The 57,671-nt window shown below is 55.3% G+C and carries 48 protein-coding genes, 1 tRNA gene, 4 pseudogenes and 1 riboswitch (1 of these 54 only partly in view); of the genes and pseudogenes, 24 read left to right on the top strand and 29 right to left on the bottom strand.

The window, feature by feature from the left end; translation table 11 throughout:
* On the bottom strand, nucleotides 1-470 hold the 5' portion of the coding sequence (locus LKE28_05955) for an ATP-dependent Clp protease proteolytic subunit (GenBank protein MCH3907783.1). 109 nt of this gene lie to the left of the window's left edge; only the first 470 of its 579 coding nucleotides appear in the window; its start codon is at nucleotides 468-470; its stop codon lies beyond the left edge, outside the window.
* An 80-nt stretch (nucleotides 471-550) separates the two neighbouring features.
* Between LKE28_05955 and era the strand changes: the two are divergent.
* Nucleotides 551-1,430: pseudogene (era, locus tag LKE28_05950) on the top strand (GTPase Era).
* Between the two features lie 50 nt (nucleotides 1,431-1,480).
* Here era and LKE28_05945 read toward each other — a convergent pair.
* Both LKE28_05945 and lysS read right to left on the bottom strand, forming a co-directional pair.
* Nucleotides 1,481-2,050, bottom strand: coding sequence for a flavodoxin family protein (locus LKE28_05945; GenBank protein ID MCH3907782.1), 570 nt, complete (start codon nucleotides 2,048-2,050; stop codon nucleotides 1,481-1,483).
* The gene (lysS, locus tag LKE28_05940; protein ID MCH3907781.1) at nucleotides 2,050-3,636 is read right to left on the bottom strand and encodes a lysine--tRNA ligase; all 1,587 of its coding nucleotides are present in this window, start codon (nucleotides 3,634-3,636) and stop codon (nucleotides 2,050-2,052) included. Before lysS ends, LKE28_05945 begins: the two co-directional genes overlap by 1 nt.
* Nucleotides 3,637-3,713: 77 nt before the next feature.
* Between lysS and LKE28_05935 the strand changes: the two genes are divergently transcribed.
* Together LKE28_05935 and LKE28_05930 are read left to right on the top strand one after the other, a co-directional pair.
* Nucleotides 3,714-4,418, top strand: coding sequence for a septal ring lytic transglycosylase RlpA family protein (locus LKE28_05935; GenBank protein MCH3907780.1), 705 nt, complete (start codon nucleotides 3,714-3,716; stop codon nucleotides 4,416-4,418).
* Nucleotides 4,405-5,778 carry an MATE family efflux transporter gene (locus LKE28_05930; protein ID MCH3907779.1) on the top strand — a complete coding sequence of 458 codons (1,374 nt, stop codon included), beginning with the start codon at nucleotides 4,405-4,407 and terminating at the stop codon, nucleotides 5,776-5,778. Before LKE28_05935 ends, LKE28_05930 begins: the two co-directional genes overlap by 14 nt.
* A 60-nt stretch (nucleotides 5,779-5,838) precedes the next feature.
* Here LKE28_05930 and LKE28_05925 read toward each other — a convergent pair whose 3' ends face one another.
* The 5 genes from LKE28_05925 to LKE28_05905 all read right to left on the bottom strand — a co-directional run bounded on the left by LKE28_05925 (nucleotide 5,839) and on the right by LKE28_05905 (nucleotide 10,957).
* Nucleotides 5,839-7,134, bottom strand: a complete 1,296-nt coding sequence (locus tag LKE28_05925; GenBank protein ID MCH3907778.1) for an ATP-binding protein — start codon at nucleotides 7,132-7,134, stop codon at nucleotides 5,839-5,841.
* Nucleotides 7,135-7,871: 737 nt separating this feature from the next.
* Nucleotides 7,872-8,135, bottom strand: a complete 264-nt coding sequence (locus LKE28_05920; GenBank protein MCH3907777.1) for a transposase — start codon at nucleotides 8,133-8,135, stop codon at nucleotides 7,872-7,874.
* Nucleotides 8,136-8,290: 155 nt separating this feature from the next.
* Entirely contained in the window at nucleotides 8,291-9,181 is an 891-nt protein-coding gene (locus LKE28_05915; GenBank protein ID MCH3907776.1) for an AAA family ATPase, read from the bottom strand.
* Nucleotides 9,178-10,410 (bottom strand): DDE-type integrase/transposase/recombinase, encoded by a 1,233-nt coding sequence (locus tag LKE28_05910; GenBank protein MCH3907775.1) that lies wholly within the window; start codon nucleotides 10,408-10,410, stop codon nucleotides 9,178-9,180. The genes LKE28_05915 and LKE28_05910 overlap by 4 nt, the downstream gene beginning before the upstream one ends.
* 37 nt (nucleotides 10,411-10,447) lie before the next feature.
* A complete protein-coding gene (locus tag LKE28_05905; protein MCH3907774.1) occupies nucleotides 10,448-10,957 on the bottom strand; it encodes a hypothetical protein in 510 nt (169 codons plus the stop codon).
* Between the two features lie 413 nt (nucleotides 10,958-11,370).
* On the opposite strand from LKE28_05905, the gene LKE28_05900 reads away from it, so the two are divergent.
* Entirely contained in the window at nucleotides 11,371-12,201 is an 831-nt protein-coding gene (locus LKE28_05900; protein ID MCH3907773.1) for a hypothetical protein, read from the top strand.
* Nucleotides 12,202-12,232: 31 nt separating this feature from the next.
* On the opposite strand, the gene LKE28_05895 is transcribed toward LKE28_05900, so the two are convergent.
* A complete protein-coding gene (locus tag LKE28_05895; protein MCH3907772.1) occupies nucleotides 12,233-12,637 on the bottom strand; it encodes a DUF1492 domain-containing protein in 405 nt (134 codons plus the stop codon).
* A gap of 481 nt (nucleotides 12,638-13,118) precedes the next feature.
* Between LKE28_05895 and LKE28_05890 the strand changes: the two genes are divergently transcribed.
* Nucleotides 13,119-13,715 carry a hypothetical protein gene (locus LKE28_05890; protein ID MCH3907771.1) on the top strand — a complete coding sequence of 199 codons (597 nt, stop codon included), beginning with the start codon at nucleotides 13,119-13,121 and terminating at the stop codon, nucleotides 13,713-13,715.
* On the top strand, nucleotides 13,681-15,204 hold the full coding sequence (locus LKE28_05885) for an IS3 family transposase (GenBank protein ID MCH3907770.1): 1,524 nt from the start codon (nucleotides 13,681-13,683) through the stop codon (nucleotides 15,202-15,204). The genes LKE28_05890 and LKE28_05885 overlap by 35 nt, the downstream gene beginning before the upstream one ends.
* Nucleotides 15,205-15,285: 81 nt before the next feature.
* Here LKE28_05885 and istB read toward each other — a convergent pair whose 3' ends face one another.
* Nucleotides 15,286-16,080 (bottom strand): IS21-like element helper ATPase IstB, encoded by a 795-nt coding sequence (istB, locus tag LKE28_05880; protein ID MCH3907769.1) that lies wholly within the window; start codon nucleotides 16,078-16,080, stop codon nucleotides 15,286-15,288.
* Nucleotides 16,077-17,585, bottom strand: a complete 1,509-nt coding sequence (istA, locus tag LKE28_05875; GenBank protein ID MCH3907768.1) for an IS21 family transposase — start codon at nucleotides 17,583-17,585, stop codon at nucleotides 16,077-16,079. Before istA ends, istB begins: the two co-directional genes overlap by 4 nt.
* A gap of 212 nt (nucleotides 17,586-17,797) precedes the next feature.
* Here istA and LKE28_05870 point away from each other — a divergent pair, with 212 nt between their 5' ends.
* Entirely contained in the window at nucleotides 17,798-18,160 is a 363-nt protein-coding gene (locus LKE28_05870; GenBank protein MCH3907767.1) for a transposase, read from the top strand.
* Nucleotides 18,161-18,391: 231 nt separating this feature from the next.
* Here the strand turns inward: LKE28_05870 and LKE28_05865 are convergent, their stop codons facing one another.
* From LKE28_05865 to LKE28_05820, 10 genes and pseudogenes are all read right to left on the bottom strand, one after another.
* Nucleotides 18,392-18,928, bottom strand: a complete 537-nt coding sequence (locus tag LKE28_05865; GenBank protein MCH3907766.1) for a hypothetical protein — start codon at nucleotides 18,926-18,928, stop codon at nucleotides 18,392-18,394.
* 179 nt (nucleotides 18,929-19,107) lie between these two features.
* A complete protein-coding gene (locus tag LKE28_05860) occupies nucleotides 19,108-19,980 on the bottom strand; it encodes a PAS domain-containing protein (GenBank protein MCH3907765.1) in 873 nt (290 codons plus the stop codon).
* Nucleotides 19,910-21,179 (bottom strand): annotated as a pseudogene (locus LKE28_05855) (GGDEF domain-containing phosphodiesterase). The gene LKE28_05860 and the pseudogene LKE28_05855 overlap by 71 nt, the downstream one beginning before the upstream one ends.
* A gap of 925 nt (nucleotides 21,180-22,104) precedes the next feature.
* The gene (locus LKE28_05850) at nucleotides 22,105-24,105 is read right to left on the bottom strand and encodes a heparinase II/III family protein (GenBank protein ID MCH3907764.1); all 2,001 of its coding nucleotides are present in this window, start codon (nucleotides 24,103-24,105) and stop codon (nucleotides 22,105-22,107) included.
* A 21-nt stretch (nucleotides 24,106-24,126) separates the two neighbouring features.
* On the bottom strand, nucleotides 24,127-24,975 hold the full coding sequence (locus tag LKE28_05845) for a carbohydrate ABC transporter permease (GenBank protein MCH3907763.1): 849 nt from the start codon (nucleotides 24,973-24,975) through the stop codon (nucleotides 24,127-24,129).
* A 10-nt stretch (nucleotides 24,976-24,985) separates the two neighbouring features.
* The gene (locus LKE28_05840) at nucleotides 24,986-25,900 is read right to left on the bottom strand and encodes a sugar ABC transporter permease (protein MCH3907762.1); all 915 of its coding nucleotides are present in this window, start codon (nucleotides 25,898-25,900) and stop codon (nucleotides 24,986-24,988) included.
* A 75-nt stretch (nucleotides 25,901-25,975) separates the two neighbouring features.
* Nucleotides 25,976-27,349 carry an extracellular solute-binding protein gene (locus LKE28_05835; protein ID MCH3907761.1) on the bottom strand — a complete coding sequence of 458 codons (1,374 nt, stop codon included), beginning with the start codon at nucleotides 27,347-27,349 and terminating at the stop codon, nucleotides 25,976-25,978.
* A gap of 78 nt (nucleotides 27,350-27,427) precedes the next feature.
* Nucleotides 27,428-30,832 carry a response regulator gene (locus LKE28_05830; GenBank protein MCH3907760.1) on the bottom strand — a complete coding sequence of 1,135 codons (3,405 nt, stop codon included), beginning with the start codon at nucleotides 30,830-30,832 and terminating at the stop codon, nucleotides 27,428-27,430.
* 22 nt (nucleotides 30,833-30,854) lie between these two features.
* On the bottom strand, nucleotides 30,855-31,508 hold the full coding sequence (locus LKE28_05825) for a hypothetical protein (protein MCH3907759.1): 654 nt from the start codon (nucleotides 31,506-31,508) through the stop codon (nucleotides 30,855-30,857).
* Entirely contained in the window at nucleotides 31,412-32,035 is a 624-nt protein-coding gene (locus LKE28_05820) for a hypothetical protein (protein ID MCH3907758.1), read from the bottom strand. The genes LKE28_05825 and LKE28_05820 overlap by 97 nt, the downstream gene beginning before the upstream one ends.
* 125 nt (nucleotides 32,036-32,160) lie before the next feature.
* Between LKE28_05820 and LKE28_05815 the strand changes: the two genes are divergently transcribed.
* Nucleotides 32,161-32,233, top strand: a tRNA-Ile gene (locus LKE28_05815).
* A 207-nt stretch (nucleotides 32,234-32,440) separates the two neighbouring features.
* On the opposite strand, the gene deoD is transcribed toward LKE28_05815, so the two are convergent.
* Nucleotides 32,441-33,142, bottom strand: a complete 702-nt coding sequence (gene deoD / locus LKE28_05810; protein MCH3907757.1) for a purine-nucleoside phosphorylase — start codon at nucleotides 33,140-33,142, stop codon at nucleotides 32,441-32,443.
* Nucleotides 33,143-33,217: 75 nt separating this feature from the next.
* Nucleotides 33,218-33,386, top strand: a riboswitch (cobalamin riboswitch).
* A 73-nt stretch (nucleotides 33,387-33,459) separates the two neighbouring features.
* Here deoD and LKE28_05805 point away from each other — a divergent pair.
* Genes LKE28_05805 through LKE28_05785 form a run of 5 tightly spaced genes read left to right on the top strand, consistent with a single transcriptional unit; the run spans nucleotide 33,460 to nucleotide 37,318 of the window.
* Nucleotides 33,460-35,415, top strand: coding sequence for a TonB-dependent receptor (locus LKE28_05805; protein ID MCH3907756.1), 1,956 nt, complete (start codon nucleotides 33,460-33,462; stop codon nucleotides 35,413-35,415).
* Nucleotides 35,416-35,424: 9 nt separating this feature from the next.
* Nucleotides 35,425-35,844 carry a MotA/TolQ/ExbB proton channel family protein gene (locus LKE28_05800; GenBank protein ID MCH3907755.1) on the top strand — a complete coding sequence of 140 codons (420 nt, stop codon included), beginning with the start codon at nucleotides 35,425-35,427 and terminating at the stop codon, nucleotides 35,842-35,844.
* Nucleotides 35,820-36,164 carry a biopolymer transporter ExbD gene (locus tag LKE28_05795; protein ID MCH3907754.1) on the top strand — a complete coding sequence of 115 codons (345 nt, stop codon included), beginning with the start codon at nucleotides 35,820-35,822 and terminating at the stop codon, nucleotides 36,162-36,164. Before LKE28_05800 ends, LKE28_05795 begins: the two co-directional genes overlap by 25 nt.
* Nucleotides 36,154-36,510: a biopolymer transporter ExbD gene (locus LKE28_05790; GenBank protein ID MCH3907753.1), complete on the top strand. Its 357-nt coding sequence runs from the start codon at nucleotides 36,154-36,156 to the stop codon at nucleotides 36,508-36,510. The genes LKE28_05795 and LKE28_05790 overlap by 11 nt, the downstream gene beginning before the upstream one ends.
* Nucleotides 36,500-37,318 (top strand): TonB family protein, encoded by an 819-nt coding sequence (locus LKE28_05785; protein ID MCH3907752.1) that lies wholly within the window; start codon nucleotides 36,500-36,502, stop codon nucleotides 37,316-37,318. The genes LKE28_05790 and LKE28_05785 overlap by 11 nt, the downstream gene beginning before the upstream one ends.
* On the opposite strand, the gene LKE28_05780 is transcribed toward LKE28_05785, so the two are convergent.
* Nucleotides 37,287-38,546, bottom strand: a complete 1,260-nt coding sequence (locus LKE28_05780; protein MCH3907751.1) for a hypothetical protein — start codon at nucleotides 38,544-38,546, stop codon at nucleotides 37,287-37,289. The two genes, LKE28_05785 and LKE28_05780, sit on opposite strands and share 32 nt — an antisense overlap.
* 95 nt (nucleotides 38,547-38,641) lie before the next feature.
* On the opposite strand from LKE28_05780, the gene LKE28_05775 reads away from it, so the two are divergent.
* Nucleotides 38,642-40,987 carry an alpha-galactosidase gene (locus LKE28_05775; GenBank protein ID MCH3907750.1) on the top strand — a complete coding sequence of 782 codons (2,346 nt, stop codon included), beginning with the start codon at nucleotides 38,642-38,644 and terminating at the stop codon, nucleotides 40,985-40,987.
* Here the strand turns inward: LKE28_05775 and LKE28_05770 are convergent.
* A complete protein-coding gene (locus LKE28_05770) occupies nucleotides 40,974-42,080 on the bottom strand; it encodes an FAD-dependent oxidoreductase (protein MCH3907749.1) in 1,107 nt (368 codons plus the stop codon). The genes LKE28_05775 and LKE28_05770 overlap by 14 nt on opposite strands.
* Nucleotides 42,081-42,145: 65 nt before the next feature.
* Between LKE28_05770 and LKE28_05765 the strand changes: the two genes are divergently transcribed.
* Nucleotides 42,146-43,183, top strand: a complete 1,038-nt coding sequence (locus LKE28_05765; protein MCH3907748.1) for a glycerol-3-phosphate dehydrogenase — start codon at nucleotides 42,146-42,148, stop codon at nucleotides 43,181-43,183.
* Nucleotides 43,184-43,199: 16 nt separating this feature from the next.
* On the opposite strand, the gene LKE28_05760 is transcribed toward LKE28_05765, so the two are convergent.
* Nucleotides 43,200-43,469, bottom strand: coding sequence for a hypothetical protein (locus LKE28_05760; GenBank protein ID MCH3907747.1), 270 nt, complete (start codon nucleotides 43,467-43,469; stop codon nucleotides 43,200-43,202).
* A gap of 802 nt (nucleotides 43,470-44,271) precedes the next feature.
* On the opposite strand from LKE28_05760, the gene LKE28_05755 reads away from it, so the two are divergent.
* Nucleotides 44,272-44,655, top strand: a complete 384-nt coding sequence (locus tag LKE28_05755; GenBank protein ID MCH3907746.1) for a helix-turn-helix domain-containing protein — start codon at nucleotides 44,272-44,274, stop codon at nucleotides 44,653-44,655.
* 394 nt (nucleotides 44,656-45,049) lie between these two features.
* Here the strand turns inward: LKE28_05755 and LKE28_05750 are convergent, their stop codons facing one another.
* From LKE28_05750 to LKE28_05740, 3 genes are read right to left on the bottom strand one after another with little or no spacing between them, the layout of a single operon-like run.
* On the bottom strand, nucleotides 45,050-45,763 hold the full coding sequence (locus LKE28_05750; GenBank protein ID MCH3907745.1) for an SIMPL domain-containing protein: 714 nt from the start codon (nucleotides 45,761-45,763) through the stop codon (nucleotides 45,050-45,052).
* Nucleotides 45,760-46,386 carry an NUDIX hydrolase gene (locus tag LKE28_05745; GenBank protein ID MCH3907744.1) on the bottom strand — a complete coding sequence of 209 codons (627 nt, stop codon included), beginning with the start codon at nucleotides 46,384-46,386 and terminating at the stop codon, nucleotides 45,760-45,762. The genes LKE28_05750 and LKE28_05745 overlap by 4 nt, the downstream gene beginning before the upstream one ends.
* Nucleotides 46,383-47,210: an Mrp/NBP35 family ATP-binding protein gene (locus tag LKE28_05740; protein MCH3907743.1), complete on the bottom strand. Its 828-nt coding sequence runs from the start codon at nucleotides 47,208-47,210 to the stop codon at nucleotides 46,383-46,385. The genes LKE28_05745 and LKE28_05740 overlap by 4 nt, the downstream gene beginning before the upstream one ends.
* A gap of 206 nt (nucleotides 47,211-47,416) precedes the next feature.
* Between LKE28_05740 and LKE28_05735 the strand changes: the two genes are divergently transcribed.
* The 8 genes and pseudogenes from LKE28_05735 (at nucleotide 47,417) to xdh (ending at nucleotide 56,667) form a co-directional block, all read left to right on the top strand.
* Nucleotides 47,417-47,692, top strand: coding sequence for an OadG family protein (locus tag LKE28_05735; GenBank protein ID MCH3907742.1), 276 nt, complete (start codon nucleotides 47,417-47,419; stop codon nucleotides 47,690-47,692).
* 19 nt (nucleotides 47,693-47,711) lie between these two features.
* A pseudogene (locus LKE28_05730) lies at nucleotides 47,712-49,530 on the top strand (biotin/lipoyl-binding protein).
* A 12-nt stretch (nucleotides 49,531-49,542) separates the two neighbouring features.
* Nucleotides 49,543-50,751, top strand: coding sequence for a sodium ion-translocating decarboxylase subunit beta (locus tag LKE28_05725; GenBank protein MCH3907741.1), 1,209 nt, complete (start codon nucleotides 49,543-49,545; stop codon nucleotides 50,749-50,751).
* Between the two features lie 61 nt (nucleotides 50,752-50,812).
* Nucleotides 50,813-51,712, top strand: a complete 900-nt coding sequence (locus LKE28_05720) for an alpha/beta hydrolase (protein MCH3907740.1) — start codon at nucleotides 50,813-50,815, stop codon at nucleotides 51,710-51,712.
* 376 nt (nucleotides 51,713-52,088) lie between these two features.
* Entirely contained in the window at nucleotides 52,089-52,676 is a 588-nt protein-coding gene (locus LKE28_05715; protein MCH3907739.1) for an alpha/beta hydrolase, read from the top strand.
* Nucleotides 52,673-53,161: a dCMP deaminase family protein gene (locus tag LKE28_05710; GenBank protein ID MCH3907738.1), complete on the top strand. Its 489-nt coding sequence runs from the start codon at nucleotides 52,673-52,675 to the stop codon at nucleotides 53,159-53,161. The genes LKE28_05715 and LKE28_05710 overlap by 4 nt, the downstream gene beginning before the upstream one ends.
* Nucleotides 53,158-54,054: a PfkB family carbohydrate kinase gene (locus LKE28_05705; GenBank protein ID MCH3907737.1), complete on the top strand. Its 897-nt coding sequence runs from the start codon at nucleotides 53,158-53,160 to the stop codon at nucleotides 54,052-54,054. Before LKE28_05710 ends, LKE28_05705 begins: the two co-directional genes overlap by 4 nt.
* 66 nt (nucleotides 54,055-54,120) lie before the next feature.
* On the top strand, nucleotides 54,121-56,667 hold the full coding sequence (gene xdh / locus LKE28_05700; GenBank protein MCH3907736.1) for a selenium-dependent xanthine dehydrogenase: 2,547 nt from the start codon (nucleotides 54,121-54,123) through the stop codon (nucleotides 56,665-56,667).
* Here the strand turns inward: xdh and LKE28_05695 are convergent.
* A pseudogene (locus LKE28_05695) lies at nucleotides 56,661-57,651 on the bottom strand (aldo/keto reductase). The gene xdh and the pseudogene LKE28_05695 sit on opposite strands and share 7 nt — an antisense overlap.
* Nucleotides 57,652-57,671 lie beyond the last annotated feature (20 nt).

Below are 57,671 nucleotides of genomic sequence, written 5' to 3'. Positions count from 1 at the left end.
ATGTCCTTTCCGGTCTGTTCGGCGATCAGATGATCAAGCTTGGTCCGAAGCCGTTCCAACTGGGCGGCATGGATCTGGATGTCCGTGGCGACTCCCTTCATCCCGCTCATCGGCTGATGGATCAGATAGGTGGAATTGGGGAACGCGAACCGCCGCTCCCGGGGAACGGCGACGTACAGGAGCGACGCGGCCGAAGCGACCAAGCCACAGCCGACCATCACCACGGGGGAAGCGATGAACCGGACGGTGTCGAACATGGCGAAACCGGCATCCACGTCCCCGCCGGGGCTGTTGATGAACACGGTGATCTTCCCGTCTCCCTCACTGTCCAGCACCAACAGTTGTTTGATGAACGCATCGGCGCTGTCCTTGTTGATCTCTCCGCTGACCACGACGGAACGGGTCTTCAGCAATTTTTCCCCCAACGATGGATCCTGTACAGGGGCTTTCTTTTCTTGTTCTTCAGCCATTTGTTGTTCCTTCCTGTGGAAGTATAATTGAAAAGGGACGTGGGGACAACTATACTCAACGGGATATGGGAGGGGAAAGCATGAAATGCGCCACCGTGGCCGTCATCGGACGACCGTCATCAGGAAAGAGCACGCTGGTCAACACGATCTGCGAAATGAAAGTCTCCATCACCGCAGCGACTCCGCAGACGACCCGCAACGCCATCCGAGGAATCTACACCGACCAACGAGGCCAGTTGATCTTCACCGACACCCCGGGCTACCACCTCTCCGAACAGAAGCTCAACCTGAAGCTTCAGGAGACGGCCAAGGCGAGCCTTGAGGAAACGGACATCGTCCTGTACGTCATCGACCCCACCCGCAAGGGAGGGGAAGAGGAGCTTGCCATCGCCCATCTGTTGGGCGCGATCAAGACACCGGTGGTCGCCGTGCTGAACAAAAGCGATATCGCAAGCGGCATGGAAATGCTGGAAGCCGAATCCTTCCTCACCACCAACCTCCCCCAGGCCAAACGACTCCATGCATCGGCCAAGGAGGACAACGGCGTCGATGAAATCCTCATCGCCTTGTTCGACCTGGCCAAGGAAGGGGAAACTGCTCTATCCGGAAGACGAACGGACCGACCAGAGCCTGGAATTCCGGATCACCGAGATCATCCGGGAGAAAGCCATCGCCACCGTCACCCAGGAAATCCCCCACGCCATCTATGTGGAATTGGCCGACCTGGAAAACCAGGAAGAGACCAACACCATCTGGATCCGGGCGTTCATCGTGGTGGAGACGGACAGCCAGAAAGGCATCGTCATCGGCGCAGGCGGCCGGAACATCCGTGATATCCGCGTGGCGGCGTTCAAGGAGATCAAAGGAATCTTCCCCGGCAGGAAACTCCAGTTGGATCTCAGAGTCAAAGCCCAGCCCAAGTGGCGGAAGAACGACCAGATCCTCAGCAGGATCCTGTAACAAAAAAAGCCGGGCGTCTCCGTCCGGCCTTCTTGCCAACCACCAATCCGTCACCGGATGAAGTTGGTACGTTCCTTCTTCTCTTCCACCGGTTTGGGAAGATCCGCCTTGGCGATGGAGGAGAGCAGCCACGCCATGTTGGCGCCCAGCACCCGCATCACCTGCATCCCTTCCTTGTCCTGACGAACCTCGTCCGGCGTGTTGCCATGGACGCTGTTCCAGTACTGGGAGGAGACCACCGGCATCTGGCTGATGGTGAAATACTTGTTCAGCTCATCAAACGTCGCGCTGGCTCCGCCCCGTCTGCAGGAGACGACGCAGCATGCCGGCTTCAGGCGCATCGCCGAGCCGAACTCGGAAAACAACCGGTCAAGAAACGCCGAGCAGACACCGGTGCAGGCGGCATAGTGGACGGGAGAACCGACCACCAGGCCGTCACAAGTTTCCATCAAGTGTCCGCACGCTTTGATCCGATCGGGCGAGAACGAATCCCCGGTGTTTCCGATGTGGAACCACACCGTCTCGATCCCCGCCTTCTTCAATGACGACTCCACCTCGCTCATCGCGGTGAAGGTGCACCCCTTCTCATGGGGGCTGCCGTTCAACATCAATACTTTCATCAGCAATACCTCTGCAAAATGGGAAGGACCTTGGCTTTCCCGCAGGAATGGATGAAATCGGCAAGCTTCGGTCCACGGTCTTTGGCGATCAACACCTGGTAGACTGCCTTGAAGAAATCAGGAGTCTGCAGGTCATTGTCCTTGGCGCAGGCGTACATCCGGGTGGAGAACTCATCCGGGGAAATGTCATCCATCGCCTCCACCACCTTGGCCAGCGCGGCGACCGCCTTCTGTTCCTGTGGCCCCAGCGCCACGTTCTCCTGGTCCAACGTGGCCAGGTGGAAACGGAAATCCTCCGGGGCGTACTTTTCCAGCCAATGCTTGGCGCAGGTCGCCTTGGCAACCAAGCGATCCATCTGCTCCGGCTTGACGTCGGACAGCGACGCGATCGTCTCTGCCACATCCAGCTCGTGGATCTGCAGCAGGTTGCACAGATGGCGGAACGGCACCTGGTAGCCGATCATCTTCGGCACGTCCTCGCTGATCTGCGAAAGCTCGTAGATCCGTTTCTCATACGCCCTGCGCTTCTCGCTGACGGGAAGCACGCCGAAATAAATCCGTTCGCAGTTGTCGTAATCCTCGTACAGCTTCAGTACATCCAAATCGAAACTGATGGCGAATTCCCGGTTGGGTACGGTGCAGGCGAACAGATAGCGGGTCAGTTGCGGCGTGTAGATGTCCAGGACATCCGGCAGGGAAATGACGTCCCCGCTGGACGAAGAGATCTTTCCGCCATGCCCCTTGATGGAGATGAAATCATACTGGAACGACACCGGAGCGTGCCAGCCGAACAACTCGACGATCTTCCGGGAGGTATCGAACGACCCGCCTTCGCTGTGGTGGTCCTTGCCGGCCGGCTCGAAATCGACGTGTTCCCGGCTCCAGCGCATCGGCCAGTCAACCCGCCAGGGGAGTTTGGCGTTGGGTGTGGTGCGCAGGTCGATGGTCTCTTCCTTGCCCACATCCTCGTCCCGGTAGGTCAGGCCCCACTGCCCGTCCCAGCCGATCACCTTGGTGTCGTCCTTGTTGGTGAACGAAGAGAAGACGGAGACGGGATACCAGTCATCGGGAAGCGGCTCGGTGCGGAACTCGTCCAGGATTTTCTTGATGGCGTCCCGGTTCTCCAGCGCCTTGCGGATCCCCTCGGCGTACATGCCACTGCGGTACCGCTGGGCCTGATACAGGTACTCCGGGAAAATGCCTACTTCGGGAAGCACCTGCTCCACGTCCAACTCGTTTCCACGGGCATAGTTGTCCGCCCGCTTGGTGGTATCGGGCACCATGGTGATGGGGAAGCGCAGATACTGCTCCAACAGCTCCGGCTGGGGCATGTTCTTCGGTACTTTGCGGAACACATCATAGTCGTCCCAGCTGTAGATGAACCGCACCTTCTTGCCCCGTTCCCGAAGGGCCCTGACGATCAGATCAACCGAGATGATCTCCCGGAAGTTCCCGATATGTACCGTGCCGGACGGAGTGATGCCGCTCGCGCAGGTGTACAACTCCTTGTCACCCTTCTCGCGAATGATCTTATCGGCATACACATCCGCCCAATGCATCGCATTCTGTTCGTTCTTGTCGCTCATAGTACCCGTAGTATAGTGAATGAAAAGGAAACACACAACTGTTGCAATTTCAAATGGCGGGGGCGTATACTTGAGGCATGAAACGCCTTCTGTGTATCGTTACGCTGATCTGTCTTGCCCTCTTCCCGGTGCTTGCCGCCGAGGATGACGAACTGTCCGGAATCGCCTCCTGGTACACCTCGGACAACAGCGAGAGCCTTACCGCCAACGGCGAGGCATTCGACCCCCAGGCGCTCACCGCAGCCCACAAGACGCTGAAGTTCGGCACCATCGTCAAGGTGACCAACACCAAGAACGGCAAAAGCGTTGAAGTGAAGATCAACGACCGTGGTCCGTTCGTCGAGGGAAGGATCATCGACCTGACTCCGAAGGCGGCCCAGGCGATCGGCATGCTGGAGGCGGGCATCTCACCGGTGACGCTCACCATCGTCTATGAACCGGAAGTGCCGGAGTCCAAATACAACCGGGCGGGGGACACCGGATGGTATCTGCTGCAGGTAGGGGCGTTCTCTTCCCCTTCCACCGCGCTGGTTCGTTACGAGCAGATGCGACAAGCAGGACTGAGGCCGTACGCAGAGCTTCCTGGACGGTGGTCTGGTTCGCCTGTCTGCCCGTTGGGTTCCCCAGTACCAGCTGGAAACAGTGATGAAAACCCTCTCCAAGCTGGGATTCGACCAAACAAAGATCCTGAAGAAAAGCGAAGTCAATCCGTACAAATGAGCACGGACAGGATTGTCCAAACCTCCCGGCGGGGGTATCGTGTTCCAGATGACGAACCATGACTCAAAGTTCCTGGCCACCGCGCCGGTCGGTCCCCTGCTGTTCCGCCTGGCCGTTCCCACAGTGACGGCCCAGTTGATCAACATGCTGTACAACGTGGTTGACCGGATCTACATCGGCCACATCCCAAACGAAGGTCCGCTCGCCTTGACGGGAGTTGGCGTCTGCATGCCGGCCCTGATGGTGATCGCGGCGTTCGCGGCCTTGGTGGGCAGTGGTGGCGCGCCCAAAGCATCCATGCTGCTCGGCCAAGGTCGGAGAGAGGACGCTGAGCGGGTGATGGGGCAATCCTGCACCGTCCTGCTGTTCATTTCCGTCATCCTCACCATCCTGCTCCAATGGCGGGGGAATGCAATCCTCACGCTGTTCGGCGCAAGCGGCAACACCATGCCGTACGCCCAGGCGTACCTTTCCATCTACGCATGGGGAACGGTCTTCGTCCAGCTGACGCTGGGGATGAACGCTTTCATCATCGCGCAAGGATACACCACCACCGGCATGCTCTCCGTGGTGATCGGAGCCGTCTCCAATTGTCTGCTCGACCCGCTGTTCATCTTCGTCTTCCACATGGGGGTGCGGGGGGCGGCTTGGGCCACCGTTCTCTCCCAGGCCCTTTCCACCTTCTGGATCATGAAGTTTCTCAGGGGGAAGCGGACGGAACTCCACCTTACGTCACGCAACCTGCCGCTCCAGGCTTCCGTCATCCTTCCCTCGCTGGCCCTCGGTCTGTCCACCTTCGTCATGCAGGTGACGGAAAGTGCCTTGATGGTCTGTTTCAACAGCTCCCTGCTCCGTTACGGTGGGGATATCGCCGTGGGGGCGATGACAATCATCTCCAGCGTCAATCTGTTCCTTGTGCTTCCCCTGCAGGGAGTCGGACAAGGCGCCCAGCCGATCATGAGTTTCAACTATGGCGCCGGCAATATTCCCCGGGTAAAACGGACGTTCCATCTGTTGCTACGGACCAGCCTGCTCTGGTCGATGGGGTTCTGGGCGGTGGTACAGCTGTTTCCCGGACTGTTCACCGGTATCTTCACCACCGATCCCGCGTTGACGGCATTCACCAAACGCGCCGCGCGGATCTACTTCGGAGGCCTTGGCTTGATCGGCATCCAGATGGCATGCCAGACGACGTTCGTCTCCCTGGGCCGGACCAAGGAATCCATCATCGTCGCGTCGGTTCGCAAGCTGGTGCTGCTCATTCCGTTGATCTACCTGCTCCCTCACCTCCTTGCCAAAGACAAAACCACCGCGGTATTCCTTGCCGAACCGATCGCCGACATCCTTGCCGTCACTTTCACTGCCATCCTGTTCGCCACCCAGGCGAAGCGGATCTTCAGCACCAGCAGAAACGCATCCTGAAAAACGGTGCGCTTTTCCCCCAATCCATCCCATTCCCCAAAATCCTAGGAGGAGACAGAATCACCAACTCCGCAAACTGTTTTGATCCAGGAGAAAATCGTACAGTCCAAGCCGGAGAATCCCATCTTCATCCAGCCACGGTTTTGCCCGGGTTTTTGTAATGATGACTTTCCGAAACCCATCACGGATCGCCAGCAATGATCGCTTTTCCTGGAGTTTTTTCTTTTCGTCGTCGACGGACAGAGCGGACTGGATATACAGGCGGTCCATCCCCAAATTGACCACAAAGTCAACCTCAAGGTTCTTTCTCACCTGTTTTCCGTCCGCCCCCTTCTCAGAATGGTTGACCACACCAACATCCACATGGTAGCCCCGTGCGACCAATTCATTGAAAATGATGTTTTCCATCAGATGACTTTCTTCCTGCTGGCGGAAGTTGAGTCTGGCGTTCCGCAGCCCCACATCGGTACAGAAATACTTGCTCGGATACTGAAAATATCGTTTTCCTTTCACATCATACCGTTTCACTTCGCAGAACAGGAACGAATCGGACAGATACCTGAGATACGATGAAACGGTTTCTGCATCGATGCGCTTCCCCAATGCGCTGGTCAATGTCCGGGAGATTTTGCTTGCATTGGTCAGGGAGCCGATGGAAGAACAGAGCGCGTCGGTGATCATGCCAAGCGCGGCTTGGTACTTGATTCCATATCGTTCCACAATGTCTTTGAAGTAAATCTCCTCAAATAATCCGGAGAGATACCGTTGCTTCTTTTCGTTTTGATCCAGATTGAGTACATACGGCATGCCTCCATACAGGGCATAGCTTTCATAGGCATCAGCCTTGTCGCCTCCAACGCACGAAAAGAATTCCGAAAAGCGTAACGGATACACAGGGATCACATCCCCTCTTCCCCGAAATTCGGTCATCACATCGGTGGAGAGAAACCGTGAGTTGCTTCCCGTCACATACACGTCCACATTCTGCATCCGCAGCAGGCTGTTGAGCACACCATACAGCCCAAACGGTTTGTCCTTCACTGCCAGTTCCTCCTTGGAAATGGCATATTGGGCCTCATCGATGAACACATAATATGGTTGATCCGTATGGATGATCCTCTGCATGATGGCCTGATAGAGCTCATGCGGGTCACAAAGACGTTCATTCTCTATCCGATCAAGAGCGATCATGATGATGTGATCTTCCTTGACTCCTTCCGAAATCAGAAAATCATGATAGAGCTTGAACAAAAGAAAGCTCTTCCCGCACCGTCTGATACCGGTAAGTACTTTGACCAACCCGTTGAACCTGCTTTGTTTCAATGCGTCGATATAGCTTTCTCTGGTACAGATCATCCAAGACCTCATTCGGAAATTATGCACATTTACACAAAACTTCCGAATACATACTATCACACGATTCCGCCAAAGGCAACCTCCATTCGGAACTTCATGCACATTACACAGAACTTCCGATTACAAGTCCTTTCCGTTGCAGATGAAAAACGGGAGACCGTACATCTCCCACACCAATACCTTTTGTTGATTTCCCCTCCCAGCAACAGGAGGTCACACACCGATGGGGCATACTTCGTCTCAAACAATCCAAGAATCATACGAGCATCATGGAGCTTTCTTGCCTCCGCATCTTCCCATCCGACTTATCCAAACATGGTATTGTCCTGTTCACAGAAAAAAACATACGCCATCTCTCAAAGAACGACAATGTTGCAAATACTCCATTACTGAGGGTTTCAAAATGAGTTGTCTCTTCCATTGTTTTTACCTCTGGTCAACAAATACTCACCGGCAAACTATAAAATCAAGGTATGATGTATGAAGAAAATAATACTTGCAAGATTAATTTCCCTCACAACATTATCAGGCTGTCAGCCGGCCTTTTTTTCACCACTTTCATGCCAGAAATTGTCCTTGTTAATCAGTATGACAAGCCCATGATAGCCACGGTAGAGTCTCTCGATTTGTCTCCAAATTCATCAGAATACTCTATTTCGTCCCATTCCACATATCTACTCATTTTCCCGGAAGATTTCTATTCACTCGTGGCCTTTCGCTGTTTATAGTGGGTAGCTCTACATGATTGGCTGCAGGGGGAGAGACAATTCTCCACAGACGAAGTAGATCATGTTCATGAAGTTCCTCATGTTCCTGAAGCCTCTCGCACGGCTCTTGATGATGCTTATCTTCGAGTTGAACCCCTCCAGGATTGCATTGGTCCTCAGGGTCTGGAAGTAGTTAAGAATCTCCACCGCATTCCTTGTCAGGCACTGTGCAAACTTGCGGATTTCCATGACCGCCGAGTTGGCGAATCTGATGGCCAGTGTAGAGTCGAACATTATTCGGACATGCGAATTGAGAAATAAACAGGCACGGGTTTTCGTAAGAATAAACAGGGGCGCTATCTTCCAGGAATAAACGGACAAGCGAGGGGAAAGTGAAGCCCCGGCGGCCAACCGGCACCGGGGCTGGGATGATGATCAAACGGTCCGCTCTACCATCCGGGTCTGGCCTGCACCATGGCTGACGGGTCCGTCACGGGCTGTACCGGCTGGCCCCAGAGCGCCCGCTGGGATTTGCGTACGCATTCCGCGGTCACCATGCGGCAGTCCGTGTTGGCGGCATACTGGAGCGCGGAAAGGGCGTGGTTTCCGATGGAACGGAGGTTCCCGTTGGAGCACTGCCAGAGTGCGTCGAGGGCCATGGCGTCGAATACCTGCCCTTTCGCGCCGGCGAGGCGCATGTGGTGGCCGATGTACCCGTCGAAGTCATCCCTGCCAAGCGGCTGCATGTAGAAGCCTTCGGCGATCCTGCTCATCAGGGGCCTTGCCTGGGGATAGGAGAGTTTCTCGGCGAGCTCCTCCTGCCCGCAGAGCATCAGGGAGAAAAGCGGACGCTTCGCCTCCGGATGCTGGGAGAGAATGTGAAGCTGGGCGTACACATCGCCGCGCAGCAGATGCGCCTCGTCGACGATGAGAATGCACTTCTTGCCGTCATTCTGGATGGCGATGAGCCGTTCCTGGATGAGTCTGACCATGACCGACGGCTGGTAGGGCTTGAACTCGATGCCCAGGGCGGCGAGGATCTGGCGGAGGAACTCGGTGAAGGACCAGATGCCACCGACTACCTCCAGCACCATCGCCTGGTGCTGGGCGAGCCGGTCACAGGCGAAGCGCAAGGCGCTTGACTTGCCGCATCCGACCGCGCCGATGATGGCGTAGAACATGCTGTTCTGGAAGGCGAACTCGGTCATGCCGCTGACGGCCTCCATCTGGGGCAGCGCGTACATCTCCTTGGGATGGAGCGTCTGGGGGAACGGCTGGCGGCGGAGTTCAAAGAACTGGGTCATGGGGACGTTGGCGTTCCGCTGGGTGGACGGGCTCATCGCACACCCCCTTGGGAACGGCGGGCGAAATAGTTCGCCGTCCGGTCAACCGGCCGGAGAAGTCCGATGGAAGCCCCGTTGAAGAACCCCTCGCAGGTGTGCAGGGGGTCGTCGCCGAACCAGCGTATCTCGATCTTCCTGCCGGCGTAGCCGATGGGGACCTCGAGCAGATTTCCCTGGAAACGGATGGTCCTGTCGGCGTTGACCAGACGGGTGTCCTGCCTGCGGAAATACAGGGGCAGGTTGTCGGGCGCCGGCCGGATGGCCTTGAGCTCCCCCAGATAACACTGCAGGGGCGAGATTCCGTCCAGCGTCATGTGGGGCCGGTGGTTGTACTCGTCGATCCATCGTGCGAAGCGGATGTTCAGCTCGGTGACCGTCAGCGGCTCGCGGGGGAGCATGGAGAGGAACTGTTGCCTTACCGTGCGGTTCCAGCGCTCCACCACACCCTTCGAGGCTGGGGAATAGGGCCGTGCGAAGATGAGGTGGACCCCCAGCTGGGCGCACCCCAGCCGGAGACGGTCGTCACGGAAGGACGCCCCGTTGTCGACGAACACCGTCTTGGGAAGTCCTCGCAGGCGGAAAGCCTGCCACAGGCAGTCAAGGTAGCTGTCCGCGCTCTCGTCACCATACCATGCGGCATGGCACACCAGGCGGCTTTTGTTGTCGATGCAGACGAACAGGATGGCGGTGCGGCGGCTGCCGTCGGGCATCACGGCCATGGGGCCGTGGAGCGCGTCGGACTGCCACATGTCATTGATGGACGGGGCGCGGTACGCCCTCCGGTCCTGCTGTTTCGGGTCCCAGCCGTTCTTCTCCCTGTTGATGATCGTATAGATGGTGGCCATGCCCGCACGGTCTTCCGGTCCGAAGACGCCGTCACGCTCCATCTCCTTCACGATGGTGGTCAGCGGTTTCTCCGGATTCGCCTTCCACCGCTGCAGCAGCGCATCCTCCGTCTCCCCGGAGATTGATCTTCTCCTGCCACGGTCGCTCCGGTGGGCCGGGGCGAGGCTGTCGATGGTGCCCGTCTTCTGGTAGGCGCGGAGCCATTTCCACACCGTACCCGGGGAGATGGTCGTCTTCTTGGAATGGGGGATGCGATATTCCCTCGAGCATATCTCCCGTATCTTCGCCGACAGGGAGCCGTCCTTCCCGCTGAGGTTCTGCAGCGGGAAGATGATGTTGAAGCGGAAGAGCGCCTTCTCTTCCTCCTTGGTCAACGCCATGGTGTCTTCTCCTTCGCACATGCGTGCGGGGAAAGTGTCACCCATGGCCGAGGCAGACCACCAGAGGCAGAATCCGTGGGGATGCACGCCGGGACGGCGGCGGCTCATCCTGGTACACGCTCCGGTAGGTTTTCCGGTACAGGAGGGAAAAGGGCGGAAGGGAATCCAGAGCGCCCTGGAGATTGTCCATCACCAGCGCCGCATCCTGGACCCTCATGAGGAAACGGGTCCACCATGCGTGCTGGAGGAAACGCGGCACCATGCAACGTTTGTGGTGGCCGGTGCGGATCCTGTGGGAAAGCAGGCTGACGATGGTCCGGGCCACATGGCAGCAGCCGTTGTGCATTTCATGGGGAAGCACCCGGATGTGCCGCCCGCACTGGGCGCATCTGTATACCGGCACGAGAAGTGTGAGGGTCGTCCCGTCAGGGATGATGGCATAGCGGCGGACGAACCCATGGCCGTGCATCCGGCCGTATTCGCCGCAGGAAGGACAGCGGGCCGGACGGCAGCGCGCAAGCAGTTCCGTCCGGTATGCTCCGGACATCTTTTCCTCTTGAAATTCTTCGATGGACAGTCCACACTGTACGGGCATTAGGTTGCGTTGAGGGGGGGCCGCACCGTCCAAAGTACAGACCCCCCTTCAATTTTTTCTCCTCATTGAAGTCGTTTAATTCTATGATCCTTCCTTCAATGTGGCAATTCATTCCTGGGATTTTTACCCGTTTCCTATTCCTTTAATCCTGGAGCCTACACTATCCCTGAATGTTACTGCCACTGGCATTCCTCTACTCATTTGAACTCCAATAGAAAGACCCGACTCTCTTTCGCCGGGTTCCTTGTAATTATAGTGTATCTAATGTCAAGAAGTATCTTCAAGTCTCCTTTTGTCTCCTTTTTCTTTCCAATTCTTTTGAAAACAACGTTAAAAAGCGCTAAGCTAAGAACTAGGAGAGAAAAATGAAAAAAAAATTAATTTTCGTTCTTTTGATTGCTTGTTCCTTAGCAACTGTTTTTGCTAGTTCGGAGAAATGGGAATACATGGTGGTTTCTTTTGGTAAGTCTTATTTTTCAGACTACAATGTTCGTGCTCTCGCCTACCTCGATGAAGGAATTCGTTCAGATGTTCAGGAAGCAAAAAGCATAGAGAAAAGTCTGGATGTCCTTGGACAGCATGGTTGGGAGGTTATTGATATTACGGGTACCATAGGTGGTGACCAGCAGATTACCCTTAAACGCCCATATAACAAAGAAGTATCGGATGCTGAGAAAATCCTGGCACTGGAACAGCAGCAGAAACTAGATAAGGATGCACTTTCCCTTGCAGAGTACCTGCTTGAGCATCAAGAACAAGAACCAGAACCTCCAAAACCAAAGGAGTTAAAGGATTTAGATGCCATTGAAGCTGAAGCGGCAAAAGAAGCAAAAATTGAAGAGAAAATAAGTTCTATGAAAAAAGCTCTTCAAACAGCAATGAGTGGAACCGAACTTGTTCTTCTTAAAGAGACTTACAACTACGAACCAACTAAACAAATAGATGTGATGCTAGAAGTATTGGTTCCTCAACGATTCCTGATAGGTGATGATTCATACAGAAAATCTGAAATCAATTCTTATGCTCAAAGTCTTTCGAAAGTTTTCCAACTTAAGGAATTTGAATCGGAAAATGGGTCAAGTATCAAAGTTAGGTTCTTTCTTGCTTGTGATGGCGTAAACCAGAGAGTTGGCTATAATATTTATTCTTATTATTTCAGTTCTTATAGAAAAACTGGAGAATGGAGTATTTACTAGCATAAAGGAAGGCGGGCAGGATGCCCGCTTTTCAAATATGAATCATGCGTAATGCTTTTCCATGCAATTTGAAGACATAGCTTCTAGCATACCCCATCCTTGCGATAATCTCCTCCCATGACATATAGCCGAGGTACCTGCACTCAAGGATTGTCCTGCACTCTATGGAATCGACTCTGCTAATGGTCTTCTCGATATCCTTGACCACATCAACAAGTCTAAGGATATCGGTCGCAATCTCCTCCTCGAGAGCAACAACCTTGATGGCTGCATTCTCGACAGCAGAAGCCCTAGGGTTGCCCGGTACCTTGGCTTCCTCACTGAATCTCATGGAAGGACCGGGAGCAATGTCCCTGAGCCATTCCAATCTCTTTTCCTTTGCCTTGATCTGCTTGTTCAGATAAAAGGCCTGACTCAAATATTCCTTAATGTCCATAGACAACCTCCTAAGAATAATTCACCATATAATAGGTGTTGTATTGGGTGATATGCTCTCCATAAGGAGAACTAAAGTGATATATTTCTGGGACAGAGGACCTCATATTATCTAAGTCTTTGAACTTCGAAAGGAGTCTGTCCTCGGTCCCGGTTTTCCCTATCGGTTGATTAAGCCACGGAGCTTCATTCACGCGGGAGATTGGAAAAGGGGATCCATTTCTTAACCTGGAGGTTGTTTCATGAGTATCGTAGGAATTGATGTAGCGAGCAGGTCTGCCAACTATGCGGTTCTTGGCAGCAGAGGGTTCGTTTCCACCAACAATGAGTTCACTATGGACAGCAAAGGATTCGAGGCTTTCATTGCTTCTCACTGCGTTGCCGAATCCGACGTTTTTGTCATGGAGTCCACGGGCAAGTAGCACCTTCCGTTGTACAACTGGCTCTTGAATCACGGCAGGAAGGCTCTTATCATAAACCCGATGCTTATCAAGCAGCATCAGAAGGGAATAACGATCCGCAAGACCAAGACTGACAAGCTTGACGCCATGGCCATCGCCATGTATGCAGCGGATCCTTCCGTGAGGCTTCCTTGGGGAGGGACGAACATGGACACGCAAAGCAAAGTCTTTGCCAGAAGAAGAGAGCAGAATGCCGAGGAGCTTGCCAAAGCAAAGACCATCCTCAAGGGGGACCTCTCCGTCGCATTTCCCGAACTCCTTGGGCTGGATGTATTTACCAAATCCATGCTGGGCTTTCTCTGCCGCTTCGGATGTGCCAAGGAAGTCCTTGAAGCCAGCGATGAAGAACTTGAGTCCGCTCTCTGTGTTGTCAGAGGCAGACGCAGCCATGCGGCAACCATCTCCAGGATCAGGGAGCTTGCAGACACGTCCATAGGAGTCGCCTCCCATGGTGTCCTGGTTAAGGACAGCGCCAAGAAAGTGGTGGAATGCTCTACTCGTGACGAGGCACTTGTGTTTGGTCAAGTAAAAAAGGATAAAAGGGGATGCGGACAAAAAGTTGGACAAGAATGGCGGGAAGAAGGTGTATTCAAAAGAACAGAGAAAGGAAGCGGTTGACCTGTACATACGGTACGACCTGCACGCATCGGCAGTGACAAGGGAACTTGGGTATCCTGACAGGAAATCACTGTACAGTTGGTATGAGGACCGTCTTGAGGAGGAAAAGACAGGGATACCTTTCCAGCCGAAGCTCACGAAGTATTCCCAGGTCCAGAAGATGGATGCGGTGGACTATTATCTGGGGCATGGCAAGAGCCTGAAAGGCACAATCCGGAAGATGGGATACCCTTCCCATGAGATCCTTGTTTCCTGGATAGACGAGCTGGCACCCGGGGCTAGGAAAATCCGCAGGACAGGAATAGCATTGCCCTATCGGAAGCAGGCGGAAATGGTCGGGGACCTCTGCGAACGCGAGGGAACGGCCCAAACGGTTGCGGACGAGCACGAGGTGAGCAGGTCGCATCTCTACGTCCTCAAGCGCAGGATGCTGCCCGCGCAAAAGGAGGAATCCGAGATGAAGGACCAGACGCCAAAGGACACCAAGGATGTCGCCGCACTGGCAGAAGAGATTGGGGAACTGGAGCTCAAGAAGCACCGGCTCGAACTCAACGTGGCGATATTGGAAGGGACACAGGCCTTGCTAAAAAAAGCGGTGGGCATCGCACCGGACATGTTGCCGAACGGCAAGAAGATCATTCTGGTGGATGCCCTGAGGAACGAGTTTCCCTTGCAGGAGATACTGTCCGCATTGGCCCTGTGCAGGAGCACGTATTATTACCAAAGGAAGGCCAGGACTCGAGATAAGTATGTCAAACTCCGCATCAGGATCAGGGCCATCTCCACGAGCAACTATGGATGTTATGGATACCGCCGGACACATGCCATCCTTGCCAGCGAGGGGATCCTGGTATCCGAGAAAGTCGTAAGGCGGATCATGGCCGAGGAACATGTAGCCAGGCCGGTGAAACGGAAACAACGATACAACTCGTACATGGGAGAGATATCCCCAGGAGTGGAGAATCTCATCAAGAGGGACTTCCATGCCGGCAGGCCCAACGAGAAGTGGCTGACCGATATTACGGAATTCTCCATTCCTGCCGGCAAGGTGTATCTTTCACCAATCATCGACTGTTTCGATGGCATGGTGAACGGTTGGGCGATGGGCGTCTCCCCCGACGCCGGACTCGTCAATGGAATGCTCGACTGCGCGACGGGATGCCTGAAGGCTGGAGAACATCCGATCATCCATTCCGACCGCGGTTGCCATTACCGGTGGCCAGGCTGGATCCAGCGCATGAACGAAGCAGGACTTGTTCGGTCAATGTCAAAGAAGGGATGCTCGCCGGACAACTCGGCTTGCGAGGGATTCTTCGGAAGGCTGAAGAACGAGATGTTTTACGGGAGGGATTGGAAAGGAGTCAGCAGGGAACGGTTCATGGACATCCTTGAAGGATATCTTGTATGGTATAACAATTCCAGAATCAAGGTTTCATTGGGCAACAGGAGTCCCATGGCTTACCGAAAAAGCCTGGGTATCGTAATCTGAATCGTCCAAGAAAACGTCCGCACCCCCAAATGATAGTGAGATTTCCCTATTTTGGTTTTCATCAGAACAGGTCTCAATTTTCTATATCTTTTTTGTCTCCTTTTCCTTGGAAATCTTTACCACCTGGTCCCTCATCAGGGAATGCTCAAGTCTCCAGTCTTTCGAGCCGGTATCTATGAGATGTCCGTAGTGCACCAACCTGTCAATGATTGCAGTAGCCAGTTGTTCGTCGGTCATCAGTTTCCCCCATTCACTGAATGGAAGATTGGTAGTGACGATCAATGACTTCGTCTCATAACTGTCTGCTATCACCCTGAACAGGAGCTGGGCATCCTCACGGCTAATCTGGCAATACCCCCATTCATCGATGATCAAAAGATCGAGTTTCTTCAGCTCCAGCAAGGTCCGTTCCAGAAGCTCCTCCGAACGTGCCTTTACCAGGCGGGCAATTAGCTGGCTCATGGTCATGAACTTCACCTTATACCCTTGGTTGCATGCCATAATGCCCAATGCGACCGAGAGCATCGTCTTTCCGCTGCCACAAATTCCATAAAATATCAGGGTGCGCCGTTGGGTGATGAATTCAAGGGACAGCACTTCGTCCTTGCCCATCAGGGCGGGGAACCGTGTATGGGAGAAATCATAGTCGTCGATGCTCTTAATGCTCGGAAAGCCTGCATGCTGCACCATCCGGGACTTCCTGGTTTCCGCCCGCCGTTGCAGTTCCGCTCCCAGCAGCCTGTCCAGGTACTCCAACTGTTTCGGGGTTCCGGTCTCGATGGCATCCCGAATGCCTTCCTGGGAGAAGAAGAACTGTCTCAACTGAGTGGACAGGGATGCAGTCAGCAATCCCTGTTTCTTCTGGGTTGCAATCATGATACAGTACCTCTGGCCTTATTCAGCAATGCATCGTAGGCACCGAGGCTCACGTTGGTAGCATTGTCGCTCGCCTCGATAGGAAAGGATACCAATCTGTTGCATAGTACTATCAAGTCTTCCTTGGAAGGGACCTTGCCATCCTTGCACAACCGGTTTGCCGCTACGGAGGCAATTCCGAAACCATAGCGTTCCGCGCATTCATTGAGCATGTACAGGCCTCTCCTGCGTCCGGCACTATCAATTTCATCAAGATATTGCTTGAAACCCCCGTCCTCCATCACATCCCTGACAGGGCTGTTCATCCATGCGTTGGGCTTGTAGATGCTGGCGGAAAGCATTGCCTCGATGTCATACGTGGTGGTAGGCTCCTTGCCGTAGGCTCTGGGAAAAGTCTTGATGAATGCGCCGTCCCTGGTGTAGACGGAAATCTCCCAAGCTCCCTTTGAGACCAGCACCGAATCATTGGATCGTTCAGGCCCAAGTACATAGGTGTGGTTGGACTCCAGGGTCAAACTGCCTGTTCCGTTCGTCCTCATGGACTCGATCCTGGCAACGTGGAAGGTATTCTTCGGCAAGGGGCCCAAGGCTTTCCTGTCCAGTTCGAACAGCTCCGTGCCGGTGATTCCTTTCTCGTAATGCAACTCGTCTGCACGGAAGGCAAAGGATTGAGGAATCATCACTTCCTTGTTGAATTGCTGAATCGGGTATGCAAGCTTCATCGGAGGGGCCAGAAGATTGCGCCGTAGCGCGCCCACTTTGTTCTCGACGCAGCCCTTTTCATATCCGGCATGTATGTTCGCAAATCGTGCGATAAAACCGTAGTGAAGCCTGAACCTGGTGAAGAGTTCCGATTGCTGGATGATGTTTGCATACCGTTTTGCAATCCCGGTTGCGTTGTCGAATACAATGTTGTAGGGAACCCCGCCCAGATACATGAAGAAGTCCAGCAGGCCTTGGCATACACACTCCCCGTTCTCCCCGGGTAGAATCTCATAGACGGCCATATTGCTGTAGGGGAAGGAAATCACCAGATAATGCTTGCGTACATAGCTGCCGTCGGTGTCGATGAAATCGGCCTGACCGAAATCTACCTGGGCCTCACCTGGATACCAAACCAGCTTCAATGTACCGGGACCGTTGTTGCGTCTTCTCCCGTTCTTCCATGCTTTCATGTATTTGCGAACCAGGATGTAGGAGTGTTCCAGTTCCTTCGCCCCGCATTCCTTGACCAAATATTCATGCATTCTCGTGGCTGTGAATCGCTGCTTGTGATAATACTCGCTCTGCTTTTCCAGTAGGTCGTCAATGACTGGTTTGTACGGATCCAACTTGCTCGGCCTGATGTCCTTTGCATACTGTTCAGGTTCTTTGCTGAAATCTTCCTGTTGGATGTACTTGCTGATTGTTTTCCGATCCAGCTCGGTAACCTCCCTGATTTCAGCTATGCTGCTTCCTTCTCTCCACATGTTCTTGATATTCTCTATCTGGGACATTTTCAACATACTCCGGTTGATCTCCTTGTCGTTTTAGCTGACAAGAAGGTAGATGCGATGGGACTACTGTTGCAAGTGTCCCTTTCTTCTTCACAACCAGAATAGGGAAAAGGTCACTACCATTTCAGGTATTTACACGGTACCATACAGAGGCACTTACCAAGTCTCTCCTGGACATCGAGAACAGCCTCCATAAGGAAGCGGTCGACATCGTTTCCTCCATGCCGGGCATCGGCCCGATTACCGCAGCCCAGTTCATGGCAGAGGTAGAGGACATCAGCCGCTTCGCCACCTACCAGAAGCTCATCGCGTTCATGGGAACGGATCCAAGCATCTACCAGTCCGGAGAGAGCGAGAGGCATGGGCACATCACCAAGCGTGGCAACGCCAGCCTCAGGAAGTATGTCTACCTCATGGCTCAGGGTAGCATCAATTGGAACCCTGTCTTCAAGGCGTACTACCACAAAAAACGAGAGGAAGGCTTTCCTCATCGAAAGGCTATGGTCGCAACAATGAACAAACTCATACGCACTCTTTTTATCCTCTTGACCAGAGGAGAGAAGTACTGCGAGGAAAAAGTCTAATCTTTTTCTTGGATTACTCATTGTTTATAGTTGACTCCTTTTCTTCTTGTTATAAATTCCCTATAGAACAATTTCTGCGAAACACAAAAAGAAAGCATATTTCAAAAGAAGTTCTAGAAATAAAGTAAACTATTTAGTTTAAAAACCAAAATGTGACACCCTTCCGAGTTTCGTTTCACTACTCAGGGTTTCGTTTCACCTGTTCAGAGTTTCGTTTCTTTGTATCAAAAGCTATAGGCAAACATATTCCTTGAAGAATTCCCTGTACGACCATTCGTCGCCGATGGCGGAGAGGATGTCGCTTATCCTCTGGCTCTCGAGGTTGGCCTTCGGGAAAAGGATCCTGGCGTAGCTCCCCTCGTACCAGTCCTGGGCATAACAGTTGGCGGACTGGCTGAGGATGTAGAACATGAGCATCGCCCGGACGGAGTCGTTGTTGCCGTAGTCCATGGCGTCGGTCGCCTTGTAGAGTCCGAAACCGTCGATGACCTTGTCGATGAGGTAGGCGTCCCCGAAATCGAGTATCAGGCTCTCCCTGTGGTTCCACCTCCTCACGCTCGGGATGTCGGACGGGTCCGGCTTCCCGTATTCCCCCGTTGCCAGGTCATAGGTGAAGACGCCGCGCTCCCTGCTCTGGTAGATGTGCTTCCCCTCGTCGAGCACACGGCCGAGGCTCTTCTGGGTCGTCCTCACTTTTCCGCCAACCCGTTCGGAGACGCACAGCTTCGCATATCTGATCCCGCCCTTCACGTCATAGCCTATGTACATGGCGAACCCCTTGTAATTACATATTAAATATTCTAATTACATACTACAGCATTTCGTCATGGAGAGCAAGGGGATATGAGGGGAAAAGGGCAAACAACGAAGAAAAAACCAACCCTGGCGGTTATGCGCAAAGTTGGTCGTCTCTGTTTTGGTTGGTAGTTAGAATTTTTTACAGGGAACTATAGTTCATTGAGAAAGCGGAACTGTTCGGCCTCCTCCTTCTGTCGGGTAATATCGATGATGACGGAGACATGGACCGGTACCTCGATCCCATCGAAGATACAGCTCATGCCGCTGCCATGAAGCCAGAGGTATCTTCCCTCACGGGTGCGCGCGCGGAATTCAATGGAGACAGGAATTCCGGCATGCTCGCTTGTGGCGATCGCTTGCTGCAACTGGGGAAGGAAGGAGGGTTCCACGAGATCACGCAGTCCGTTGGGAAGTTCCTGCTCAAACTGCTCCTTCGTAAACCCCAGCATCCCATGATACTGCTCATTCACATACAGGTAGTTCAGTTTCCCATCGACAAACGTGGTCGCGGCTACGCCTCCGTCCATATTACGGAGGATCTCTCCCATCTGATGGGTGATCTCCTGTTCCCGTTGCTGGGCAATGTGCAGATTGGTCGTGTTTTCCACCATGCAGTAGACCAGAATGCGTTCCCGGCTGGTGGCGATCGCCCGGATGCTCACATGCAGGAACACCTGATGGGCGCATCCAGGGAGGTCAAGGAACTGATATTCCCCGCCAATCTCGTCACCGGTTTCCACGGAACGTTGGAGGGCAGGAAAAAATCTGGACCTGCTCTCTGCATCCATGAACATCGCCCAGTCGACCCGTAGGGCGTCGTCGATGGCAATTCCGGTCGTTCCGATTACCTGCCGATACTTATCGTTGGCCCTGAGCACTTCGACCCGCGCTCCGCGGACCTCGAGAATGCACGCCCCACCAAGGTAGTTGTTGAAGATGAAGGAATCCAGACTATCCGGATCCCAGAAGGAACTGGGTACGAAGATTCCGTACGGTCCGGATGCATTCCAACGTCCGCTCACTCGAACTTCCGATGAAGCGTTTCTCATAGTCTTGAGAAGTCATCGGCCTGGCATAGAAATATCCCTGCACATAGAAACAACCGATCGACTTCAGATAATCAGCCTGCTCAAGCGTTTCCACGCCTTCTGCGATGACCGCCATGTCGAGCCATTTCACCATACGTACGACGGATTCCAGGATGCTTCCTCCCCGTCGGGGTATTCCCCACGTCCCCCAGGAACCTCATATCAAGCTTCACCACCTGGACCGGAACATCCTTGAGGCTGTTCAATGATTAATAGCCGGAACCAAAGTCGTCGGTCTCAACGGTGAATCCGATCTCAACCAGTTGCCTGATGACGGCGGTGATCCGTTCGGGATACTGGGAAAAGGCAGATTCCGTAATTTCCAGGCGCAACAGCTCGATGGGGAGACGGTATTGGTCGATCAGACCGGTCAGCACCGAGACAAAATCCTGTTTGAGAATATCGATACGGGATACATTCACCGATACGGGAAGCGGATTGCGTCCCTGATCAATCCACTGCCGCAACTGTTCGCAGACCTGTCGCCAGACCGAGATGTCCATCTCATAGATGAAGCCGTTGCGCTCGAATGCAGGGATGAACCTGTTGGGAGGGATCAACCCTTCGGTCGGGTGGTGCCAGCGCACCAGCGCTTCCGCACCGATGAGCGCTCCGGTCGCATGATTGTAGACCGGCTGGTACCACGGCGCAAACTGCCCGCCAGCAAGCGCGTCATGCATCTGGGCGACAATCTTCTGCTCGTACAGCAGATCATCCATCATCGATTGCTCGAACTGGGCGATAGAGATGTCATAGCGCCCATGCAGTGATTCCTCGGCAAGGACGGCGCGGTTGTAGATGTTTCCGATGGGAAGCGTCGGATCATCGATGATGCATCGACCGATCCGGATACGGATACGACTGGGCAGACACGGCGGATTCTCCGCTTTCTGGTGACACTGGAGAATTTCCTGGGATTTCAGGAACGATACGGGAAAGATTGCGGAAAACTTGTCCGCGGAGTACCTGCAGCAGATCCCCCCGATGGGATCAACGAACGCAAAGAAGGCTTTCCCCACATGCCAGAGCACCTCATTGCCCCGCTCCTCCCCATACTGCTCATTAACGACCTTGAAACTGTCGATATTCAGGCAGGAAAGAACATAGTATCCGGCAGGCTTTGACAAGATCATTTCCTCTGCCAGGGAAAAGAACGTTTCCCGATTGAGCAGGCCGGTACGGCGGTCAATGCGGATTGAGGAATCAGTGGCGACCGTAGTATGCAGGTTGTTGACGATCCCAGGAAGCGAGGGCAAATCCCGTGGAGTCCTGATGAATGCAGAAGCTCCCGCCTGTATGATCGGCAGAACATCATCTTCCTCCCCTACCAACGCGATGATAGGGATGCAGGAAGAGCCCACAAGAGCTCGTATCTGATCGGGAATATTCCGCCATCCGTCGATCGAATGGAGAAGATCAAGCACGACGGCCGATACCGGGAAAGCCCCCTTTCGAAGCACCTCCCCCATCTCAACCCGCTCGCATGCCCTTCGGACTTGCACGGTCCGTCCAAAGAGCCGTTCCACCTCCTTACACGTACCGTCATCTTTCCCGACAAAGAGAATCCTACCGACCATTCCTCGACACTCCCCCGCAAACGTTGCTGTTTCCCCATTCCAAGAAACCATAAACCGAAACCGACGAAGTTTTCCATTTCGTCTCCCAAAAGGGACCTTTTCGTCCACTGCAATGCAATACAGCGGAGAGAGACATCCCAAACGTGTTGTTTCGGGGGAAGACATCCCCAACATACCGGCGAACTGATCTGAAATTCAGACCGAACGCCTAGGTACTTCGGAGACGTTCCCGGCTATGGATATCAGCAGAGAGGAATCGCCAAGCAACAGATGCACATCACTCACAATTCCTTGCGCTTCATCCTCTATTGGTAAGAATACCTAATAGGAAAACACATTTTTTGCAAGTAAAGAATGAGTGTTTGTCCATAGGAAAAAAGACGCAATGCTTTCCCCTGTCCTTTGCGCAGAGATCATGATGATCTTCTGTTCATGGCAAATGAAACAACGGGGGGCAAATTCGCCCCCCGTTCTCTGAAATTCAAAGGCAATAGCCCTCAAACCGATGGGAGGCGCCATCCACGATGATGATGACATCACGTCCATGAAAACGGACCGACACCTCATCGATCAACGGCGTGGTCCCCTTGTGGCTGGAAAGCACATGGACGAACAACGCCGTCGTACCCCTCTTCCGTTCCACGAAGAACGGAATCTTCCTCGTAGACGGATTATCCAGGCCTTGGGCATACACCGTCTCCCCATCCGGGAGGAAAGAATACAGCTCGGTCTGGACATCGCCTACGGCAAAACGCGTTTCCATCATCTGGTCAAAGGAAAACCGTGTGACATCGGAAAGATGGCTGAACGGTTTCTTCTTGCTCAGTACCGACTCCATCTGTATCTCCGTAGCCCCTTCAGGCACCCCGGAGATCCTTGTTCCCCCGAAATGGAACACGTTGTCGATCTTCCGTTCCTCAGGACAGGAAACAACGATCACATCGGCGAGATAGGCATCGGTGAACAGCAACTGCCTGCGGATCTTCGCACCGCGGTAGGCATTCTCGCTCCACTGGCGGATGGTGAACGAATCCGGAACCTGATACGAACCATCCCAATTCACCTGGGCATCCACCAATGTCCCCGATGGAGACGGTTCATAGCGGAGCACCCTCCCCCTGGATGGCGCCTGGTTCTCCTCATCCAGCATTACCGTGTTGTGCGTTCCGGTGTTCTTGTAGTAGTCATAGTGGAGGATGGCGCCATATCCCGTCGTCCCCATGTCTTCCGACACCGGCTGGCCTTCACAGGCGTAGGAGATGCCCAGCCGATCGTAATGGTCATGCTCACCGCCGAATGGGCCATGGCGGAACACCAGATACTGATCCCGTGACTGATGCAGGACGGTAAGGCCGGACCCCGTATCATCGTGGTAATCGGAAAGGGAAAGTTCCGCAGCCCCCAAGGGAAGGTTTCTGACCCCGTAGAAGAACGACTGCAGATCGCACCGGGAGGACGTCTGATAGATGATGTGCAGCACCCGAAGGAGCTGGTCATCCTTGAACTGGGCGTAGGCGAACTCAAACAACCCATAGGCATTGAGATTCCCTTGGTGCAACTGGCTGTCATTCAACAACGGGAAGGTGTAGTCCGGTTTGAGCAGATGCAGGGCGAACAGGATCATCTTCCGGTAGTTGGGATGCTGGATGTTCCCGTATGGGGTATTCAGGGCGAACTGCTCCCAATCAAAGAAATTCTGCACGGCGAAGAAATGGTAGCAGGTGGAACACTCGAACCACGAACCATCGTCAAGCATGCCGTGCTCCAGTTGGTAGTACAGGCCATACTTCTCGTACAAGGCGAAATCCCGCATTTTTTTGTCATCAAGGATCAACGCAAGCACACCAAGTGAGGAATCGACGATCACCTCATGGTTATGCAGATGGTTCTTCCGGTACTTCATCAGTACTTCGGAACCGGGGCGGAACAGGTTTTCCTTGACGAGACGCTTCTCTTCTTCCGTCAGCGTGTCTTCGATCAAATCATAACAACAGGCGAAATTGCGAAGGAAAATCGCCTCACAGAGCGTCTGGGCATTCGCTTTTCCCGGGTTGTTGTAGGGTATGTCCCCATGGATTTGGTAGCTGGGATACACCTTGGCGTAGCCCAACAAGATCTCTTTGGCCCGGAGCGCGTAGGTATGGTCCTCCGTCAGCAGATACAGCAACCCCAGATGGTACGCACCGACGAAGTTCACCGTGTTGACCTGCCGCCACCAGGCACCGCGGTACGGCTCGCCATGGAACACCTTGTGGCAGTGCGGACACTCATAGTCCTCCGGCTTGTCGATATCAAAGGTCAAGTGAACGGAACAATCCGGACAGAAATAAAACAACTCCCATGTGGCGATTCCCGTCTGGGGGATGACCAGCTGGTGTTCCCGGACCAACCGGGTGTCGCCACGAAGCCACGCCACCATCGCATCTTTTGTGTCACCCCTGCTCCGGAAATCTTTGATCTGCGCCTCAGTGAACTGAATCATACCATGCTCCTTCTTGCCCGCTCAGCCCTTTACCGCGCCCACCGTCAAGCCACCGATAAACTGCTTGTGGGCGAAGGTGTACAGGATGAGAATCGGGATGATGGAAAGCGACGCGCCGGCCAGCATGATGTGCCATTCCGCCGCGGCGTTGGTGGCGTACTTCAGCTGGACGACCGCCACCGTCAACGTCTTGATGTTCGGTGAGAAAATGGAAAGGATGAAGCTGATCAAATAGTCGTTCCACGACGAGCGGAACGTGAACAACGCCACCACGGCCAAGATTGGCTTGAGGAGTGGCAAAATGATCCGGAAAAACACCGCATACGGCGTACACCCGTCGATAATCGCCGCCTCATCGATGGATGAAGGGATCGTCTTGACGAAGCCCATCACCAGAAGCACGTTGGGAATCTGACCACCGACCAAGGCGAAGATCAAGCCAAGCAACGATTTGTTCAGATGGGTCAGCATCAGGATCCGGTAGGTAGGATACAACGTCACCGCGCCCAACGCGATGAACACCAACGAGGTGTACAGCCAGAGCAACACCTTTTTGCCGATGAACTGTTTGCGCGCATACGTATAACCTGCCATCGACGTGGTCACCACGGCCAATGCCATCACCGAGAGGCTGACGATGATGCTGTTCAGCGCATAACGGAGGAAGTTTCCCTCCCCCAATGCCCTGGCGTAGTTCTCCGGGTGCCAGGTTTTGGGGAAGAAGTGGCCACCCTGGGTAAGCTCCGCGTTGGTCTTGAATGACCCGATGATGGTGTACAGGATCGGATAGCAGGTGAAGCAGACCATCAGGAGCACGAACAAGTAACTGAGCAGATAGTACAGGAAGTTGTTTTTCTTTGTTTCCACCATGTCAGTCACCTCAATAAATGTCTTCCAATTTCTTGGAGAAGCGGAAGAACAGCAATGTCACCAGAGCGGCGATCACCGCAGAGGAGAAGCTGACGCTGGCACCATACCCATACTGGGTCATCGGGATAGTCGAACTGGAAACCGGGAAGAAGAACATGTAGGCGTACAGAGTCATCACCATGGTGGAGTTGTACGGCCCGCCTTCGGTTAGGACCAGCACTATGTTGATGTCGTTGAACGCGTTGGCGATGGCGAGCATCAAAATGATCTTGACCACCGGTCCCATCATCGGGATGGTGATGTACCACAGGCGTTTGAATCCCGTCGCGCCATCCATCGCGGCGCTTTCCAGCGTCTCCGTGGGAATCTGCTGGAGACCTGCGATGAAATAGACCATGTAGTTTCCCAAAGCTCCCCAGACAGCGACGAGGATCAACGTCATCATCGCATGATCCTTGTCAAACCAGTTTATCGGCGCCTTGATGACCTTGGCCGCCATCAAAAAACGGTTGACGTCTCCGTTGTACACATTGAACAGCAGGTAGAACACCAAGCCCATGACCGCCGAACTCATGATGGTGGGCAAAAACACCAGGCTCTGGAACATGCCCCTCCCTTTCAGTCTGGTGTTCAGGATATACGCCAGCGCGAAGGAAAGCGGAATGGTGATGAGGATCTTCCCTGACGCGTAGATCAACGTGTGCAACGCCGCCGACCAGAACAGCTTGTCCCGGAGTACCCGGGCGAAGTTCTGGAGTCCGATGAAGACGGGTGTCGTCCCCGCGCCGCCGTAGCGGTAGAACATGAATTTCAGCGTCCAGAAGACGGGAAACAACGTGAAGCATCCGAACAGGATCAGATTTGGCAACAACAAGCTGTACGCTTCACGGGAATCCCGGAGTTTTCTCAGTGTTTTTGTCTGCATGATAACCTCAAGAAGCAGGAAGGCATCGCCCACGCATCTGCGTGAGCGACCTCCTTCCGAATGAAGAGACAGGAATCAAAGATCCCTGCTGGTGAATCCCGCGATGGTCAGATCCGTTGCGAGTCCATCCTTGATCGCCTTCTGATAGGCGGTGTTGTATCGGTTGGACAGATCAGCAAGTCCCTTGTCGATATCCCCCTGACCGGCGATCAACGACGCGATGGTATCGTAGTAGCTCAACCCTTCGATGATGATACCCTGGGGGTATTTCTCTGTCGGGGTCAACGGCCACAACGAATCATGGTCACTTCTGAGCAACGCCGGATACTCCTGGTACTTCTTTCCCGGTACGGCGCCATTGACGGCTGCGGGGATCAAACCGATGCCATAGCCCTGCTCGTAGTGCTGGCGAAGGTTGACCGGATTGAGGATCACGGCCTTGTACGCTTTCCACGCGGCATCCTTGTTCTTGCTGGCGGAGTTCATCAGGAACGCCGGGGTGGCGGTGAAGTTGGACTTCCCCTGATACTCACCATTCAGGATGGGGATGTAGGCGCAGCCCCAATCCTGGCCATCGGCCATCGGGAACTGGGAGGCGTACACGCCAGGCTCGGCATGGGTGTACGAAATGTACATACCGATCTTTCCGGCTGCGAACTGGGTGCGCAGCGGATCGATGTCCAGCGACTCGCATCCGGGGAAGGCGTACTTCATCATTTCCTTCCAGGCACTGACAATCGGCTTCAGACGCTCAAACTCGTATTTGCCGGTGGAGAAATCAAATCCCAGCGCCAAATCCAACGAAAGCTCACTCATCGGCTCAAACGACCGTTTCAAACCGCTGGTCGGGCTCTTCAGGTTGCAGGCAAAGCCGTAGATTCCCTCTCCGCTGAGCTTTTCCGTAATAGTCTTTGCGCACTGGACCATCTCATCCAGCGTGGTGGGGACCTTCAGGCCGAGCCGGTCGAAGATCGCCTTGTTGTAGAACAGACGGAAACAGGAGTTGCCCGTAGGAACGTAGTAGCATTTTCCATCGATGTAGTTGTACCCCTTGAACAACACCGTCTGGATCATCGCCTTGGTGTCGTCATCCATGTAGGGGAACAGGTCTTCGAATTTGCCCTGCGCCAGGTACTTGTTGTAGAAGCCAACATCCAGTTTCATCATGTCCGGGGCTTCTCCCGTCTGGAACGCCATATCCACCGCGGCGATGTAGTTGTCCGAGTAAATCTCATACTTCGCCTCAATGTTATCGGTATTCGTCGCATTGAATTCATCGAACTTCGGCTGCCAGAAGGCGGCGTCATGCCGGTCGATCGTCCAGAAACGGACCACCGTCTTCTTCGTGGAAGCCTGATCCGTACCGGAAGTGGATTCCGAAGCGCCGCCGGCGAACGCCAACGACACAGCCATGCAGAAGCACAGCACGCCCAAAATCACTTTCTTCATATCCCTCTCCTTTTTGAAAGTTGGTAGTTTCAGCGTAGACCGCCTGACCAAACCGTACATTGGGGAAACGATTGTGTTTTATGGAGAAAACGGCTTTTTCGTGCGTGTTGCTGTTTCACGGTATTCCGTAGGAGAACAGTGAGCGTACTCGGAAAACACCCGGGAGAAATAACACTGGTCCTTGAACCCGGTCTGCTGGGATACATACTGGACTTTTGTGGTAGAGTCGGCAAGAAGCCGTTTCGCCGCCTCCATCCGGGTTTTGATCAGATAATCCTTGATGCTCATCCCCTCAGTCTGCTTGAACACATGGCGGATGTAACTCTCGCTGAAATCCAAACCTTCGATGGCCTTGCGGACATCCAGATCGGTATCCGCCAGATGCTCTCCGATGTTTTTCTTCACCAACGCCACGATGATCTGCGGCGCGCTTCGTCTGTCCCGTTCCCGTTTGTCCAGATATTGCCGGACGGCGCCGCACAGGATCTCGTGGGCCTCGTACAGGCTGCCAAAGGAATCCCCATGCCTGAGGTAATCCAACAGCCGCATCTCCTGGGCGCTTCCGGTTCCTGTGCCTTCCTCGTGGATCAACGAAGAAACCTTGAGCAGAAAACCGGTCAGCTGGAGTTCCATGGCATTGATGTCAATCCTGGCAAGGGAGGAGAGCTGTTGGAACACCACCTCGATGCTGCCGAACACTGTCTCATCGGCCGTCAAGGTCTTCTGACGGACCACTTCCATGGCGGCCTTCATGGTTTCACGGATACGATCTTCCTCCAGCGTCTCCGGGTGGGCTTCATCAAAGAAGCGGCAGAAGCGGGTGAACCGGTAGTACTGTTTCCACACCCGTTCCGCCTGTTCCTTGGCCATCGGAGTCTTGGTCAGCGAGGTATAAAACTCGCTGAACCCACACCACAGCTTCCGGCACATCTGCCGCTCCATCTTCGCCGACAGCGTGGAGATCATACCCTCCAACGCCGTACGGAACGCTTCCACCTGGGTTCCTTCAAAGGAACAAACCAAAGCGAACTGCCGGTTGGGAAGGAGAAACCCCTGGCAATGCAAGCCTGTCTGTTCCACCTGGGGAAACCATGAGGAAACAGCGGACCAGAGCTGCTCGGCCTGTTCATCCGAGAGGCAGGTGTCCCCATAGTTGCGGCACACCCCCGCCACGTAATAGTAGCCGGTCAGATTGATGTCCAGGGAAGTCAGTCCTTCCTTGATCTTCGCCGCGTCCATCGCTTCGGTGGCCAGGACCTGCAGGAACTTCTTCCGGGCTGCGTCACGGTCCAGGTTGCAGTACTGCCGTTGTGCCAGACTGGTCGCGATGGCATCCAGCACGGTGTACAGCTCCGAAGGAAGAAACGGCTTGAGCAGGTAATCATCCACCCCGTAGGTGATGGCCTTCTTGGCGTAGGTGAAATCATCGTACCCGCTGACAATAACCACCCGGATAGGGATCTCCCGACGAACCAGTTCTGCGGTCAACTCAAGTCCATCCATGTGGGGCATGCAGATATCGGTGACCAGCGCGTCCGGCTTGGTCCGGAGAATCTCGGAAAGCGCTTCCTCACCCGTACCGGCTTCCCCAACCACCATATACCGGCCCGTCTGGTTGAGGTTGTTGATCACCAGACGCCGGATTTCCACTTCATCATCCGCCACTACGATGCGCATCATCTTACTTCCTCTTGGGGAGAACGCTTGGGAATCCGGACGATGGCGATCGTCCCCGGCGCCCACGGTGCTTTCCAATCGGACGCCAAAGGCACTCCCATAGGTCAGTTTGATCCGGGCGTTCACGTTGAACATCCCGTATCCCTGGGAGCCATCGGCCAAGCCCGCTTCCAGATGGGCGTTGATCACCTCAAGTTGCTCCGCGGAGATTCCTACTCCGTCATCCATCACTCGGAATTCCAACTGATCGTTCATCTCACTTCCCGCAACCACGACATGCCCCTGTCTTCCCAATGGTTTTATCCCATGGGTAATGGCATTTTCAACCAGGGGTTGCAGCAAAATCTTCAGGATGCTGTACGCCTTCATTTCCTCCGGCACCTGGATGGCAGAAGACAACACATCCTTGAACCGATTACCCTGGATGGTTAGGTAGTGCATCACATGGTCCAGTTCCTCCCCCACGGTGATGAATTCCCGTCCGTTGCTCAGGCTGATCTGATAGAACCGTCCCAGCGAAGTTGCCAACATCGCCGCTTCCTCTGATTTGTGCTCCATGGCAAGCCACGAGATTGAGTTCAACGTGTTGTACAGGAAGTGTGGGTTGATCTGCGCCTGCAGCGCGTTGAACTCCGCCCGTTCCCGCTGTTTTTCCTCCCACTGCACCCGAGCTTCCTCTTCTTTCAAATCCTCAATCTTCTCGTTCAGCTGGGCCACCAGATCTTTGATCTCCTCCATCATCGTGTTGTACCGGGAGGAAAGCTTGCCGATCTCATTGGAATACGGATACTCGAAACTGGAGGAGAACCGCTCCTCGGTAGGCTTTTCCATCAACGCCACCAGTTGATTCAATGGTCGGGTGATGGTCCGGCTCATCGCGATGACGACGGCGAGCCCCACGGCGTTGATCAACCCAAGAATCACAATGACGAACAGCATCAACCCCCGTTGTTTCTCCACCATCGCCTGGGTGCTTTGAAAGGCCACCACATGCCAGTCCAACGCCGGGATGGTCGTATTGGAGACAAGATATCGTTCCCCATTGAGTTTCTCTGTGGAAACGTCTCCACTCCCATTCACCCGTTTCCCGACCACGCCATCAAACACCGACCCCCAGGGAATCACCGGGGAGCCGTCCCCATTGGCGATGAAAAAGGTCAGATCACGATACGACTCCAAATACGAGGTAAGATACGACTGTTCCACCAACGCCACCACATACACTTCCTGTTCGTGCATCTCATAACGGAACACAATTGGAATGACGTTTCCATTCTTGATGAAAAAGGGGTCCTCCATCGCGGGAAACCCCAGATAATATCCCTTTGATTGGTGCTGGAACGTTTGGTATAAATCCGTAGAGGAAAAATCCACCGGTTTCTTTCGCGCCAGCGAAAAATCATAGAACATCTGGTTGTTGATGAACATCACCACGCCGCGAAGGAATCCGCCGTTGATGAACGTCGTCTGTTTCAAGTCATCATTCAATTCAGCGACCAACCGGGTGGTGTTCTCTCCGGTCGGAGCGGAGCAATACTGGGAGACACTGTTCTGGAGCGTGTTGTTGGTAACCAGACTGAACAGCGAGGTCAGCAGCATCGAGCCCTTTTCCTGCAGGTAATCCCCCACGATGGCAGTCTCCCGGGAGAGGCTGTCCGAGGAATTCTGCAGGATCGTCCGAGAGGCGTACCGGTAGTAGATGTCACCGGTGATGAAGCAGCCCAACGCGTCGATACAGGCGACCAATACGATGAACTTCCAGACGATCGGCTTATTGTTGAAAAAACGCGCCAGCCGATCTTTCATTCGATGGAGCATATTCCTGCGCTCAGAAATCCAGGAAGAACGTCCAGCTCATCACCAGGTTGTCTCCGTAATGCACGAAGTTTGTTCCTGTGAACAGATAGGAGTACTGCAGGCCAAGGTCGATGAAATCAAAGAACGAAACCGTGACCTGTACGCCGGTGGAGGAGAGAAACTGTTCTCCCCATACATCGGTGTTCAGGTAGTTTCCGAATCCATAGCCGGCATCAAAGAACAGGTTGATCCGCGGCAGGATCCCTTTTATGTTGGGGATGACTTCCGGGCCACAGAAACGAAGGTCAAAGTTGTTCACCGATGTGAACTGATAGTTGTAGGAGAATGAGTTGAACCCCCGCACGATACGTCCCAGCGTAATGGACTTCTGCGCCTTCATCGGCACCGCATCCCCATCCGTCCAGTTGAAATGGACCCGGTCCACCGCGACGATGGAGAACTGGTTCTTTCCTTTTCCGTTATCCAAAGCGTACAACGTCTTGGCCACCACCGTGTTGCTGGTGACGCTGTAGTATTCCGCCGTCCCATCCAGTGCGCTGTTCAACGCCCGCGGCGCGTATTCCGCCTTCAGGTCGGAATAGATGCCATCCTGGGTGGTCTGTTTGTCATCCATCCGGTCCCATTTGATCCCGGCAAAGAACACGGTAAGGAGAGAATCCCCCATGTCGGTGTAATAGGCGTTGTTCGCGGTAGTAAGACGGTACGAGAGAACCAATCCGCAACAGAAGCAACATCATGCGTTCCATTGTTGGATCTTGACGCTCCCGTCACCATGGAGTCCATCGTTCGGGTAAAGAACCCGTCGTAGCCGGCGTACACCGTCCACAGATCTTTTCCTTCCACGTTGGAAGGCAGGAACCCTTGGGAGAAACGAAGGCGCCACTCATACTCCATGACGTCGTAGATCAGAGGATTTGTATCCTCTTCCAACGGAAGGCCATTGGTGGGATTCTGCCACATCTTGCGTTGGTAGTACCCGCCACCGGCAAGCATTTGGATCTCCGTGCGGCGGTCAGGGATGAAGTGGAGCCCGTTCCAACCGGCGCCCATGCCGATCTGGGTGGGAAGGAATCCTCCGAGGATTTCCGGATGCTGGTCAAGATTCCAGAACACGTACCGCCAGTCCCCGGCGGCAAACACCATCGCACCAAGCAGAACCAACACCAGCACCAGCGTCAACCGTTTATGCATACAACCACCTCTGGTCTGTATCATAACGCATCAAGGCCTTCCTCACCAATGTTTTTTCCGTGAAATCCCCCTTCGCCTTGAAAAGATCAGCGCAAACCGTTATACATACATACGCGGAGTTTTCCGGGCCCGTAGCTCAGCGGTTAGAGCAGAGGACTCATAATCCTTGGGTCGAAGGTTCAAATCCTTCCGGACCCAAACTCATGCACTTTTTCCAAGACGCAATCAACTACATATCATACATGATGATATAAACTTCTTACAAATCTGGAAAATGTTTTTGATTTCCTCTTATTGGGGACAATTCCAGCAATTGTCTCCAGTATGACCGCAGGAAAATGGAATATCACAAGATTTTTCAAAGTCCGATCCGAACACAATCGAAACTCCTTCTTCCCTTTCCTTTCAAATAATCTCCAACGCCAACCGCATCATGTCACGGAACGTCGTCTCCCGCTCTGCGGGCGGCACGGCCTCACCGGTGACCAGCGAGTCGCTGACCGTCATGATGGTAAGCGCTTGGGCATGGAATTTCGCCGCTAAGGTATACAGTTCCGCCGTTTCCATATCACAGGCAAGCACGCCATAGGACGCCAGGAGATCGGTCTTTTCCTTCAGGTGGTCATCATAGAACAAGTCGCTGGTGAACACCTGTCCGACGTGTACCGGCATGTTCCGCTTCACTCCTTCGGTGTAGGCGGCCATCAACAAGGAGAAATCAGGAACCGGGGCGAAGGCGATCGATCCGAACCGCTCTCGGTTCACCGCGCTGTCCGTTGTCGCGCCGTTGGCGATGACCAGATCACGAAGATTGAGGCCTTTTGTCATGGCACCGCATGTCCCCACCCGGACGAGGCGCTTGACGCCATACGACTGGAGCAGCTCATTCACGTAGATCGAAATGGAAGGGATGCCCATCCCCGTCCCCTGCACACTGACCCGTTTTCCCTGGTAGGTTCCGGTGAACCCCAGCATTCCGCGGATGGTGGTATAACAGACAGGATTCTCCAGAAACTGCTCTGCGATGTATTTCGCCCTGAGGGGATCCCCCGGCAACAATACCTTCTCTGCGATCGCCCCATCCTTCGCTCCGATATGCAGACTCATAGTCGCTCCTTCTTCCCCATTATCATAACAGAGAACACGTATCCCTTGCCAGATTGACCAAACCGCCACGCTTCCCCATACTGAACCCAGCTGGGTCTGGAATCACGGAACGGGGTGAGAATCCCCGGCGGTCCCGCCACTGTAAACGGTACGAAACGAACAATCCATTGTCCACTGGGATGAGAAGGGTTCGGAGTAGGAAACGCCGTAAGCCAGGAGACGTCTCCAGATTTGCATTCTTCGTGGAGAAAGAAACAGCGATCATCTTATCCTTATTTCCCCACAAGAAGCCGGCAAATTTCACCAGGAGGCCTTCTATGAAGAAGCGCGGTTTCTTTTTCGTACTGGTATTGGCCCTCTCTGCGACCTTGGCGTTCGCGGCGACGGAACAATACACGGATCTCGGCACGGCACAACCCCTTGAAGTGACCGAAGAAAAACTCAGTGACGCCCAGGCGAACACCGCCAGCACCGTCACGGTGATCACCAGTGAACAGATCGCGGCATACAACGCCGAATCCACTGCGGATCTGATCGGCAAAGCCATCGGGACAAGTTACAATTCAACGGGTGCGCTTGGCGCAGCCCAAACGGTGAGCGTCCGAGGATTCAGTTCCAACAAAACGCTTGTGTATCTCGATGGAGAGCTGCTCAATACGGCACACCAAGGAACGGTTGACCTGACCACCATCCCCGTCTCGGCCATCGACCACATCGAAATCATCAAGAATGGAACGGGCAACCTTGGCAAAGCAGTAGCGTTCGGCGGCATCGTCAACATCGTCACCAAGAAAGCCACAGAGGACAAACCCACCACGACCATCTCGTTTGAGAATGGTTCGTTCCTTCCCAAGACGTACACTGATGGCACCACCACCAACCAGGACTGGAGATCGTTGGTTGACAGCCAAAAGCTGGATGTCACCTACTCCAACACGTTCAGTGACAAGCTGAGCCTGCTTGCAACGGTAGGGGGAACCTATGCTCAGAACGGATATACGTACAGCCATCCCGAAACAGGCGCACGTCTTCTCAGGGAAAACAACAGCTTGACCGATGTTCACAGCATGATCAACCTCAATGGAAAGATTACCGATAAGATCAGCTATCAGTCAGATAACCTCATCTCCTATCAGTACTATCGCGTTCCGGGCGGTTATGGCTACTCTTATGGTTCATGGAATACCTATCTCACACCAGACAATTACCAGCAAACCTTGACGCTTTCAACGAATAATACCATCACCTTCTCCAACATCAAAGCTTCTCTTTCTTACCTGTTCACCCCGCTGTGGTATCACGATACTACGGCTTCTCAAATCGATAGCAGACATATGAAACACAAAGGAAATCTTGGGTTTGAGGAATCATGGTCCCTGGGAGAGAATGCCAATATCAAAACGGGCGAGACGCTCTCAATCGATTTCGTCGACAGCAATGTCGTCGGAACGCACAGCCGCATCGAGCCTCATGCATACGCAAATGGCGCCTTTTATTTCCTTGATGGAAAACTTGGCGTCTATCCAGCCGTAAACCTTGGATATGCGACATCGCCAAACACGTTCCTTGCCAATGCCTCGCTTGGTACGGTGTATACCGTTTCGTCTCCACTCTCCGTATCAGCATCGGTAAGTTATGCGGAAAACCTGCCGACATTCAGTGACTTGTACTGGGTATTAGACTCATGGGGCATGCATGGGAATCCAGATCTCAAGAAGGAAAGAGGGGTGAACGGAGAAGCGGGGGTTACCTACAAAACCCAAAACCTCACCTATGAAGGTTCTGTGTTCACCAAATACATGGTGGATGCGATCAGTTGGTCCGGGTATGACGCGACAACATCCCAATCTTGGCCAGAGAATATCGCAAACAGCGTGTACTTCGGCACCGAACAAGCCATTACGGTCACGCCTCTTGAAGGTCTTTCCCTTACCGCGAGTTACCTGCTCAACCAAAGTTATGACCTGTCCTATGGGCAGACCATCGATGATGGAATCGAGGTGAGCGGCATCCGCAAGCACACCGCAAAATTCTCGGCAAGCTATGTGTTCAAGATGTTTACCTTCTCCCTCGACGGGCAATATCTGGGAGCGACATACCAACAGGCATATCCGTCAATTTTCTTGATGAATATCAGCGTCAAGGCCCAGGTGATGGAGAAACTGGAAGTGTATGCTGCCATCGACAACCTGTTGGATACCGAGTATTACTATGCTAATTACTACCCGATGCCCGGCATGAAGATCCGCCTGGGCGGGACGTACACCCTGTAGGAGGTCGGCATGGAGCAGACGACGTTCCTGTCCTTGATGTATGCCGGAGGTGCGGTCATGTGGCCGCTCTTCGGCCTGTTGGCGCTTGCCGTCGTGGTGATCGTCGAGCGGGTCATCACGTTTGCGTTGGTGAGCGGAAAAAGGGCCGTGCTGGATCGCACCAAGGCGGAACGCCTGCTCTCCCTTCTTGACCTCATCACCATGATCAGTCCCGTCCTGGGATTCCTCGGGACGGTGACGGGGATGATCAACGCATTCAAGGCGGTGAGCAACGCCGCAACAGTACAACTGCAGGTGGTGGCATCCGGCTTGTACGAAGCGTTGTACACCACTGCCTTCGGCCTGATCATCGCCGTCATCACGACTCTGGCCAGCCACCTGCTCGGCCTTTGGTTGGACAGCCTATGCGACGAAGACCCAAAGAAATAGCCCAGTCCAGCGACATCGCTTTCCTGTTGATCTTCTTCTTCCTGCTCCTTGCCGGTCTGGAATCTTCCAAAGCATTGACGCTGCGACAATCCACCGCCACAGCCTCTTCCCAGGAGACCACCATTTCCCTGGTCCTTGAAGCGGACGGTTCCGTCCGGTACCAAGGAACACCCCTCACGGGAACAAATTTGGAAAACCTGCTTGCTACGGTGAAGCAAGCGGACATCTCCATCCAAGACACCACCCCCTGGCAGAACGTGGTGGACCTGCTTTCCCTCGCCAACCAAACCGGTACGGAGGTATCGATCCATGGAACATAAGCACGTCCCACAAACATCCATGGGGGACATCGCATTCCTCCTGCTCCTCTTTTTCCTGGTGTTCGCCATCACCACCAAAACCGTTCCGGCGCAGATTGATGAAGCGGAAAGCCTCACCTATGAACAACTCACCGAAACCTATCCGACCGTCTATCTGGCTTCCGATGGAACCATCTATTACCAGGAACAGATGATCACGCCAGAGCAGTTGCCTTCCGTCCCGGAAGCCAATCTCATGGCGGACAAGGCCACCCCATTCTCGCTCGTCGAACCGGTCATCACCCAGCTGAAGGAAAACGGGGTGACCACCCTGCACCTGCTGGTGGAGGCAGAGGATGCGCGCTAACTGGAGGTATGGGGTCATTCCCCTCACCGTTCTCCTTTGCATCACGCTCCTCTGGCTTCCCCTCCCGGGACGCTATGAAGAGGCGACCTTCGCCCATGCCGACCAGGCGGTCATCCACCTGGCGTCTCCCGCGTCCCAGGCATCAGAGGCGAAGACGGTCTCCCTGCCAGTGGAGAAAATGATACCTCCATCTCCCGCTCCGTTCCCAACCCCGGATAAAGCATTGCTCCCGCTTCGTGCACTCAAGGCACCGGCTCCTCCAGCTGACCTTCCGGTTCCCACCATCACGGAACTTTCCGCACTGCTTCCCCCGCTTCCCACTCCCTCCGATACGCCAGCAGCACCAGAGAAAACAATTGAGGCCGGAGAGCCGGAAGATGCAGGAACGGATGCTCCGTCATTACCAGAAGAACCTGGGGAACAAACCGTTACGAATCCTGTCCCTGACACCGCTTCCGCCGAGCGCATCGCGTCCACCCCCACAGATGAAGTGGAAAACGTATCGGTGGGATACGCCGAGATGGATGGGGACACCACTGCTCCAACGTTCAACACCAAAGAGCTTTCCAAACGAATTGTCTATCCCCCGGCGGCCAAGCGGCAGCGGATCACCGGGGACGTCCTGCTGGTGCTGTACATTTCCGATACCGGGATGGTTGACCGGGTGGATATCCTGGAAGACCCCGGATATGGATTCGGGGAAGCGGCCAAGGTCGCGTTTCTCGGACTCAAAGGAGAGCCAGCGATGAGAAACGGGAAACCCATTGCGGTGATGATCAGATACCCGATCCGCTTTTCTCTCCGATAAGTTCTTTCCTGAGCCTTCGAATTGCGGAGAAACGGGTGTCGCTGGCGATGAACGCCCAGCTCTTCGTCCGTTTGACGACCATCCCCCCTTCACTCTCTTCGGCGGTGAAGAAGTTCAATCCGATCCTGGGGTTTTCAAACGGAAGGAACGCTGATGCGTAGTACATCGTACGGGTTTCTCCGGGAGGAATGGTCACGTTGGTGTCCACCCCCATCAAGGTCTCTTTCTTCAGCGACTCCTCCAGCCCCAGGGAAAGCATGCCGGTTCCCGAACCGCAGTCCAGGCTGAACGACTGGCTGGATCCTTTGTCGTACATTACGAACGGTGTTTCGTCCATTCCGCCATAGTTGAACAGGAAATTGTTGAAGTTCACCGGCATGTCACCCTCTTCCAACGCCATCGGGCCGGGGAAGAAGGTGAAGTACAGCATCTGCTGGCGTGGGTTGATCACACTGGACCAGCCGACGTACAAATCCCGGGGGACGCGACCGGTGATCAAATCGGTGAAGCCGTTGGGAGGAGGCACGACGGTGTAGTCCAGCGTTTTTCCCCCTTGGGCGGGAATATGGGAAAGGTCATCAAACTGGACACCGTTGTCAAACCCATGGTTTCCCAGGTTTTCCCGCCAATCCGGCTGGGTCATCCACGTCTTGGCGCACGCGTTGACCACACACCCCGTTTCCAGAAACGGAGCACCGACATGATTGGTCCATACGGCGTTCCCTTTGATCGGCCGCTCCCGTTGGTTGGTCACACTGGTCGCCGTATAGTGGACGTTCTGTCCGGGAAGCAACAGGTCGATCTTGCGGATCAGATACCCACCCATTCGATTGCGCATCGAAGAGAGCATCCACACCCCACCGCTTTTGGCGTCGGTTCCGTACCGCTGTACCATCCAGTCCTGCACGGCGGTGACCCCACCACGGGGAAGCGGTTCATCCTCAACCACGCAGGCCGGCCCGTAGTTGGGAAACACAAACGTGCTTCCCGCCAGATGTTTCCATATCGGGGTATCCTTCCAGTAACTGGACTCCTCCGTTTCACCTTCCGAACATCCACAGGAACGGAACGAAGAAAGATAGGCGCTGTTTTCCCGTCCTCCGGAAAGGTTGATGGCGGAAAGCTCCACACCCATCCCCCCTTGGTCTTCGATGACGCACCGGACCAGATTGTTGTCCAACAGGGTCGCCGTCCGTCCACCGAAAAGCTGTATTCTCCGTACGTCCATTCCAAACCTCTCAAAAAATGATCCCGGGGAGACTGTTCTTTTTCCCCCTAACCGTTATACTTATAGCCACATCCCAATGCAACAAGGGGTCCGCCATGATCGAGAAAACTGACAACGTCTTCACGCTCTCTACTCACTCTACCACATATTTGTTTCGCGTCAACGAGACGGGACATCTGGAACATCTGTACTACGGTCCGCGTCTTTCCCTGACGGAAGGCGACCTTGACGCCATCCGGGAAAAACGCCACCTGGGCATCGGTACGGGTGTCGCGTACGACAATGATCATGACACGTTGTTTCTGGAAAACCTCTGCATGGAGTATTCCACCGAAGGCAAAGGGGATTACCGTATCCCGATGGTCTCCATCGCCTACGGAAACGGCAAACGTACGTTGGATTTCGTCTATCAGGAACAGGATGGGGAGATCATCAAAGGGAAACCGGTGATCGCCGGCATCGGGGCGCAATCCTATGGAGCTCCTGAGGAATGCCAGACGCTGAGCGTCCATTTGAAAGACCGTGTGCTGGACGTGGCCCTGACGTTGACCTACACCACGTTCGATGCCTGTGATGTGATCGCCCGCTCCGCCACGGTGACCAACCATACGGACAAACTGATGGTCGTCCATAACCTTGCGTCCCTCCAGCTGGACCTGTTTGATGACCGTTGGAACCTCACCACGTTCCATGGGGCGTGGGCCAGGGAACGGGAGAAGGATACCCGCCCGATCTTTCCGGGAACAATGGTCAACGAAAGCCGCAGCGGCGTCTCGTCGGCGGAACACAACCCGCTGGTGTTCCTCTCCCGCCCTGAAGCCACGGAAAACTTCGGTAATGTGATCGGATGCAACCTGGTGTACAGTGGCAACCATCGGGAATCGGTGGAAGTCAGTCCGTTCGGCAAAACCCGGCTTCTTTCCGGCATCAACCCTGATCTGTTCAGCTGGAAATTGGAAGACGGAAAATCGTTCACCAGCCCGGAAGCCGTCCTGACGTTCAGCGCCGCCGGCTTCAGCCAAGCCAGCGCCCAGTTCCACGCATTCGTCAACAATCATATTCTCCGTGGCGTCTGGAAGTTCCGGGAGCGTCCCGTCCTCCTGAACAGCTGGGAAGCCTCGTACTTCCATTTCACCGAGGATTCCTTGTTCAAACTGGCCAAGCAGGCCAGCTCTCTGGGTGTGGAGCTGTTTGTCCTGGATGATGGTTGGTTTGGTTCCCGTGATGATGACACCACAAGCCTAGGAGACTGGCACGTCAACTTGAACAAGTTTCCTTCCGGTCTCTCCACACTGGCGCAGAAGATCCACAATCTTGGCATGATGTTCGGACTCTGGGTGGAACCGGAGATGGTCAACAAGGACAGCCAGTTGTATCGAGAGCATCCCGACTGGATGATCGCCATCAACGGACGGGAGCCGTCCGTCGGCCGGCATCAGTACCTGTTGGATCTTACCCGCAAGGAAGTGCGCGAGTATCTGTTCGACACCATCTCCGACGTGTTCCAGCAGTGTGATGTCAACTACGTCAAATGGGACATGAACCGGGTTTTCTCCGACATTGATTCCCGTAACAAGGAGATTGCCAACCTCGGGGAATATTCCCACCGGTATGTGCTCTCCCTGTACCGACTCCTTGACCGATTCACCAAGGCATTCCCCAATGTTCTGTTCGAGGGATGCGCTTCCGGTGGCAACCGGTTCGACCTGGGAATGCTCTGTTATTGCAGCCAGATCTGGGTGAGCGACAACACCGACGCCTACAGCAGGCTCTCCATCCAGGAAGGTACCAGCTACGGGTATCCGCCCTCGACGATGGGATGCCATGTCAGCCAGTGCCCCAACCACCAGACGCTCCGTGTCACCCCACTGGCAAGCCGGTTCAACGTCGCCTGTTTTGGCAGTCTTGGATATGAACTGGATGTCACGACATTGAGTCATGAGGAAAAGCAGGAGATCGCGGAAGAGATCGCCTTCTACCGGCAGTTCCGCGCCATCTTCCAGTTCGGCTCGTTCAGCAGGATCCGCCATGACGACATCATCCAATGGATATGCGCCAGCCCGGATCGAAACACGTTGCTCGTCCTGTGGTTCCAAAGCCTCAATCCGGCAAATACCGGCAATGATCTTCTGCTGGTCCCTCAGGCGAAGGAAGGCGTCATCTACGACGTATTCCCCCGCCAGCAACGCATCCCGTTGTCCGTATTCGGCTCCCTGATCAAACGGTCAGGAATTCCGGGAAGCCAGAACGAAACGGTGCGGAACCTTGCCGCAGACAACGTGTCATTGCCGGGGGAGCTCGAACACTATACGGTAAGCGGAAGCGTGCTGAAATACGCCGGCATCAAACTGAACCAACAGTTCAGCGGTACCGGCTTTGATGGCGAGACCCGTCTCTTGGGAGACTTCGGGTCACGGCTTTATGTGATCAAAAAGCACTGAACGGCTTTCCCATCCCTTCTTTCACCTTGGCCAGCTGGTCGGCAGCATTCAGCAGAATGGCGCCGCAGAGGATTCCGTCATGGGTGAACAGGAAAATGTGACGGTCCCCGTCTGTCTGTTCGATCGCCTTCCCTTCAATGGAACCGATGCTGATCAAATCAAACGACGTGTCCTTCAGCCGTGTCATCAACTGGGGTGGTTCGTAGGTCGCATCCTTCCCCAGAAGAATCTGGGTGAGGGTGTTGGCCATTCCCATGGCCACCGGCATGATGCCTGGCACCATGCCCTGATACTGGGCGCAATCCCCGATGGCATAGACATCCGGGGCCGAGGTTCGCAGGTGGTCGTCCACCACGATGGCACGCTCCACCCTGAGGCCCGCGTTCCGGGCCAGCGTCACTTCCGGGTTGACGCCAACGGACAGCAGCATGGTGCGGCATGGCACCCGCTTGCCTTCCTTGGACACCACGGCGGTGATGTTTCCGTCCTGCTGTTCCACCGAATCGACGGCAAACGCTTCTTCAATGCCAAGGCCATCCGCCTTGAGTTTCGCACGAAGAATATCCGCCGCATCCTCGTTCAACTGCCGGCAGAGAATGTGCGGCCCACCTTCCAGTACGGTGACGGAAAAGCCCTTGGACGCGATGGCTCTGGCCGATTCCACGCCAAGCAATCCACCGCCCAGCACGCACACCGGATCCTTCAGCTCATGGGAGAGCAGTTTGGCATCGGCAAGCGTACGAAGCGTCGTAACGCCATTCACCCCGGAGAAGATCGGGAGGCTCCTGCCCCGCGAGCCGGTGGCAAGCACCAGATTATCATACCGATCCGTCTGGCCGTCTTTCAACGTGACGGTTTTCGCCACGGGATCGAAGGCGGTGACGTTCCCTTGTTTCAAATAGACAGGACACTGGGCGGCGGGGAGTTTTTCCATGGCGTCTTCGTCACACAGCACCTGGGGGAGCTTGATCCTGCTGTAGAACCCACAGGGTTCCTCACTGTATTGAATGACGTCCTTCCCCGCCTTGGCGAGCGCAGACGCTACGGTAAATCCGGCGATGCCGTTTCCAATGATGATTGTTCTACTACTCATATCCTCAACGATAACGCCAAGTCGTTCCGTTTGCAACCTTGTCTCTTCCCGCCACCATCGATATAGTGGAAAAAGAGGAAATCATGCAGAACACCGTCATCATCGCCGGCGCGGGGACATTCGGGACCGCGCTTGCCGAACGCCTGTGCTGGAACGTCTCCAATACCGTCATCCTGTACGACCGTGACAAATCGGTGGTGGATGAGATCAACAAGGAGCACCGCAACAGCGCCTATTTCCCGACCCATATTCTCAGTACCTCCATCCGGGCGACCGGAGACCTCCATATTTTCGCCTACGCCGACCAGATTCTCCTGGTCATTCCGTCCAAGGTGATCGTCCCGTTCGCCAAGGCGATCAAAGGGATCGCCAATGAGAAGGCCTTGGTGGTGAACTTCGCCAAAGGGATGAGTGATGACGGAGCGTTCATCACCGAACGGATCCCGTTCAGCCGGACGGCCAGCATGAAAGGGCCGTCGTTCGCCATCGAAGTGCTCAACGGGCTTCCCACCGCCTTCACGTTTGGCGGAAAGAAAGAGGATTACGACCAGTTCCGCAAGCAGATCCTTGCCGGGACCAGCATCCAGATGGACTACACGTCGGACATCCGGGCGGTGGAGCTGCTCAGTATTCTGAAGAACATGTATGCCGTCGCCATCGGCGTGGTCTCCGGCAAGTACAACAGCCCGAACGTCGACTTTTTGATCTACACCAAGTGCGTCGGAGAGATGCGCAGGTTCCTCCAGCTGTTCGGCTGCCAGGAAGAGGCAATCTTTCGCTACTGTGGCATCGGGGACCTGGGACTGACCTCATTGAACGATCTTTCCCGCAACCGCACCATGGGTCTGTTGATCGGAAAAGGCTTCACGTTGGACCAGAGCGGTACTTCCTCCACCATCGTGGAAGGATACCGGACGATCAAGCTGATGGGAGAGATGACCCGGGAGAAGGGCGTAGCCGATGACTTCCCCATCGTCCAGGCGCTGTACCGGCTCCTGTACGAAGAAGAGAACACCAACCAGTACGTCACCGATGTGCTGGAATCCGACCCCGAACCCACCGGGACGATTCCCCGGATGACGGATGAAGCATTCACCTTCTGAAAGTCTCTGCAACGGTTCAGTTCACATCCTTGAAAGGCAACACATATTCGTCGAAGATCCGCTTAAGCGCAGCTTTGAGCCGGATGCTGTAGTCAAGACGGTTGATCTTCTCGCCTATTTTTTCTCCATAGGCCACAGGATCGGCATCCCTCTTGATCACCTCGAAGTTCGGGATATCGTCCTGCTCATTATGATAGCAATGCGCCGCGTATTTCACATCATCCTCATGCAGGCAGTATTCCTCACTCACCCTATCAAGCACCTCATACAGGGTTTTCTTTTCCATTGGGAGTGGGAGACCGTCTACAGCTCCAAGGACGGGTCCCGGAGCCGCCTGCCCACGCTGGTGGAGAGGAAGACCCGCTACGCGATCATGCCCAGGATGCCCAACCAGAGCGCGGCCAGGTTCCGTGATGTCTTCCGGTCCATCACGTTCGACAACGGCAGCGAGTTCTCCGACGTCAGCGGGATGGAGGGCTCGTGCCAGGGGCCCCACGCTGTATTTCGCCCACCCCTACTGCTCCTGCGAGCGGAGGGCCAACGAGAACCACAACGGCATCATCCGCAGGTTCCTCCCCAAAGGTACCGACTTCGCCCGGGTGGCGGACAGGACCGTCCGGGAAATCCAGCGCTGGATGAACGCCTACCCCAGAAGGATCCTCGACGGTTCCACACCCCTGGAGAGGTTCAGGCAGGAGTTCGGTCTCATACCATCAAAATGCAGTATCATGGAGGCTGGTTGATGAGCTCTAAACATCAGGATCAAGTATCAGGACATTCCTCTTTACAAGTCACCAGCCACATATTCCCAATCACAATTTCACCACAAAAAAGATATAAATAAGATATTGTGCCTTAACGTAACATGTATTATATGTCGAAGAGAACCCAGAAAGCTGTACAAGTTGCTACAAAACGTGAAGGCAACCTTCGCGCAATTGCTTGATGATCTCGCAAAAAAGATCCGGAACAACAGGGATGGCATAACTATTCCATGTTGGGAGAAGGCAGGTACCATTGTCATCTCACCTCTCGTTGGGTGGCATGTTGGACCTGGAAGCAAGGAACAATCATTTTCGAGGTATCGTATGCGGGTAGGAGAGAAAACGCACCATATTGACATCACCATCAACTCGGGGAGCAAGCTCCTTCTCCCCATTATCAAGGAGCATTATCCCAATGCGATTATTTTGGAGAAAAACGAAAATGAAGATGAGCTGATCGCCATGGAACAGTCCCCCGTATACCAGGAAGGGAAACGACTCTTGCAGATTCCCGGCAACCGGCTGTTCGTCTTCCGGAACAAAAAGGGCTTCACCCAACAGCAGCTTGCCCAACAGGCAGGCGTGAGGCGTGAGACGATTTCCCTGCTGGAGCATGGGAAGCGGCACCTGGGCGTCAACCTGGCGAAGAAGCTCGCCCCTCCGCTGGGAGTTGGGTACAAGGATCTTCTCCCGGACGAAGAGAACTGATTGGCTTTCCTCATTCCCTGCAAGACAACAAGAGACAAACACTTTGCTGTTGGTTCTTGGATCGGCAGTTGCAAGGCTTCGTTGAAGGAAGAACGGTCAAAGAATGGGACATGTTTTCCTCTCTTATCCGCCCAAATGCCGACGTCACCGGAGGAAAAAAAAGCTCCCACAAGCTTGCACCCTTGTAGGAGTTCCGCATGAAGCGGGGGAGGTTTCCGGACCGTCACCTCATTTGCATGAGGGGGAAAACAACGTTTCGGAAACGGGTGGAGTCACTGATAAACAAACTTCACCGACACTGCAGATATACCACTTTCGGGGAAAAAAGAAAAGGGATTCACTCGGAATTTTTCTTCCGGGAATCCCTTTTGTTTGAACGGCGAACAAATTTGGGTCAGTTTCCCGCCCCAAAGACCACCGTTACTACCGCGTTGAGAGACAAGACACCGCTGGGTGCTTCCGTCGCCGTCATCGCTTCGGAAGCGACGGCCAAGGCGAGTTTCGCGTTGCGGTACACCGGCTGGGTAGCCGTGGTGCCTTCCGTGACGGAAAGCGGAGAGCCCAAGATCATATGGTAGGTCTCGGCATACACGCCGGCTTTCTGCTTGGCATCCAGAGCCGCTTTTCTCCTCGCTTCGGCGAGTTCCGCTGATTTATCCGCCTTGTCGAACTGGATGGAATCCAGCGACAAGGAGTCGATGCCGCCAAGCTGGTCGAGCACACTGCCCAGCTGGGAGAGATCGCGAAGCTTGACGGAGAGGGTCTGGGAGCAACTCTCCCCCACTTTCTGCTGTTTGTTGTTCTCCCAAGTATACTCGGTGTACAGATTCAGGCTCTGCGTGGTGATGTCATCTTCCGCCACGCCTTGGGCGCGCAAGAGAGCCAGCACTTGGGCAACCTTCTCGTTGGTAGCGTTCTGCGCTTCCTTGGTGGTATCCCGCGTCTCCTTCGCCGTGACACGGAACGAGGCCATATCCGGCTTCACCTCCACCGTACCGCTTCCGGTTACGGTGATCGTCCCCTGCACCGCTTCGGTGGTGGCGCATCCGGCCAGCACCAGAGCTCCGATGGCGAGCAAAGCCACAATGGCTGTGCGTATCCGTCTCATCTGTTCCCTCCTTGGGGCAGCAACTCCGGTCGCTTCCGGGATTCCTTCAAAAAGAACCCCATGGCGATCATCATGATGCCGTTGTCGTACATACCCGTCCCGATGTCCCGCATCACCTCTTCGACCGGGACGGACAGGACATCCAATTGCTCGTTCTTGTCCAGATGTTGGCCGGAAACCGGCTCCAAGCCCTCGGCAAGAAAGAAATTCGCCCGGTTGGACATGAACGCGCTGTTCGGATTGATGTCCCCAAGCTTGGTGATCGTGCGGGTTGTGCACCCCGTCTCTTCCATCAACTCCCTCAGCGCGGCGTCCTTGGGATCCTCCCCCTTCTCCACCAGCCCTGCGGGAAATTCCCTGGTAACGGCAGCAGCCCCATGCCGGAACTGCTGCTCCATGATGAACATCGGCCTGCCGTCCGAAGCCCGGTACCAGGGAATTACGGTGATCCACTCGGGACAGAGCACCTCGACGAAGGTTCCCTTGCGCCCGTCGGTGGACAGACGATCCACCAACGCCACGTCAAAAATCGGGCCATGATAGGAAACACGGACCGGAGAGACATCCTTCCACACCAGGTGGGAAGTATCCTTGCTGTCACCGACGCCGAAGGGATCGCTCATGCCTTGCTCCCGTCAATCTGGGCGGCAATGGCAAGGAATGCTTTGGTCGACGCGCTCTGCGGTTTGTCCTTCAGCACGCTGGTCCCCTTGTCCTCATCCTCCCGCACCGGTAGTTCGATGGGGATCGAACCGAGGAACGGCACTCCCGTCTCCTCGGCAAGCTTCTTCCCGCCACCCTTGCCGAACAGGTCGATCTCCTCTCCGCAGTGCGGGCAGATCAAACCACTCATGTTCTCGACGACCCCCAGCACGGGGAGTTTCAACTGTTTGGAGAAATTCACCGAGCGGCGGGCGTCCAGAATGGCCACGTCCTGTGGCGTGGTGACGATGATCGAGCCAGTCATCGAACGGATCGACTGGCAGACGGTCAACTGTTCATCCCCCGTCCCCGGAGGCGAGTCGATCAACAGATAGTCCAGCGGTCCCCAGTTGGCCTGTTCCAGGAACTGACGGATGGCGCTCATCTTCATCGGGCCCCTCCAGACGATCGGCTGGTCCTCCTGGGTGGCGAACGCCAGGCTCATCACCTTCAGACCGGGACGGACCTGAACCGGTTCGAACGTCTTTCCTTCGTCGTTGCTGACCAGCGAGGCGCCTTCGCACCCCAGCATCTTGGCCACATTGGGGCCGTGCAGATCGGTGTCCAGAATGCCCACCGTCCGTCCGCTGTCCACCAATGCGTTGGCAAGGTTGATCGTCACCGTGGTCTTCCCCACGCCGCCCTTGCCGCTCATCACCAGGATCTTCTTCCCGATGGCATCCATATGTTCCTTGATCGCCCGATCCTGGGCGATCTGTTGTTCAAAATCAATTCCTTCCGGCATACTCACTCCTAGCTCCAAACATATCCGTAAATATGCAAACAGACAATATCAGACGTCTTCCAGCGGGTGTTTTGACGGATGATATTCTTTTGAGTCCAATAAGTTTGCCTTGCTTGATACTTTCTCATCATTTCCCATATAATGGGGTAAATACCATGGTGTAGTGTGCGCCAATGGTCCTGTCGTTTGTTGAAGGAGATCAGTATATGACTTTTCTCACCGCTGCCGAACACACGCTGCTTGTTACCACCCTGCAGGATGGTCTGATCCTTCTGCTTTTGGGCATGGGAACAGTGTTTGTGTTTCTTACGCTTCTCGTCTTTCTGACCAAAGGGATGTCCTCGATCGTCAGAAAAGTCACCCCGAAAGAACAGCCAGCCGCAACCAGCCCCGTCGTGGAAAGCGTTGCGCCGTCTGCAGGCAATGATGCTGAGATTGCAGCCGCCATCGCCGCAGCGTTTGTCCAATCAAAGAAGAAGTGACACCTAGGAGGTCCTTGTTATGAAAAAGCAAGTCAAGTTCATGTGCACGGCATTCCGTGACGGTTTCCAGTCCGTCTATGGAGCCCGTGTCTTCACCAAAGATTTCATGCCAGCCGTCGCCGCTGCGCGGGAAGCTGGCATCACCCATTTTGAGGCAGGCGGTGGCGCCCGCTTCCAGGCGCTGTACTTCTACAGCAACGAAGACGCCTTCGCCATGATGGATGAGTTCCGCAAGGTCGCCGGACCGGATGCAGACCTGCAGACCCTCTCCCGCGGCGTCAACGTCGTCGGTCTGGATTCCCAGCCCAGAGACATCATCAAGTTGCATGCCAAGATGTTCAAGAAACACGGCATGAGCACCATCAGAAACTTCGACGCGTTGAACGACGTCAACAACCTGATCGACAGCGGCCGCGCCATTCACGACGCAGGACTTCGCCATGAGGTGACCGTCACCATGATGAGCCTTCCTCCGAAGGTAACCGGCGCCCATGATCCTGATTTCTACGAAAAAGTACTGAAATCCATTCTCGATGCGGGCATTCCGTTTGAGTCCGTCTGCTTCAAGGACGCCAGCGGCACCTCCACCCCGCACACCGTATATGAGACCGTAAAACGGGCACGCAAACTGCTCGGACCCGATATGAACATCGTATTCCACAGCCATGATACGGCGGGCTGCTGCATCGCCCAGTATCTTGCCGCTCTGGAAGCCGGCGCCAGCCAGGTTGACCTCTCCATGCAGCCGGTATCCGGCGGTACCTGCCAGCCGGACATCCTGACGATGTGGCACGCCCTTCGCGGCACGGACTATGACCTCGGCGTCGACATCCACAAGATCCGCGAGGCTGAGAACGTATTCATGGATTGCATGAAGGATTATTTCATGCCGCCAGAGGCACAGCGCGTCAATCCGGAAATCCCGTTCTTCCCGCTTCCCGGTGGAGCCCTTACGGCCAACACCCAGATGCTCCGGGACAACAACCTGATGGACAAGTATCCGCAGATTGTCGAAGCGATGGGAGAGACCGTCGCCAAGGGCGGTTTCGGAACCTCCGTCACCCCGGTTTCCCAGTTCTACTTCCAGCAGGCGTTCAACAACGTCATGTTCGGACCGTGGAAGAAGTTTGCCGAAGGATACGGCAAGATGGTGCTTGGCTATTTCGGCAAGACCCCGGTCGCGCCCGATCCGGAAGTCGTCAAGTTGGCCAGCGAGCAGCTGCATCTTGAGCCGACCACCAAGAAAGTCGTCGACATCAACGACGCCGATCCGACCAAGGGCATCAAGGCCGCGACCAAGATGCTGCAGGACGCCGGCGTCCCCATCACGGATGAGAACATCTTCATCGCCGCTTCCTGCAAGGAGAAGGGCATTCTGTTCCTGACCGGCAAGAGCAAAGTCAACGGCGTCCGGAAGATTGATCCGAAGGAAGTCGCCGCCCGCAAGGCTGGTGAGTACACCGTCACCGTCAACGGCAAGGCGTTCGGCGTGAAGCTTTCCGCCAACGAAGCCACCGTTAATGGAACGGAGTATCCGCTTTCCGTGGCGTTTGGCATCGATGAGGCAGCTATCGCGAAGAGCGCTCCCTGCCGCCGCCACTGGCGCACCGCTTCCCACCGGAGCCGGAACAACCATCAAGGCACCGATGCCTGGTCTGATCCTCCGCCTGAACGTGAAAGTGGGCGATGTGGTGAAGAAGAACCAGTGTGTCCTCGTCATGGAAGCCATGAAGATGGAAAATGAAATCTACAGCCCCAGCGATGGCACGGTCACCAAGATCCCCGTCACGCAAGGCCAGCAGATGCAGACGGGTGATGCGCTCATCACCATCGCCTAAAGGAGTCCTGGCATGATTGGAGAAGCATTTGGTAAGTTGTGGGAGTCAACCGGTCTGTATGGATTCTTAGGCTTTGCCGGCAGCGATTTTGGCTGGGGCAATGCCGTGATGATCTGTGTGGGCCTGTTGCTGATCTACTTGGCCATCAAGAAAGGATTCGAGCCATTGCTCCTGATCCCGATCGGGTTTGGCTGTATCCTGTCCAATATTCCGCAGGCCTACATCTCTGGGATTGATCCGACAAACACCAGTGGGATCGGAGCCGCGGGATTCATCAAAGTGTTGTTCGACAGCGGCATCAACACCGGTCTGTTCCCCATCCTGATCTTCATGGGTGTCGGAGCGATGACCGATTTCGGACCGCTTATCGCCAACCCGAAAACGTTGCTCCTTGGAGCTGCCGCGCAGCTGGGAATCTTCGCCGCCTTGATCGGAGCGTTGCTGCTCTCGTTCATTCCGGGGATTCATTTCTCGTTGCATGACGCCGCGTCCATCGGCATCATCGGAGGCGCGGATGGTCCTACGGCCATTTACGTGACGACACGACTGGCACCGAACCTTCTGGGTCCGATCGCCGTCGCGGCGTACAGCTACATGGCTCTGGTACCGATCATCCAGCCGCCGATCATGAAAGCGCTCACCACGCCGGAAGAGCGGAAGATCAAAATGGAACAGCTTCGCCCGGTTTCCAAACTGGAGAAGATCTGCTTCCCGTTGACCGTACTGTTGGTCAACGCCATTTTGCTCCCGTCCGCCACCCCGCTGATGGGTTCGCTTATGTTCGGCAACCTGCTCAATGAAAGCGGCGTCACCAAGCGTCTGTCCGATACGGCGCAGAACGCGTTGATGAACACGGTGACCATCTTCCTCGGACTCTCCGTTGGATCGAAGATGGAGGCCAGCCACTTCCTGACGCTGAACACGCTGGGCATTCTGCTCCTCGGCATGATCGCCTTCTCTCTGGGCACGGCCGGTGGTGTACTGCTGGGCAAGCTGATGAACAAGCTCGACCCGAAGCACCCGACCAACCCGTTGATCGGTTCGGCGGGAGTCTCCGCCGTTCCGATGGCGGCCCGTGTCTCCAGCAAGGTAGGCCAGGAAGCCGATCCGCAGAACTTCCTGCTGATGCACGCCATGGGACCGAACGTGGCAGGTGTCATTGGTTCCGCCGTTGCAGCCGGTGTCATGTTGGCCATCGTGCCCTTCATGGAACAGCTGTAAGCCTTGATGCATCGATTTGCTTGAATGACGACCCGGTGCAAGCCGGGTCGTTTTCGTCCCTATGAAACGAATCATCCGCCCCATCATTCTTCTCTTCCTTGTCCTGCTGGTCTGCTGGAACCTCTTTCTCCCCGGCTACCGGGAGCCATACACCTCCGTCCTCGCCGCGCCGGATGAGTCACGTTGTTTCAGCCCGAAGTGCCGGTCCATCATCAAAACAGGGGGCAACGACAAGGCGATTTTGATGATCCACGGCTTTCCTTCCACCCCATATCTCTACACCTTCTTCGCCGACCACTTTTTCCAGGAAGGATACGATGTGTACGCCCCGCTTCTTCCCGGCTTCGGCACCGATCCCAAAGATCTGGAACGCACCTCGTTCAACCAATGGTACGGATACATCCGTTCGTACTATCTGAAACTGCGCAAGCAATATGGTACGGTGATCATCATGGGCCACTCCATGGGCGGGGCGTTGGCCATCAAGCTGGCAGAGGAATTCCAAGAAACGGACCAACGTCCTGATGCCTTGGTGTCCATCTCCGCCGTGGTCTCCTACCGGAAGCTCAGCAGGCTGTTCGTCCGCACGTTGGCCGCCATCAAGCCATCCTATGGGACGTTCACCCAAAGCCACCAGGATCGGGACGACGGCCAGGAAGAATGGACGGGATACGGAGGGATATTCCCGCGCGCCGGTCTTTCCTTGATCGCCAATCTTCCCCAGATCCGGAAAGGTATTCCTTCCCTCACCGTCCCGTTCTACGCCGTACAGGACAAAGGGGACAAGACGGTGCCGTTCTCCAGCCTGAAAACCATCGAGAAACTGCAGCAGAGCGAGCGTTTCCAGGTCTGGGAAATGGACATGGGCAAGCGTTCCCACACCCGCCACAACCTGCCGATGTACCGCTCCGTCCAAAAAGAGCTCGCCTCCTCCATTTCTTTGTTCCTCCGTGACCTGTAATGCTTGTCTTTGCCGACGCATTGTGCCACATTGGGATGTATGGCCATCATCATCACAGGCATCATCATCTTCCTGCTCCTGTGGAACTGGAACTTCTGGTTCTATCATGAACCATACACCAAACCGCTTCCCGCACCGGACGAATCCAAGTGTTTCAGCCCGCGGTGCCGATCCATCATCAAGGAAGGCGGAGGCGACCGGGTGATTTTGATGGTCCACGGCTTCCCTTCCTGCCCCCAGGTGTTCGAGTACTTCGCCGATTACTTCTCCAAGGCGGGCTACGACGTCCGCGCCCCGTTGATCCCCGGCTTCGGCACCGAGCCCCAAGGATCTGGAACACACCTCGTTCGCCCAGTGGTACGACTACATCGCCCGGGTGTACGAGAGTCTCCGCGCCCGCTACAAGCAGGTGTTCGTCCTGGGCCTTTCCATGGGAGGGACCATCACCCTGAGGATCGGCGAGACATACAGCGGAACGGACAAGGCTCCGGACGGTCTGGTCTCCATCTCCGCTCCGGTCTGCTACAACAGCCTGCATGACCGGGTGGTGGCAAGCCCGTTCGTCTTTGTCGGACGGATCGTCTCCGTGTTTTTCCCGGTCATCGGCATTCCACGGAACGTCAGCGGGAAACCAAATGGGGAAGACGGCAACGAGGACTGGACGGGATACCATGGGATGTTCGCCCGGCAAGGCATCACGTTGATCTACCACCTCAAGCCGATCAGGCGGGACCTGAAGAAGATCACCGTGCCGCTTCTGGCCATCCAGGACAAGAAGGACAAGACGGTGCCTCCGAAGAACCTGGACATCATTTCCCGGGAGAACGGCAGCAATCATTTCAAACGGATCCAAACGGATATGGAGAAGCACCACCATACGTATCACTGCCTCCCCATGTACCATTCCATACAACACTACGTGGCGGATCAAATCGCCGCGTTTCTCAAGGAGATTTCACAATGATGAAGAAACGGACGGATTATCTCAGCTGGGACGAATACTTCATGGGAGTGGCCGTGCTCTCCTCCCTGCGGAGCAAGGACCCCAACACCCAGGTCGGAGCCTGCATCGTCAACCAGGACAAGAAGATCGTCGGAGTCGGATACAATGGGTTCCCCATCGGTTGTGACGACGACATGCTTCCCTGGGACCGGGAAGGAACCTGGCTGGAGACCAAGTACCCGTACGTCTGCCACGCCGAGCTGAACGCCATTCTGAACTCCAACGGCGGCAACCTGAAGGGATGCACCATCTACGTCGCCCTGTTTCCCTGCAACGAATGCGCCAAGGCGATCATCCAGGCAGGCATCAAGACGGTGATCTACCTCTCAGACAAGTACAAGGACAGCGATAACACCATCGCGTCCAAACGGATGTTCGATGAAGCCGGGGTGACCTACCGGCATCTGGACTGCCCGCACAAACAGGTCACGCTGGACCTGGCATGATTCTCGTCGTCTGCCTCAATCCGACGTTCCAACGTACGTTGTTGTTCTGGGATTTCCACTATGGGGAAGTCAACCGGGCCAAGGAAGCGCGGCTGGACGCCTCCGGCAAAGGGGCCAACGTCACCCGGGTCCTGACGCAGATGGGCGTTCCCGCCACCCTGCTCACCCACCTGGGAGGTTCCCGGGTTGAGGAGATGAAGCGGCTGTACGCCGAAGACGGACTGTCCGTCATCTCGGTGGATGGGGGAAGTGAGATGAGGACCTGCACCACCATCCTCACCCCGGAGGCAACCACCGAACTGGTGGAGGAGCCATCCCCGGTGGCGAAGGAAGCGGATGGGAGAGTCCGGGAGGCGTTCTTCCACGCCCTCCCCTCTGCCGATGCCCTCATCATCACCGGCACCCGGACTCCGGGATACAGCCGGCGGTTGTACGCCGACATGGTCCGGGAAGCGAAGGCACAGGGGAAGCTGGTGGTGCTTGACCTGAAGGGTGACGACCTCCTTCTTTGTCTGGAAGAGAAGCCTGATGTCATCAAACCAAACCTGTCCGAATTCGCCCGGACATTCTGGAACAAAAGCATTCCGGAAGGGGGCGATGACGAACCGTTGAAGCGTGAGGCGGAGGATGGGATGCGCCGGCTGTACCGGCTGTATCACACGTCCACCATCCTCTCACGGGGAAGCAAGGATATCTGGTACTGGGACATGGGGTTCAAGACGCTTTCCGTACCCAAGGCAAAGACGGTCAACACCATCGGGTGCGGAGACGCACTGGCGGCGTCATTCACCGCCCACCTTGCAAACGGAGCAACGTTCGAGGAAGCGCTTCAAGCGGCAACAGAGACGGCCCGCGCCAACGCCGAGACGATCCGTCCGGGATCGATCCAGTAAGGTTGCAACAATCTGCAACAGGGCTTGCTTGACAGATGGAAGATGATGGCCCACAATACCACTGTGATGCGTTTCAAGGTGAACGGCAACGACATCTCCTATGACGGCCCGGACATGAAGCTGCTCCCCTATCTGCGGGATCATCTTCGTCTGACCGGCGCGAAGGACGGTTGCAGTGAAGGCGCCTGTGGGGCCTGCACCGTCATCGTCCAGGGAAAAGCCACCAAATCCTGCGTGATGTCCCTTTCACGTCTGGAAGGGAAAGAGATCATCACCATCGAAGGGCTGACCGATCGGGAAAAAGCGGTGTACGGCTTCTGTTTCGCCGAATGCGGCGCCGTTCAGTGCGGGTATTGCACCCCGGGAATGATCATGTCCATCAAAGCGTTGCTGGACGCCAATCCATCCCCCACCGAAGCGGAAGTCCGCAAGGCGGTCTTCGGCAATATCTGCCGGTGTACCGGCTACCAGAAAATCATTGAAGCGGCGTTGATGAGCGCACGCTACCTCAGGGAGGACATCCCGGTGACAACCCAGGTGGAGATCCCCGCCGTGGACGAGCGGTTCCGCAGGGTGGATGCCGTTTCCAAGGCACTGGGTATCGGCATCTTCACCAATGACCTCATGTTGCCGGGGATGGTGTACGCCAAAGCGGTGCGCAGCGCCCACCCCCGGGCGAAGATCCTTTCCATTGACACCACGGAAGCCAAACGTCACCCGGATTGCGTCGCCGTCTTCACCGCTTCTGATGTGCCGGAAAACATGCTGGGGCACCTGGTCCATGACTGGCCGGTGATGATCCCCGTCGGCGGCATCACCGCATACATCGGGGACGCCATCGCGCTCATCGTCTCCAAGACGGAAGCGGCGCTTGCCGAAATCCTTCCGTTGGTGAAGGTGGAGTACGAGGTTCTCACTCCTGTCCTCACCCCGGAAGAAGCCCTCAAACCGGATGCGCCGCTGGTACATCCGACCGGCAACGTCCTGGACACGGAACACATCGCTCGCGGGAACGCCGATGAGGCGTTGGCCACCTGCGCACACGTAGTCCACAACGTCTTCCACACTCCGTACACGGAACACGCCTTCATGGAACCGGAGTGCGCCGTCGCCCAACCGGAAGGCGATGGAGTACTGGTGTACACCTCAGGCCAGAGCGTCTATGACGAGCAGCGGGAGATATCCCGGATGCTGAAACTGCCTGCGGAGAAGGTCCACTGCCACAGCATGCTGGTCGGTGGAGGGTTCGGGGGCAAGGAAGACATGAGCGTGCAGCATCACGCGGCGCTGTGCGCGTACCTGACCGGACTTCCGGTAAAGATGCGGTTGACCCGGCAGGAGAGCATCAACGTCCACCCCAAACGGCACCCGATGGATATTGATCTCACCGTGGGTTGTGACGCAGAGGGACATCTGGTGGCGATGAAGGAGACGATCATCTCCAACACCGGTGCGTACGCGTCGCTGGGAGGCCCGGTGTTGCAGCGGGCATGCACCCACGCCGCCGGACCGTACAACTACCACAACATCGACATTCTGGGCCGGGCGGTCTACACCAACAACGTCCCGGCTGGAGCGTTCCGGGGATTTGGCGTCACCCAGAGTTGCTTCGCCATTGAGACGGCCATCAACCTGCTGGCCGACCAGGTGGGGATGGACTACTGGGAGTTCCGGATGCTCAACGCCATCAAACCGGGAGATGTGTTGCCCAACGGCCAGATCACCGGGGAAGACGTGGGGATCCGGGAGTGTCTTCTGGCGGTGAAGGATGCCTATTACAAGAATGGACGCACCGGGATCGCCTGCGCCATGAAGAACAGCGGACTGGGCGTCGGCGTCCCGGACTGGGGACGGTGCATCCTCTCCGTCGAAGGGGGGAAGATCCACGTACGCACCTCGGCGGCCTGCATGGGCCAGGGGGTGGGCACGGTGACCGTCCAGATCGCAGGCCAGACCATCCCGGGGCTGACGGAAGACGACTTTGTCGTCGAAGCTCCGGATACCCGACGGACACCGGATTCCGGAACCAGCACGGCCAGCCGGCAGACGTTATTCTGCGGAGAGGCGACCCGACGGGCCGCCGTCCAGCTTCGTGACGCACTGGAAGGAAAGACGCTGAAGGATCTGGAAGGACAGGAATTCCTCGGGGAATACCTTGGACAAACCGATCCCATCACCAGCGACAAACCTCACCCGGTCAGCCACATCGGCTACAGCTACAGCGCCCAAGTGGTGGAACTGGATGAACAGGGAAAAGTCGCGAAGGTCACGGCGGCGTGTGACGTCGGTACGGTGATCAACCAACAGGCCGTCACCGGACAGATCGAAGGGGGCATCGTCATGGGCTTGGGATACGCCCTGACGGAACATTTCCCCGTCAAGGACGGCGTGCCGCAGGTCAAGTACGGAACGCTGGGGCTGCTCCGGGCCACCCAGGTGCCGCCGATGGAGATCATCACCGTCCATGGGGAAGGAACCCTTCCTCTGGCCTACGGAGCGAAAGGCGTCGGGGAACTGTGCACCATTCCGGCGGCTCCGGCATGCCAATGCGCCTATTGGCGGCGGGACCAGAAGTTCCGCACTTCCCTTCCCCTGGAAGACACCGCTTATTGAGGCAGGGTCAGTGCATCGATGCTCCGGAGTTCTTCTTCGGAGAACGTTCGTTGTCCCGTGACGGCCCCCAACGTTTCCAACAACTGCTCGACCCGATGGGCCCCCACCAGCACGGTGGTTACCCCAGGACGCTGGAGCAACCAGGAGACGGCCATCTGGGAGAGTTTCTGTCCCCTGGATTGGGCAATGGTGTTCAGTGCCTTGAGGTTCGCCACCAGATCCGGCGTGATCGTCGCCTTGGACAGCGGACCTCCTGAACCGGCCCTGCTCTCCGGAGGAATCGTGCCGGACAGATAGGTATCCGTAAGCAACCCTTGGGCCAATGGGGAGAAACAGACCATTCCCTGTTTTCCCGTCCAATGCTTCCGCCAGATGATCGGCTTCCGTCCAACGGTCCAGCATTGAGTATCGCACCTGGTCCACGATGCAAGGACATCCCAACCGTTTCAGGATGGTGATGGCCTGGATCGCTTCCTTCGCATGGTAGTTGCTGATGCCCACGTACAGCGCCTTGCCTGCTTTCACCAGCGAAGCGAGGGCCCCCATCGTCTCTTCCAACGGAGTGTTGGGATCGGGGCGATGATGATAGAAGATATCCACATAGTCCAGCCCCAACCGTTTCAGGCTCTGGTCGCAACCGGCGATGAGGTGCTTGCGCGATCCCCAGTCTCCGTACGGTCCGGGCCACATCAGGTAACCTGCTTTGGAAGAGATGACCAGTTCATCCCGGTGGCCGGTCAGGTCCGAGTGGAGAATTTTGCCAAAGCGCCGTTCCGCGGCCCCCGGAGGAGGACCGTAGTTATCCGCAAGATCAAAATGGGTGATCCCATGGTCAAACGCCGTGATGACGACATCCCGGCAGGTACGATCATCGGCGTCATCTCCGAAGTTCCGCCACAAGCCAAGGGAGAGGACAGGCAGTTTCAGTCCGCTTTCCCCTGCGTTACGATATTCCATTCCATCATATCGGGTATCATTGTTCATGCTCCCAGCATACACCACTT

The organism is Sphaerochaeta sp. (assembly GCA_022482495.1).
GTDB lineage: Bacteria > Spirochaetota > Spirochaetia > Sphaerochaetales > Sphaerochaetaceae > RUG023.
The sequence above is the reverse complement of the archived record's forward strand: the minus strand, read 5'-3'. Positions and strand labels throughout refer to the sequence as shown.

Excerpts from the sequence above, each read along its gene's own strand:
- LKE28_05945 (MCH3907782.1), bottom strand. The coding sequence starts at position 2,050 with ATGAAAGTATTGATGTTGAACGGCAGCCCCCATGAGAAGGGGTGCACC.
- lysS (MCH3907781.1), bottom strand. The coding sequence starts at position 3,636 with ATGAGCGACAAGAACGAACAGAATGCGATGCATTGGGCGGATGTGTAT.
- LKE28_05935 (MCH3907780.1), top strand. The coding sequence starts at position 3,714 with ATGAAACGCCTTCTGTGTATCGTTACGCTGATCTGTCTTGCCCTCTTC.
- LKE28_05930 (MCH3907779.1), top strand. The coding sequence starts at position 4,405 with ATGACGAACCATGACTCAAAGTTCCTGGCCACCGCGCCGGTCGGTCCC.
- LKE28_05925 (MCH3907778.1), bottom strand. The coding sequence starts at position 7,134 with ATGATCTGTACCAGAGAAAGCTATATCGACGCATTGAAACAAAGCAGG.
- LKE28_05920 (MCH3907777.1), bottom strand. The coding sequence starts at position 8,135 with ATGTTCGACTCTACACTGGCCATCAGATTCGCCAACTCGGCGGTCATG.
- LKE28_05915 (MCH3907776.1), bottom strand. The coding sequence starts at position 9,181 with ATGAGCCCGTCCACCCAGCGGAACGCCAACGTCCCCATGACCCAGTTC.
- LKE28_05910 (MCH3907775.1), bottom strand. The coding sequence starts at position 10,410 with ATGGCGTTGACCAAGGAGGAAGAGAAGGCGCTCTTCCGCTTCAACATC.
- LKE28_05905 (MCH3907774.1), bottom strand. The coding sequence starts at position 10,957 with ATGTCCGGAGCATACCGGACGGAACTGCTTGCGCGCTGCCGTCCGGCC.
- LKE28_05900 (MCH3907773.1), top strand. The coding sequence starts at position 11,371 with ATGAAAAAAAAATTAATTTTCGTTCTTTTGATTGCTTGTTCCTTAGCA.
- LKE28_05895 (MCH3907772.1), bottom strand. The coding sequence starts at position 12,637 with ATGGACATTAAGGAATATTTGAGTCAGGCCTTTTATCTGAACAAGCAG.
- LKE28_05890 (MCH3907771.1), top strand. The coding sequence starts at position 13,119 with ATGCTTATCAAGCAGCATCAGAAGGGAATAACGATCCGCAAGACCAAG.
- istB (MCH3907769.1), bottom strand. The coding sequence starts at position 16,080 with ATGATTGCAACCCAGAAGAAACAGGGATTGCTGACTGCATCCCTGTCC.
- istA (MCH3907768.1), bottom strand. The coding sequence starts at position 17,585 with ATGTTGAAAATGTCCCAGATAGAGAATATCAAGAACATGTGGAGAGAA.
- LKE28_05870 (MCH3907767.1), top strand. The coding sequence starts at position 17,798 with ATGCCGGGCATCGGCCCGATTACCGCAGCCCAGTTCATGGCAGAGGTA.
- LKE28_05865 (MCH3907766.1), bottom strand. The coding sequence starts at position 18,928 with ATGTACATAGGCTATGACGTGAAGGGCGGGATCAGATATGCGAAGCTG.
- LKE28_05850 (MCH3907764.1), bottom strand. The coding sequence starts at position 24,105 with ATGATTCAGTTCACTGAGGCGCAGATCAAAGATTTCCGGAGCAGGGGT.
- LKE28_05845 (MCH3907763.1), bottom strand. The coding sequence starts at position 24,975 with ATGGTGGAAACAAAGAAAAACAACTTCCTGTACTATCTGCTCAGTTAC.
- LKE28_05840 (MCH3907762.1), bottom strand. The coding sequence starts at position 25,900 with ATGCAGACAAAAACACTGAGAAAACTCCGGGATTCCCGTGAAGCGTAC.
- LKE28_05835 (MCH3907761.1), bottom strand. The coding sequence starts at position 27,349 with ATGAAGAAAGTGATTTTGGGCGTGCTGTGCTTCTGCATGGCTGTGTCG.
- LKE28_05830 (MCH3907760.1), bottom strand. The coding sequence starts at position 30,832 with ATGAAAGATCGGCTGGCGCGTTTTTTCAACAATAAGCCGATCGTCTGG.
- LKE28_05825 (MCH3907759.1), bottom strand. The coding sequence starts at position 31,508 with ATGGGGGATTCTCTCCTTACCGTGTTCTTTGCCGGGATCAAATGGGAC.
- LKE28_05820 (MCH3907758.1), bottom strand. The coding sequence starts at position 32,035 with ATGCATAAACGGTTGACGCTGGTGCTGGTGTTGGTTCTGCTTGGTGCG.
- deoD (MCH3907757.1), bottom strand. The coding sequence starts at position 33,142 with ATGAGTCTGCATATCGGAGCGAAGGATGGGGCGATCGCAGAGAAGGTA.
- LKE28_05805 (MCH3907756.1), top strand. The coding sequence starts at position 33,460 with ATGAAGAAGCGCGGTTTCTTTTTCGTACTGGTATTGGCCCTCTCTGCG.
- LKE28_05800 (MCH3907755.1), top strand. The coding sequence starts at position 35,425 with ATGGAGCAGACGACGTTCCTGTCCTTGATGTATGCCGGAGGTGCGGTC.
- LKE28_05795 (MCH3907754.1), top strand. The coding sequence starts at position 35,820 with ATGCGACGAAGACCCAAAGAAATAGCCCAGTCCAGCGACATCGCTTTC.
- LKE28_05790 (MCH3907753.1), top strand. The coding sequence starts at position 36,154 with ATGGAACATAAGCACGTCCCACAAACATCCATGGGGGACATCGCATTC.
- LKE28_05785 (MCH3907752.1), top strand. The coding sequence starts at position 36,500 with ATGCGCGCTAACTGGAGGTATGGGGTCATTCCCCTCACCGTTCTCCTT.
- LKE28_05780 (MCH3907751.1), bottom strand. The coding sequence starts at position 38,546 with ATGGACGTACGGAGAATACAGCTTTTCGGTGGACGGACGGCGACCCTG.
- LKE28_05775 (MCH3907750.1), top strand. The coding sequence starts at position 38,642 with ATGATCGAGAAAACTGACAACGTCTTCACGCTCTCTACTCACTCTACC.
- LKE28_05770 (MCH3907749.1), bottom strand. The coding sequence starts at position 42,080 with ATGAGTAGTAGAACAATCATCATTGGAAACGGCATCGCCGGATTTACC.
- LKE28_05760 (MCH3907747.1), bottom strand. The coding sequence starts at position 43,469 with ATGGAAAAGAAAACCCTGTATGAGGTGCTTGATAGGGTGAGTGAGGAA.
- LKE28_05755 (MCH3907746.1), top strand. The coding sequence starts at position 44,272 with ATGCGGGTAGGAGAGAAAACGCACCATATTGACATCACCATCAACTCG.
- LKE28_05750 (MCH3907745.1), bottom strand. The coding sequence starts at position 45,763 with ATGAGACGGATACGCACAGCCATTGTGGCTTTGCTCGCCATCGGAGCT.
- LKE28_05745 (MCH3907744.1), bottom strand. The coding sequence starts at position 46,386 with ATGAGCGATCCCTTCGGCGTCGGTGACAGCAAGGATACTTCCCACCTG.
- LKE28_05740 (MCH3907743.1), bottom strand. The coding sequence starts at position 47,210 with ATGCCGGAAGGAATTGATTTTGAACAACAGATCGCCCAGGATCGGGCG.
- LKE28_05735 (MCH3907742.1), top strand. The coding sequence starts at position 47,417 with ATGACTTTTCTCACCGCTGCCGAACACACGCTGCTTGTTACCACCCTG.
- LKE28_05725 (MCH3907741.1), top strand. The coding sequence starts at position 49,543 with ATGATTGGAGAAGCATTTGGTAAGTTGTGGGAGTCAACCGGTCTGTAT.
- LKE28_05720 (MCH3907740.1), top strand. The coding sequence starts at position 50,813 with ATGAAACGAATCATCCGCCCCATCATTCTTCTCTTCCTTGTCCTGCTG.
- LKE28_05710 (MCH3907738.1), top strand. The coding sequence starts at position 52,673 with ATGATGAAGAAACGGACGGATTATCTCAGCTGGGACGAATACTTCATG.
- LKE28_05705 (MCH3907737.1), top strand. The coding sequence starts at position 53,158 with ATGATTCTCGTCGTCTGCCTCAATCCGACGTTCCAACGTACGTTGTTG.
- xdh (MCH3907736.1), top strand. The coding sequence starts at position 54,121 with ATGCGTTTCAAGGTGAACGGCAACGACATCTCCTATGACGGCCCGGAC.